The 56,168-nt window shown below is 54.1% G+C and carries 65 protein-coding genes (2 of these 65 only partly in view); 1 reads left to right on the top strand and 64 read right to left on the bottom strand.

The window, feature by feature from the left end; genetic code table 11:
* The 54 genes from rpsB to smc all read right to left on the bottom strand — a co-directional run.
* Window positions 1–148, bottom strand: partial view of a 30S ribosomal protein S2 gene (rpsB, locus tag KB235_RS10715; RefSeq protein WP_021067146.1) — the 5' portion only. The gene continues 593 nt to the left of window position 1, outside the view; the window shows 148 of its 741 coding nt (coding positions 1–148); it begins with the start codon at window positions 146–148; its stop codon lies off the left edge, out of view.
* A gap of 152 nt (window positions 149–300) precedes the next feature.
* A complete protein-coding gene (locus KB235_RS10720) occupies window positions 301–666 on the bottom strand; it encodes a hypothetical protein (protein ID WP_034815123.1) in 366 nt (121 codons plus the stop codon).
* Between the two features lie 11 nt (window positions 667–677).
* The gene (locus tag KB235_RS10725; protein WP_034808856.1) at window positions 678–1,448 is read right to left on the bottom strand and encodes a FliA/WhiG family RNA polymerase sigma factor; all 771 of its coding nucleotides are present in this window, start codon (window positions 1,446–1,448) and stop codon (window positions 678–680) included.
* 12 nt (window positions 1,449–1,460) lie between these two features.
* On the bottom strand, window positions 1,461–1,946 hold the full coding sequence (locus tag KB235_RS10730) for a chemotaxis protein CheD (RefSeq protein WP_034815121.1): 486 nt from the start codon (window positions 1,944–1,946) through the stop codon (window positions 1,461–1,463).
* Complete coding sequence (locus tag KB235_RS10735; RefSeq protein WP_034815119.1) at window positions 1,939–2,538, bottom strand: chemotaxis protein CheC; 600 nt, start codon at window positions 2,536–2,538, stop codon at window positions 1,939–1,941. Before KB235_RS10735 ends, KB235_RS10730 begins: the two co-directional genes overlap by 8 nt.
* Window positions 2,528–2,959 (bottom strand): chemotaxis protein CheW, encoded by a 432-nt coding sequence (locus KB235_RS10740; RefSeq protein WP_034808862.1) that lies wholly within the window; start codon window positions 2,957–2,959, stop codon window positions 2,528–2,530. Before KB235_RS10740 ends, KB235_RS10735 begins: the two co-directional genes overlap by 11 nt.
* Window positions 2,960–2,971: 12 nt before the next feature.
* Entirely contained in the window at window positions 2,972–4,951 is a 1,980-nt protein-coding gene (locus KB235_RS10745; RefSeq protein ID WP_034815117.1) for a chemotaxis protein CheA, read from the bottom strand.
* Between the two features lie 19 nt (window positions 4,952–4,970).
* The gene (locus KB235_RS10750; protein WP_034815114.1) at window positions 4,971–5,810 is read right to left on the bottom strand and encodes a MinD/ParA family protein; all 840 of its coding nucleotides are present in this window, start codon (window positions 5,808–5,810) and stop codon (window positions 4,971–4,973) included.
* Window positions 5,789–6,847: a flagellar biosynthesis protein FlhF gene (locus KB235_RS10755; protein ID WP_034815112.1), complete on the bottom strand. Its 1,059-nt coding sequence runs from the start codon at window positions 6,845–6,847 to the stop codon at window positions 5,789–5,791. The genes KB235_RS10750 and KB235_RS10755 overlap by 22 nt, the downstream gene beginning before the upstream one ends.
* A 1-nt stretch (window position 6,848) precedes the next feature.
* Window positions 6,849–8,867 (bottom strand): flagellar biosynthesis protein FlhA, encoded by a 2,019-nt coding sequence (flhA, locus tag KB235_RS10760; RefSeq protein WP_276514399.1) that lies wholly within the window; start codon window positions 8,865–8,867, stop codon window positions 6,849–6,851.
* Window positions 8,868–8,880: 13 nt separating this feature from the next.
* Window positions 8,881–9,972, bottom strand: a complete 1,092-nt coding sequence (flhB, locus tag KB235_RS10765) for a flagellar biosynthesis protein FlhB (RefSeq protein ID WP_034815106.1) — start codon at window positions 9,970–9,972, stop codon at window positions 8,881–8,883.
* On the bottom strand, window positions 9,969–10,739 hold the full coding sequence (gene fliR, locus KB235_RS10770) for a flagellar biosynthetic protein FliR (protein ID WP_211779633.1): 771 nt from the start codon (window positions 10,737–10,739) through the stop codon (window positions 9,969–9,971). Before fliR ends, flhB begins: the two co-directional genes overlap by 4 nt.
* Entirely contained in the window at window positions 10,736–11,008 is a 273-nt protein-coding gene (gene fliQ, locus KB235_RS10775; protein WP_034808874.1) for a flagellar biosynthesis protein FliQ, read from the bottom strand. Before fliQ ends, fliR begins: the two co-directional genes overlap by 4 nt.
* An 11-nt stretch (window positions 11,009–11,019) precedes the next feature.
* The gene (gene fliP / locus KB235_RS10780; RefSeq protein ID WP_034808876.1) at window positions 11,020–11,685 is read right to left on the bottom strand and encodes a flagellar type III secretion system pore protein FliP; all 666 of its coding nucleotides are present in this window, start codon (window positions 11,683–11,685) and stop codon (window positions 11,020–11,022) included.
* A complete protein-coding gene (locus KB235_RS10785; RefSeq protein WP_211779634.1) occupies window positions 11,682–12,179 on the bottom strand; it encodes a flagellar biosynthetic protein FliO in 498 nt (165 codons plus the stop codon). Before KB235_RS10785 ends, fliP begins: the two co-directional genes overlap by 4 nt.
* Complete coding sequence (locus KB235_RS10790; protein WP_024370114.1) at window positions 12,176–12,541, bottom strand: response regulator; 366 nt, start codon at window positions 12,539–12,541, stop codon at window positions 12,176–12,178. Before KB235_RS10790 ends, KB235_RS10785 begins: the two co-directional genes overlap by 4 nt.
* A gap of 12 nt (window positions 12,542–12,553) precedes the next feature.
* Window positions 12,554–13,657: a flagellar motor switch phosphatase FliY gene (gene fliY, locus KB235_RS10795; protein ID WP_211779635.1), complete on the bottom strand. Its 1,104-nt coding sequence runs from the start codon at window positions 13,655–13,657 to the stop codon at window positions 12,554–12,556.
* On the bottom strand, window positions 13,654–14,643 hold the full coding sequence (gene fliM, locus KB235_RS10800; protein ID WP_034808883.1) for a flagellar motor switch protein FliM: 990 nt from the start codon (window positions 14,641–14,643) through the stop codon (window positions 13,654–13,656). Before fliM ends, fliY begins: the two co-directional genes overlap by 4 nt.
* A 9-nt stretch (window positions 14,644–14,652) precedes the next feature.
* Entirely contained in the window at window positions 14,653–15,102 is a 450-nt protein-coding gene (locus tag KB235_RS10805; RefSeq protein ID WP_034808886.1) for a flagellar basal body-associated FliL family protein, read from the bottom strand.
* Window positions 15,095–15,313 carry a flagellar FlbD family protein gene (locus KB235_RS10810; RefSeq protein ID WP_034808888.1) on the bottom strand — a complete coding sequence of 73 codons (219 nt, stop codon included), beginning with the start codon at window positions 15,311–15,313 and terminating at the stop codon, window positions 15,095–15,097. Before KB235_RS10810 ends, KB235_RS10805 begins: the two co-directional genes overlap by 8 nt.
* Window positions 15,313–16,104: a flagellar basal body rod protein FlgG gene (gene flgG, locus KB235_RS10815; protein WP_211779636.1), complete on the bottom strand. Its 792-nt coding sequence runs from the start codon at window positions 16,102–16,104 to the stop codon at window positions 15,313–15,315. Before flgG ends, KB235_RS10810 begins: the two co-directional genes overlap by 1 nt.
* 11 nt (window positions 16,105–16,115) lie before the next feature.
* Window positions 16,116–16,550, bottom strand: coding sequence for a flagellar hook capping FlgD N-terminal domain-containing protein (locus KB235_RS10820; RefSeq protein ID WP_034815098.1), 435 nt, complete (start codon window positions 16,548–16,550; stop codon window positions 16,116–16,118).
* The gene (locus tag KB235_RS10825; RefSeq protein WP_211779637.1) at window positions 16,522–17,592 is read right to left on the bottom strand and encodes a flagellar hook-length control protein FliK; all 1,071 of its coding nucleotides are present in this window, start codon (window positions 17,590–17,592) and stop codon (window positions 16,522–16,524) included. The genes KB235_RS10820 and KB235_RS10825 overlap by 29 nt, the downstream gene beginning before the upstream one ends.
* Before the next feature lie 16 nt (window positions 17,593–17,608).
* Window positions 17,609–18,157, bottom strand: coding sequence for a MotE family protein (locus tag KB235_RS10830; protein WP_034808892.1), 549 nt, complete (start codon window positions 18,155–18,157; stop codon window positions 17,609–17,611).
* Between the two features lie 4 nt (window positions 18,158–18,161).
* Window positions 18,162–18,596, bottom strand: coding sequence for a flagellar FliJ family protein (locus KB235_RS10835; RefSeq protein WP_034808893.1), 435 nt, complete (start codon window positions 18,594–18,596; stop codon window positions 18,162–18,164).
* Entirely contained in the window at window positions 18,593–19,912 is a 1,320-nt protein-coding gene (fliI, locus tag KB235_RS10840) for a flagellar protein export ATPase FliI (RefSeq protein WP_034808895.1), read from the bottom strand. Before fliI ends, KB235_RS10835 begins: the two co-directional genes overlap by 4 nt.
* Complete coding sequence (locus KB235_RS10845; RefSeq protein ID WP_211779638.1) at window positions 19,899–20,621, bottom strand: FliH/SctL family protein; 723 nt, start codon at window positions 20,619–20,621, stop codon at window positions 19,899–19,901. Before KB235_RS10845 ends, fliI begins: the two co-directional genes overlap by 14 nt.
* Window positions 20,605–21,612 carry a flagellar motor switch protein FliG gene (fliG, locus tag KB235_RS10850; RefSeq protein WP_034808899.1) on the bottom strand — a complete coding sequence of 336 codons (1,008 nt, stop codon included), beginning with the start codon at window positions 21,610–21,612 and terminating at the stop codon, window positions 20,605–20,607. The genes KB235_RS10845 and fliG overlap by 17 nt, the downstream gene beginning before the upstream one ends.
* Window positions 21,613–21,617: 5 nt before the next feature.
* On the bottom strand, window positions 21,618–23,186 hold the full coding sequence (gene fliF / locus KB235_RS10855; protein ID WP_034815092.1) for a flagellar basal-body MS-ring/collar protein FliF: 1,569 nt from the start codon (window positions 23,184–23,186) through the stop codon (window positions 21,618–21,620).
* A gap of 21 nt (window positions 23,187–23,207) precedes the next feature.
* On the bottom strand, window positions 23,208–23,492 hold the full coding sequence (gene fliE / locus KB235_RS10860; protein WP_034808903.1) for a flagellar hook-basal body complex protein FliE: 285 nt from the start codon (window positions 23,490–23,492) through the stop codon (window positions 23,208–23,210).
* Between the two features lie 13 nt (window positions 23,493–23,505).
* Window positions 23,506–23,937 carry a flagellar basal body rod protein FlgC gene (flgC, locus tag KB235_RS10865; RefSeq protein ID WP_211779639.1) on the bottom strand — a complete coding sequence of 144 codons (432 nt, stop codon included), beginning with the start codon at window positions 23,935–23,937 and terminating at the stop codon, window positions 23,506–23,508.
* A 2-nt stretch (window positions 23,938–23,939) separates the two neighbouring features.
* A complete protein-coding gene (gene flgB, locus KB235_RS10870) occupies window positions 23,940–24,308 on the bottom strand; it encodes a flagellar basal body rod protein FlgB (protein ID WP_034808906.1) in 369 nt (122 codons plus the stop codon).
* Window positions 24,309–24,580: 272 nt separating this feature from the next.
* On the bottom strand, window positions 24,581–25,360 hold the full coding sequence (gene codY, locus KB235_RS10875; RefSeq protein ID WP_024370097.1) for a GTP-sensing pleiotropic transcriptional regulator CodY: 780 nt from the start codon (window positions 25,358–25,360) through the stop codon (window positions 24,581–24,583).
* A gap of 37 nt (window positions 25,361–25,397) precedes the next feature.
* The gene (hslU, locus tag KB235_RS10880; protein ID WP_034808910.1) at window positions 25,398–26,771 is read right to left on the bottom strand and encodes an ATP-dependent protease ATPase subunit HslU; all 1,374 of its coding nucleotides are present in this window, start codon (window positions 26,769–26,771) and stop codon (window positions 25,398–25,400) included.
* Window positions 26,768–27,316 carry an ATP-dependent protease subunit HslV gene (gene hslV / locus KB235_RS10885; protein WP_034808912.1) on the bottom strand — a complete coding sequence of 183 codons (549 nt, stop codon included), beginning with the start codon at window positions 27,314–27,316 and terminating at the stop codon, window positions 26,768–26,770. The genes hslU and hslV overlap by 4 nt, the downstream gene beginning before the upstream one ends.
* An 11-nt stretch (window positions 27,317–27,327) precedes the next feature.
* Window positions 27,328–28,209 carry a tyrosine recombinase XerC gene (locus tag KB235_RS10890; protein ID WP_211779640.1) on the bottom strand — a complete coding sequence of 294 codons (882 nt, stop codon included), beginning with the start codon at window positions 28,207–28,209 and terminating at the stop codon, window positions 27,328–27,330.
* A 187-nt stretch (window positions 28,210–28,396) separates the two neighbouring features.
* Entirely contained in the window at window positions 28,397–29,704 is a 1,308-nt protein-coding gene (gene trmFO, locus KB235_RS10895) for an FADH(2)-oxidizing methylenetetrahydrofolate--tRNA-(uracil(54)-C(5))-methyltransferase TrmFO (RefSeq protein WP_034815086.1), read from the bottom strand.
* Window positions 29,705–29,706: 2 nt separating this feature from the next.
* On the bottom strand, window positions 29,707–31,803 hold the full coding sequence (gene topA, locus KB235_RS10900) for a type I DNA topoisomerase (RefSeq protein ID WP_034815084.1): 2,097 nt from the start codon (window positions 31,801–31,803) through the stop codon (window positions 29,707–29,709).
* Window positions 31,804–31,868: 65 nt separating this feature from the next.
* A complete protein-coding gene (locus tag KB235_RS10905) occupies window positions 31,869–32,657 on the bottom strand; it encodes a DNA-processing protein DprA (protein WP_211779641.1) in 789 nt (262 codons plus the stop codon).
* 56 nt (window positions 32,658–32,713) lie between these two features.
* Window positions 32,714–33,631 carry a succinate--CoA ligase subunit alpha gene (gene sucD, locus KB235_RS10910; RefSeq protein WP_034808921.1) on the bottom strand — a complete coding sequence of 306 codons (918 nt, stop codon included), beginning with the start codon at window positions 33,629–33,631 and terminating at the stop codon, window positions 32,714–32,716.
* A 12-nt stretch (window positions 33,632–33,643) separates the two neighbouring features.
* Window positions 33,644–34,804 carry an ADP-forming succinate--CoA ligase subunit beta gene (gene sucC, locus KB235_RS10915; protein ID WP_034808924.1) on the bottom strand — a complete coding sequence of 387 codons (1,161 nt, stop codon included), beginning with the start codon at window positions 34,802–34,804 and terminating at the stop codon, window positions 33,644–33,646.
* A gap of 111 nt (window positions 34,805–34,915) precedes the next feature.
* Window positions 34,916–35,185, bottom strand: a complete 270-nt coding sequence (locus tag KB235_RS10920; RefSeq protein ID WP_034815080.1) for an EscU/YscU/HrcU family type III secretion system export apparatus switch protein — start codon at window positions 35,183–35,185, stop codon at window positions 34,916–34,918.
* Window positions 35,182–36,021 (bottom strand): hypothetical protein, encoded by an 840-nt coding sequence (locus KB235_RS10925; RefSeq protein WP_211779642.1) that lies wholly within the window; start codon window positions 36,019–36,021, stop codon window positions 35,182–35,184. The genes KB235_RS10920 and KB235_RS10925 overlap by 4 nt, the downstream gene beginning before the upstream one ends.
* Window positions 36,022–36,032: 11 nt before the next feature.
* Complete coding sequence (locus tag KB235_RS10930) at window positions 36,033–36,785, bottom strand: ribonuclease HII (protein ID WP_034808930.1); 753 nt, start codon at window positions 36,783–36,785, stop codon at window positions 36,033–36,035.
* Between the two features lie 41 nt (window positions 36,786–36,826).
* Window positions 36,827–37,687 (bottom strand): ribosome biogenesis GTPase YlqF, encoded by an 861-nt coding sequence (gene ylqF, locus KB235_RS10935; protein ID WP_034808931.1) that lies wholly within the window; start codon window positions 37,685–37,687, stop codon window positions 36,827–36,829.
* 12 nt (window positions 37,688–37,699) lie between these two features.
* Window positions 37,700–38,245 (bottom strand): signal peptidase I, encoded by a 546-nt coding sequence (gene lepB, locus KB235_RS10940; RefSeq protein ID WP_211779643.1) that lies wholly within the window; start codon window positions 38,243–38,245, stop codon window positions 37,700–37,702.
* Window positions 38,246–38,324: 79 nt separating this feature from the next.
* Window positions 38,325–38,678, bottom strand: coding sequence for a 50S ribosomal protein L19 (gene rplS / locus KB235_RS10945; protein WP_024370083.1), 354 nt, complete (start codon window positions 38,676–38,678; stop codon window positions 38,325–38,327).
* 114 nt (window positions 38,679–38,792) lie between these two features.
* Entirely contained in the window at window positions 38,793–39,509 is a 717-nt protein-coding gene (gene trmD, locus KB235_RS10950) for a tRNA (guanosine(37)-N1)-methyltransferase TrmD (RefSeq protein ID WP_211779644.1), read from the bottom strand.
* Window positions 39,499–40,014: a ribosome maturation factor RimM gene (gene rimM / locus KB235_RS10955; RefSeq protein WP_034808938.1), complete on the bottom strand. Its 516-nt coding sequence runs from the start codon at window positions 40,012–40,014 to the stop codon at window positions 39,499–39,501. The genes trmD and rimM overlap by 11 nt, the downstream gene beginning before the upstream one ends.
* A 52-nt stretch (window positions 40,015–40,066) precedes the next feature.
* Window positions 40,067–40,342 carry a 30S ribosomal protein S16 gene (rpsP, locus tag KB235_RS10960; RefSeq protein WP_034808940.1) on the bottom strand — a complete coding sequence of 92 codons (276 nt, stop codon included), beginning with the start codon at window positions 40,340–40,342 and terminating at the stop codon, window positions 40,067–40,069.
* 82 nt (window positions 40,343–40,424) lie between these two features.
* Window positions 40,425–41,765 (bottom strand): signal recognition particle protein, encoded by a 1,341-nt coding sequence (ffh, locus tag KB235_RS10965; RefSeq protein ID WP_211779645.1) that lies wholly within the window; start codon window positions 41,763–41,765, stop codon window positions 40,425–40,427.
* Between the two features lie 11 nt (window positions 41,766–41,776).
* The gene (locus KB235_RS10970) at window positions 41,777–42,100 is read right to left on the bottom strand and encodes a putative DNA-binding protein (RefSeq protein ID WP_034808944.1); all 324 of its coding nucleotides are present in this window, start codon (window positions 42,098–42,100) and stop codon (window positions 41,777–41,779) included.
* Window positions 42,101–42,196: 96 nt separating this feature from the next.
* Window positions 42,197–43,198 (bottom strand): signal recognition particle-docking protein FtsY, encoded by a 1,002-nt coding sequence (gene ftsY / locus KB235_RS10975; RefSeq protein ID WP_211779646.1) that lies wholly within the window; start codon window positions 43,196–43,198, stop codon window positions 42,197–42,199.
* Window positions 43,195–46,752 carry a chromosome segregation protein SMC gene (gene smc, locus KB235_RS10980; protein ID WP_211779647.1) on the bottom strand — a complete coding sequence of 1,186 codons (3,558 nt, stop codon included), beginning with the start codon at window positions 46,750–46,752 and terminating at the stop codon, window positions 43,195–43,197. Before smc ends, ftsY begins: the two co-directional genes overlap by 4 nt.
* 115 nt (window positions 46,753–46,867) lie before the next feature.
* Here smc and KB235_RS10985 point away from each other — a divergent pair, with 115 nt between their 5' ends.
* Complete coding sequence (locus tag KB235_RS10985) at window positions 46,868–47,062, top strand: DUF1128 family protein (RefSeq protein ID WP_034808954.1); 195 nt, start codon at window positions 46,868–46,870, stop codon at window positions 47,060–47,062.
* Between the two features lie 31 nt (window positions 47,063–47,093).
* On the opposite strand, the gene rnc is transcribed toward KB235_RS10985, so the two are convergent.
* The 10 genes from rnc to KB235_RS11035 all read right to left on the bottom strand — a co-directional run.
* A complete protein-coding gene (gene rnc, locus KB235_RS10990) occupies window positions 47,094–47,873 on the bottom strand; it encodes a ribonuclease III (RefSeq protein WP_051622719.1) in 780 nt (259 codons plus the stop codon).
* A 55-nt stretch (window positions 47,874–47,928) separates the two neighbouring features.
* On the bottom strand, window positions 47,929–48,168 hold the full coding sequence (acpP, locus tag KB235_RS10995; protein ID WP_034808956.1) for an acyl carrier protein: 240 nt from the start codon (window positions 48,166–48,168) through the stop codon (window positions 47,929–47,931).
* Window positions 48,169–48,226: 58 nt separating this feature from the next.
* Window positions 48,227–48,967: a 3-oxoacyl-[acyl-carrier-protein] reductase gene (gene fabG / locus KB235_RS11000; RefSeq protein ID WP_211779648.1), complete on the bottom strand. Its 741-nt coding sequence runs from the start codon at window positions 48,965–48,967 to the stop codon at window positions 48,227–48,229.
* The gene (gene fabD / locus KB235_RS11005) at window positions 48,960–49,880 is read right to left on the bottom strand and encodes an ACP S-malonyltransferase (protein WP_034815067.1); all 921 of its coding nucleotides are present in this window, start codon (window positions 49,878–49,880) and stop codon (window positions 48,960–48,962) included. The genes fabG and fabD overlap by 8 nt, the downstream gene beginning before the upstream one ends.
* A gap of 18 nt (window positions 49,881–49,898) precedes the next feature.
* Entirely contained in the window at window positions 49,899–50,894 is a 996-nt protein-coding gene (gene plsX / locus KB235_RS11010; protein ID WP_211779649.1) for a phosphate acyltransferase PlsX, read from the bottom strand.
* Complete coding sequence (fapR, locus tag KB235_RS11015) at window positions 50,891–51,460, bottom strand: transcription factor FapR (RefSeq protein ID WP_034815065.1); 570 nt, start codon at window positions 51,458–51,460, stop codon at window positions 50,891–50,893. The genes plsX and fapR overlap by 4 nt, the downstream gene beginning before the upstream one ends.
* Before the next feature lie 85 nt (window positions 51,461–51,545).
* The gene (gene recG, locus KB235_RS11020) at window positions 51,546–53,576 is read right to left on the bottom strand and encodes an ATP-dependent DNA helicase RecG (protein WP_211779650.1); all 2,031 of its coding nucleotides are present in this window, start codon (window positions 53,574–53,576) and stop codon (window positions 51,546–51,548) included.
* On the bottom strand, window positions 53,563–54,450 hold the full coding sequence (gene sdaAA, locus KB235_RS11025; protein ID WP_034808968.1) for an L-serine ammonia-lyase, iron-sulfur-dependent, subunit alpha: 888 nt from the start codon (window positions 54,448–54,450) through the stop codon (window positions 53,563–53,565). The genes recG and sdaAA overlap by 14 nt, the downstream gene beginning before the upstream one ends.
* A gap of 12 nt (window positions 54,451–54,462) precedes the next feature.
* Complete coding sequence (gene sdaAB, locus KB235_RS11030) at window positions 54,463–55,125, bottom strand: L-serine ammonia-lyase, iron-sulfur-dependent subunit beta (protein WP_034808970.1); 663 nt, start codon at window positions 55,123–55,125, stop codon at window positions 54,463–54,465.
* Between the two features lie 62 nt (window positions 55,126–55,187).
* Window positions 55,188–56,168: the 3' portion of a DAK2 domain-containing protein gene (locus KB235_RS11035; protein WP_211779651.1), read on the bottom strand. The gene runs 714 nt beyond the window's last position; the window shows 981 of its 1,695 coding nt (coding positions 715–1,695); its start codon lies beyond the right edge, outside the window; it ends in the stop codon at window positions 55,188–55,190.

The following is a 56,168-nucleotide window of genomic DNA, read 5'->3' on the forward strand; positions in this document are numbered from 1 at the left end:
CTTTTTTGACCGTTTTTTGAAGGTCGATGATGTAGATTCCGTTACGCTCCGTGAAGATGTATTTCGCCATTTTTGGGTTCCAACGGCGTGTTTGGTGACCGAAGTGTACACCAGCTTCAAGCAATTGCTTCATTGAGATTACTGCCATGATAAATTTCCTCCTTGTGGTTTAAAAAAGTCCTCCGCCTCGTTCATCGTTGTATTCCGACCTTTCGGCACCGAGGAATACCATCCCGAGACGTGTGTGATGTGTTTAACACCGAGAATTACTATAGCATATGTCATCGAATCCGGCAACTCTCACTTGCCCCGAAATTTTGCATATAACGCCATCTCGCCTTCCCCTTTTCCGAGGAGGCGGGCCGCGTCACGCACAGAGTGACGGAGTAGCGTCTCTTCGACGAGCTGATGGCCCGCTCGTTCCCCCGAGTCTCGTTGAACGGGAGTTGCTACGGGTTCGTGCTTTTCCGGTTCAATCACCACGTCACGGACGTCTTGTTTGACGACATCGTTCATCGATTCCATGAACGATAACAACAACAGCTCGGTCTCACGTTTTTCTGCTTCAAGCTGCTCGACTCGGCTCTTTAGCGTCTGCAACTGTTTAAAGGCGAGTAAGAGCGCATAGGTGAACCCGATGCCAGCAACCAATAAAATAATTGTCATCTTCATCCTCCTTATGACGTCTTCTCTTCTAAATAGGATCGTCCGAGCGCCGATTTGAGCGTCTTTAACGCTTTGGAGTGGATTTGCGAGATGCGTGACGTCGACAAGTCGAGCACCTCCCCAATCTCTGTCAACGTCAACTCGTCGAAATAGAACAATGAGACGACGAGCCGTTCCTTCTCCGTCAATCGCTCAATCTCGTCCGTCAAGACGTCGAGAAGCTCACGTTGCAAGAGCGTATCTTCCGGCTTTTCTGAATCAGGGTCAAAGTACGTGACGGAAATCACTTTCCCTTCTTCTTGAAGCGTCACCGCCTCATCGATCGATAGCATGTTCGCGAAATACCCTTCCGCCATCGCTTTTTCAATCTCTGAAATCGGGATGCCACAAGCGGTCGCGAGCTCTTCTTTCGTCGGTGCCCGGTGCAGTTTCTGTTCGAGCTGCTCTGCCACTTGGTCAATCTTTTTGACCCGTTCACGCACGGACCGCGGGAGCCAATCGATTTTACGAAGTCCATCGATAATCGCCCCGCGAATCCGAAACGCCGCATACGTGTCAAACTTGTTGTTGTGATCTGGATCATATTTCATGAGGGCATCGTACAATCCCATGTAACCCAAACTTTTCAATTCGTCGCGTTCGACGCTTTTTGGGAGCGTCACGATCATTCGTTGTACGTGATAATGGATTAAAAATTCATAATGAGATAACAGTTCATTCGCCGTCTCCATATCACGGTCACTGTTCCAACGATCCCACAACTGAGTAAGCTGAGTCGTCATGTCGATCCCCCCTTAAAGTTCTTTCGTGCCTACACTGACCGTCCGAATCGACAATACGGATGTGGCCACATCAAATTCGATTGTGCGCCCGTTATGGCCGCCGCAATCTTCCGCGATTAGCGGAATGCGATGGGCCTTCAGCGCTTTGCGGATTGCCTCGGCGTTACGCTCGCCGATCCGCATCGCCTCGTTTTCGTATTTGAACTGAAACATTTGGGCGCCACCGGCCATTTTTGCCTGTATTCGACCGGCCCCGGCCCGTTTCAACGAGTCAACGAGTGCATCGATTGCAGTATCGGCATATTTTCCTACCTCGAGCGTCTGGTGTTTTCGGGCGATATTTGAGTCCGGCAGCATGACGTGTGCCATCGCCGCCACTCTCGTTTGCGCATCGTACAGAATCACGCCGACACAAGAACCGAGACCGGCCGTGCGGAGTCGATTCGGTGCCGTCGTCTGTTTCCATTCGGCGATGCCGATTTTGAGCACCTCAGCCATGGCCGAGTAACCGCCGCTCGATTTGTTTGAGCGAGCCGTGTGTCGGTAGGAACAACACGTGGCCAGCACTCACTTTCTCGTCAATCAAGAACGTCGTGTCGATATAAAGCGCCGCGTCCTCTTCCGGCTGAACCGACGAGACGACGAACTCGACGATGGAGCCGGCCATGTCGATTGCTGTCGCCGGGACTTGAATCAGAATCGGTGTCGTCAACCAGTCGCTCAAGGCACGGGCGTACGCCCCGCTCATAATATTTCCAATCTCTTCCCATGCCGATTGGCCAAGGTCCGTCGCTTCGGCGAACGTGAACGGCCTTCCGATTAACGAGGTGACCATCGCCTCGGCGTCATCCACTGGAAACAGGATCAGAATCATGCCGCGAATCTCACCACCGAGTTCGAGCAAGACCGAGGCGACGTGCCGCTCGGGACCGCCGACCCGTTCCGGTAAATACGAGATCGGTTCCATCTCGGCCGACGAGACCGTGATGTTGACGGGTTTGGCCAACAGCGTCGACAACGCCGTCGCGGCGTGACCTGACCCGATATTCCCGAGTTCTTTCAATAAATCTTGTTCAAATTCACTCAGCATGTTGATCCTCGAACAAGGCGTTGGCATCTAGGAGCGAGAAAAGCTTGTCTTCCCCTTTGGCAATCGCCGTCAAATGCGCCGCGAGCATGTCTTGACTCGACTCAGGGATCGGTTCGATACGCACGTCGTCGCTCTCGACGACTTCATTCGCCCGGTCGACGATGAACCCGGCATCGCCTTGATTCAACGAGGCAATCAAGATACGCGTCTCGTCCGTCGCCTCAAGTTCCTCATAGCCGAGGCGGAGGCGAAGGTCGATGACCGGTGTGACGACCCCGCGCAAGTTGATGACCCCTTTGACGTGAGCCGGTGCGTTCGGGACGCGCGTGACCGGTTGCATACGCTCGATTGAACGGACCGACTGAACGTCAATTCCGTACGTGTTGTCGGCGAGTGAAAAGACTACCCATTTTTGTTCCATCTTGCTTCCTCCTTAGAAGAGATCGTTGCTGTCGACAATCAAGGCGACACGCCCGTCTCCAAGAATTGTGGCGCCCGAGATGGCTGGAATCCCCTCTAAGTAAGAGCCGAGCGGTTTCATGACAATCTCTTGCTGGCCAATCAAATCGTTCACGACGACACCGACGAGCTTGTTCCCTTTTCGTACGACGACGACCGGGAATTGCGACTTCGTCTCCGCCTCGATGCCGAACATTTCTTTCAAATAGACGAGCGGGACGAGTTGTCCTCGGAAATCGAAGACGCGCTCACGATGCGCCGTCAAAATATCCGCTTCATCGAGCAACGTCGTCTCGAGAATCGAGGATAACGGGATCGCATACGTCTCCTCGCCCGCCATGACGAGCATCGCCGAGATGATCGACAACGTGAGCGGGAGGCTGACTTGGAATTTTGTCCCTTGTCCGACTGCCGTCTCGAGGGAGACGACGCCGCCGAGCGACTCGATTTTGTTTTTGACGACGTCTAAGCCGACGCCACGGCCAGACAAGTCGGTGACGACGTCTGCAGTCGAGAAACCAGGTGCGAAGATGAGCATCGCCAGTTCGTTGTCCGTCATGCTCGCAGCCTCTTCTACCGTCAACACGCCACGCTCGAGCGCTTTGGACCGGACTTTATCGACGTTGATGCCAGCCCCGTCATCTTCAATCTCGATGAAGACACGGTTGCCACCGTGATACGCCCGTAGCGACAGGCGTCCTTGTTCCGGTTTGCCGGACTGGACCCGGACGTCGGGACGTTCAATCCCGTGGTCGATCGCGTTGCGAATCAAGTGGACGAGTGGGTCGCCGATTTCATCGATGACCGTCCGATCGAGTTCCGTCTCCGCTCCTGAAATATCGAGCTGGACTTTCTTCTGAATATCTTTTGCGACAGAACGCACCATCCGTGGGAACCGGTTGAACACTTGCTCAATCGGCATCATCCGTAACGTCAAGACGAGCGATTGCAACTCATTCGTTCCGCGTTTGATCTTTTCAACCGTCTCGTTCAATTCAGGCTGTCCGACTTCGTCGGCGAGACGTTCGAGACGTCCACGGTCGATGATGAATTCTTCAAACAAGTTCATGAGGCGATCGATTCGCTCTAAGTTGACACGGATCGTCTTCGCTTGCGCGACCGGTTGTTCTTTCACTTCATCCGTCTCTTGTGGCGTCGGTACGGCGTTCACAACGGGTGCGATCGGTGCCTCGACGCTCGCTGCGACTTCCGGCTCACCGATCGCTTCGGTCGTAAACACGTGGACTTCGACCCGGTCGACTTCGGACACTTGCGATACGGCATGCTCGATCACTTCGGCCGATTCCTGTGACAAGAATAAGACGTCAAATGACAAGTCGAACTGTTCTTGTTCAATCGCTTCTGTGTCCGGCACCGTCCGGACGACTTCGCCGAGCTCTTGGAGCCGATCGAACACCATGTAGGCACGCGCCGCCTTCAAGACGACCGCATCGGACAGCTTGACGTGAAGCCGGAACGCTTCAAACCCGGTCTGCTTCGCCTGTTCGATGACGGAGTCGGTATACAAATCGACCGTGAACGGCGAATCGACTGCTTCGACCGCTTCTGGCTCACCGTGACCGATGAAGCTTTGGAACGCCTTCACTGTCGCGCTCACATCGACGTTCGTCCCGTTGCCGCCACCTTCAATGTGGGCAATCATCTCTTCGATTTGTTCCATCGCCGTGAACATCGTATCGAGCAGAAGTTGATTGCTTGCTTTCTTTCCGCCTCGAACGAGGTCGAGCGCACTTTCCATCTCATGGGTCAAGTTCGCGACGCTCTCGTATCCCATCGTCGCCGCCATTCCTTTCAGCGTGTGCGCCGAACGGAATATTTCTTGGACCGCGTCCATGCTGCCTGACTGTTCGAGCTTCAACAACTGTGTGTTCACAGACTGGATATGTTCTTGTGCTTCATCTAAAAACAATCCTAAGTATTCGTTCACGTCCATCTATATTGCCTCCCTGTCGTTAAACTCGGTTCCATTGGCGGCGCAAATTCCCCATCAGACGATCCATGAAGTGACGCTGGCGTGGCGGCGTCCCGGTGAGCGTCGTCAAAATCCGCTCGAGCCTCCAACTGATGTCACTCTTGCGGTCGAACGTGTAAAACGGGACTTGCGCGATGACCGCTTTCCTGACGGACGGGTCATCCGGTAAATAGCCGAGGAATCGAATCGTTTTCTTTAAAAACTGTCGACATGCGACTTCCATCCGTTCAAAACATTGAAGCGCCTCTTCTCCTGACTGGGCGCGGTTGACGATGACGCCGAGCGGCAAGTCAGGATACTGTTGGTGGACGAGTTTGGTGTACGCATATCCGTCCATGAGCGAAGTCGGTTCCGGTGTCAAAATTAAAAACATCTCATCACACCCGGCGATGAATTGGAGTGACGTGTCCGTCGCCCCGGCACCCATGTCGAATAACACGTAGTCATAATCGGTCAACACTTCGAGTTCTCGCATTAAAAATTGCATGTCGCTGTCTGAGAATTGGACTAACGCATCGAGTCCGCTTCCCCCATGTAATATATCGACACCGTGGACATGTTTCTGAACAGCGGAGAGCAGTGGAATCCGGGTCTTCACACAATCGACCATCGTTTGCGAACGGGCGGCATCAAGTAAGATGTGTACGTTCGCCATCCCGAGGTCGAGGTCGACGATCAACACGCGTTGCCCGAGTTCGACGAGCCCGACGGCGGTGTTGACACAGACGTTCGTCTTGCCGACCCCACCTTTTCCGCTCGCGAACGCGATCGTCGTCGGATGACGGTCCGTTTTTGCCCTCAGACGCCTTGCTTGGTCCATCGTGGCCACCCTTCTTTCTCCAAAAGCTTCTCGGTCAATCGTCCAGCATTCCCTTCGACGAGGTCGTCCGGTACTTCTTGCCCATCGGTCAACCAGGCGACCGGAAGACCGCTATCCCGCACGAGTTTGAACATCGCATGGATGTCGCTCGTCTCATCGGCTTTTGTGAAGATGAGCGACCGAAGCGGCAACGGCGCGAATTGCCCATAAATCGTCTCCATGTCCTTTAACTTCGAGGTCAGGCTGAGGACGAGGGACAAGTTCGTCTCTGAAAAATCATGATGGTGATGGAACTGCTCGATATACGCCTCGTCACGGAAGTTGCGGCCAGCCGTATCGATTAAGACGATGTCTTTTCGAGCGAATAGTTGCTTCGCCCGCTTGAAGTCATCAAAGTCATACGCGACTTCGACCGGAATGTTTAAAATCTCGGCGTACGTCTTCAGTTGCTCGATTGCGGCAATCCGATACGTGTCCGTCGTGATCAATCCGACCGTCTTCCCTTCCTCGAGCTTATAATGGGCCGCGAGTTTCGCAAGCGTCGTCGTCTTCCCGACACCCGTCGGTCCGACGAGCATGACGTATCGCGACGTCTCCGGTGCGGCTTTAAATACACGTTGAATCTCGTCGCGGACGAAACGTTCGACCGCCTCGACCGACCTCGTCGTATAGAACAGTTCGTTGATCCGTTCTTCCCAGCCCAATCCGACGAACGAATCGGTCGAAAGCAACGACTCGATCCGCTCTAGTCCGGCCGGCAGGCGCCGTGGCGTCACCGTAGGGTGGATGACCGGCTGTTGCGCTGTTTGCGGGACGGATGGCGCCGGCGTCTGCTCCTCGACGCGCTGTCTCGGTTTCAGGCGTACCGGCTCTTTCTCGAGCGCGGCGATGACTTCGACTTGTTTCGAGGCGAACAGTCCAAACCATCCGGTCTTCACTTGTCGGGAGTTCAAGATGACGGCATCGTCACCAAGCTCTTGCTTCACTTTTGCCATCGCTTCAGCCATCGTCTTGCCCGTATACTTTTTGATTTGCATCTTAAATCACCCCAATACTTTTCACTTCGACAGAACTGAGTAACTCGTTATAGGCGAGTACCGGGACGTCTGGATAATAGCGTTCGAGCAGCTGTCGAACGAACAAGCGAATCGTCGGCGAGCAGAGAATGACAGCCGACGCGCCGTAACGTTCGAACATCGATAACTGTTCGGCCGTACGTTCGATGATGTCACGCGCCTGATCCGGGTCGAGCGCCAAGTAGTTGCCAAACTCCGTCTTTTGGACGGCGTCTTGAATCAATTGTTCGGTCTGACCGCCGAGCGTGACGACATAAAGCGGGCCGTCCGGCGGGCTGACTTGGTCTGTCAATTGACGGGCCAATCCTTGCCGGCAATACTCGCCGAGGATATCCGCGTCTTTCGTCACTTTGCCGTAGTCGGCCATCGTCTCGAACAGAAGTGGCAAGTTGCGGATGGAGACGTGTTCTTTCAGCAAGTGGCGCAACACTTTTTGGATATCTCCAATCGAGAGGACCGAAGGCGTGACGTCTTCGACGAGCACGGGATGCGTCTCTTTCAAATGTTCGACGAGCTGTTTCGTCTCTTCGCGGCCGAGCAAATCGGCGGCGTGTTTCTTGAGCGTCTCCGTCAAATGCGTCGCCACGACCGAAGGCGGGTCGACGACCGTGTAACCGCTCATCTCGGCACGGGCACGCGTCTCTTCGTCGATCCATAACGCCGGGAGACCAAACGCCGGTTCCGTCGTCTCAATGCCGTATACTTCCGGGTCTTCGATCCCCGGGCTCATCGCCAAGTAATGATCGAGCAACAATTCGCCTTCGGCGACGACGTTGCCTTTTACTTTGATGCGATACGCGTTCGGTGATAATTGCAGATGGTCGCGTATCCGTACCGTCGACAGGATGAAACCGAGTTCGAGCGCGAGCTGGCGTCGAATCATGACGACTCGGTCGAGCAGGTCGCCACCTTGTGATTCATCGGCGAGCGGGATCAGCCCGTATCCGAATTCGAACTCGATCGCATCGATTTGTAACAGCGAGACGACGGTCTCGGTCTGGGCCATCGGTTCTTCTTCGGGTAACGGCTCTTCGACGACCCGCTTCATGTTCCGTCTCATCGCATACGCACCATAGAAGGCGACACCGGCAATGAGGATGGTGACCGGGAGCAGACTCGGAGAGATCAACCCGAGCATGATGACGATTGACCCGGCGATATAGAGCAGCGTCGGGTTTTGACCGAGCTGGTCGACGACGTCCTCGCCGAGGTTCCCGTCCGAGACGGCACGAGTGACGATAATGCCGGTCGCCGTCGAGATGAGGAGTGCCGGAATCTGTCCGACGAGCCCGTCACCGATTGTCATGAGCGAGAACGTTTGGAACGCTTGTCCGACCGGAAGGCCCATTTGGACCGTTCCGATGATGATTCCGAAAATCAAGTTGATGACGACGATGATAATGCCGGCGATGGCGTCCCCTTTGACGAACTTCGAGGCCCCGTCCATCGAACCGTAAAAATCGGCTTCACTTTGAATCTTCTTCCGACGGACTTGCGCTTGCTTGTCGTCAATCAACCCCGAGTTCAAGTCGGCATCGATCGCCATCTGCTTCCCTGGCATCGCGTCAAGCGTGAAGCGGGCCGATACTTCCGAAACGCGCTCGGCCCCTTTCGTGATGACGACAAATTGGATGATGACGAGAATCAGGAAGACGACGAACCCGACGAGTACGTTCCCGCCGACAACGAAGTTCCCGAACGTTTCGATGACTTCCCCACCGTATCCGGTCGATAAAATCGAACGGGTCGTCGACACGTTCAAGCCGAGTCGAAACAGCGTCACGATTAGCAAGAGCGAAGGGAAGACCGAGAAGTCGAGGGCTTCCCGGGCGTTCATGGCCACGAGCAGGATGAGTAAGGCGATCAATATATTTACAATAATCAAGAAATCTAACATGAACCCCGGTAACGGGATGACGAGCATGACGACGATCATGAGAACGCCAATCAATACCGCAAAATCTTTAGCTCTTACAGCCAACGCATACTCCTCCTCAAGACGGTTGTTTCAGTTGATACACGAACGCGAGCACTTCGGCGATCGCTTGGTAGAACGATTCGTCGACAGCCTCTCCGATGTCCACCTGGGCATAGAGGGCTCGCGCGAGCGGTTTGTTCTCGACGATGGGAATCTCGTGTTCTTTTGCCACGTCACGGATGTGGAACGCGACACGGTCGACTCCTTTGGCGACGACGAGCGGGGCAAAATCTTTCGAGTCGTCATAGCGAATGACGACGGCGAAGTGAGTCGGGTTCGTGATGACGACGTCCGCGTTCGGAATCTCTTGCATCATGCGACGCATCGCCATCTCCCGCTGTTGTTGCTTGATTTTCGATTTGATGAGCGGGTCACCTTCACTATTTTTATATTCATCTTTGATGTCTTGCTTCGACATGCGAATCGACTTCTCAAAATCAAACCGTTGATAGAAAAAGTCGAACAATGCGAGCGCGAGCAACGCGACGCTCACCCAAAGGCCGAGTTCAATCGTGATACTCGTCAAGGCGACGACCGATTCACGGACGTGCTCGACGGCCATACGCGACAATTTCTCTTGGTTTTGCCAAAGGACGGCGACAGCGGTCGTCAGGATAATCAATAATTTGAATAAGGACTTTAAAAATTCGACGACGGCTTTCATGCTGACAATCCGTTTGACCCCTTTGATGGGATCGATTCGTTCAAGCTTCGGTTGAATCGCTTCTGTCGAGAAGAGCGGACCGATTTGGAAATAGTTGACCAAGACGCCAAAGACGACGGCGACGATGAAGAACGGGGCTAAAATGATTCCGACCCGTAACAATAAATCGACGAGCATACCGGCCATTCCGTCTGACAAGTCGGTCAATAAATACGTCGGCCCGAGCAAATCTTTCGTCAACGTGAACAACTGCTTCCCGATATACGGGCCAAGAAACGACAACATGAGGAACATGGCGAACAAGGCGAACGCCCCGGTCAAGTCGGCGGATTTGGCGACTTGTCCTTTCTTTCGTGAGTCTTGTCGTTTTCGTGGGGTCGCCTTTTCTGTTTTTTCACCTGCAAAAAACTGAAGATCGACCGATAAAGAGTATAGAGGCTTCATGCAACGTCTCCTAAAAGCTTCATAAAATCACGCAACACGTCTTGTAGCAACGGGATGAACTGGCTGATCCCATTCAGCGTCAAGCCCATCATGACGACCATCACCGAGAAACCGGCGATGAGTTTGAATGAAAAACCGATGGCGAAGATGTTAAACTGCGGCGCCGATTTCGCAAGGAATCCGAGTGCCAAGTCGACAAGGAGTAGCGATGCCATCATCGGCAAGGCAAGTTGCAACGCGACGAGCATCGTCATCGTCACGACCTTGACGGCCATCATGAGCGACGCCTCGGTGAAGTTGATCATCGGCTGACCAGGCGGATAAATTTGAAAGCTATAATAAATCCCATCGATAAGCAGTAAATGCATATTCGTCGATAACATGATGAACAACGTGAAAATATAATAAAATCGACCGATAAGCGGCGACTGACCACCAAACATCGGGTCGTACGCCGACGCCATCGCCAAACCGAGTTGTAAGTCGATGACACCCCCAGCGATTTGCGGGGCAAAGAACAAGATGTTGATTAAAATGCCGAGCAAGAGCCCAATCAATACTTCATACAACACTTGTACGATGAACGCCTCGCTCATCACAATCGGTTCTGTCACGGTGAACATCGCATAATACGCGAGCAGCGCACTGAACGCGACGCGATGCATGACCGGAAGTTGCCGGGACGAGAAGAGCGGTACACTGACGAAGAAACCGGATAGCCGGGCGAACGTCAAACCGTAAAGGCTGATGAAATCGACGGCGTTCATTTCGAAGCGACCTCGACCATCAGTTCAAAGATCATCCGGGTAAACCCTTCGATTTGTTGCAACATCCATGGACCGAAGATGACGAGTCCGATAAAGACCGAAACGATCTTTGGGACGAATGAGAGCGTCTGCTCTTGAATTTGAGTCGTCGCCTGTAAAATCGAGATGACGAGACCGACGACGAGCGAGATGAGTAAAAGCGGCATCGCAATTTTTAACAATGTCCACACACTCTCTGTCGCCAAATAAATGACCATTTCCTGCGTCATAATCGTTCCTCCTACATACTTCTAAGCAATGACTCCACAATCAAATGCCACCCATCCACTAATACGAACAACAACAGTTTGAACGGTAAGGCGATCATGACCGGCGGTAACATCATCATCCCCATCGACATCAAAACGCTCGCCACGACCATATCGATAATCAAAAACGGCAAGAAAATCATGAATCCGATTTGAAACGCCGTCTTCAGTTCACTGATGGCGTAAGCAGGCACCATCGCGAGGAGCGGAACATCCTCAATCGACTCTGGTTGCTCGTAGTTGCCGTATTTGATGAAGAGCTGCAAATCTTCTTGCCGTGTATATTTTGCCATGAACCGCTTCATCGTATTGCTCGCCTCTTCGAACGCCTCGTCTTGACTGATTTGATCTTCCATGTACGGTGTGAGCGCTTTCTCGTTCAAGTCGGATAAAACCGGCGACATGACGAATAACGTAATGAACAGTGCCAATCCGATAATGAGTTGGTTCGGTGGTGTCTGTTGCGTCCCGAGTGCCGGTCGGATGAACGACAAGACGACGACGACACGCGTAAAGCACGTCATGAGTATAAGGAATGACGGGGCGAGCGTCAGGAGCGTCAAGACGACTAACAGTTTAATGGACGTCGACGTACTGTCTGGCGTCTCTAAATTGATTAATTGCTCAATCGTCGTCATTGATTCTTCCTCGCTTGCTCAATTTGGGCCAATTGTTGTTTAAACGTATCTAAAAATGCGGAGCCGTTCGAACCGGTTACCGGCAAATGTTCTGTCACTTCCTCATCGAGCGTATCTGCCTCGACACGATCGATCAATTGAATCGATTCCCCGACACCGAGCACATACACTTGATCGCCGAGTTTGACGAGTTGGACCGATCGATCTTTCCCGAGCGGAACACCGCCTAAATGTTTCATATGTTGGGCCGTCTTCACCCCTTGCGTCCGAGCGCTCAACCAGCGCATCAAGACGAGAAAACCACCGATGACGACGACGAGGCTGAGAATAACCTGAATCAGTGTGCCAATCGTTGAAACGGTAGTCGACTCCGTTTTCGGGGCCTTTGTCTGTTCTTGCTGTTGCTCGAACTGCTTCTCGACGGTGGCGGCCTCAACCGTGGCCGGTCCATACAGACCGACCACGAGAAGGAAAATCAACCACCATTTGTTCATTGTGCGACCGTTTTAGAGACCGCTTCAATGACACGTTCTGCGTTGAACGGCTTCACGATGAAGTCTTTCGCCCCAGCTTGAATCGCGTCAATGACCATCGCTTGTTGCCCCATCGCCGAACACATGATCACTTTCGCGTTCGAGTCGAATCCACGAATCTCTTTCAATGCTGCGAGTCCGTCCATTTCTGGCATCGTGATGTCGAGCGTGACGAGATCCGGTGTGAGTTCACGATACTTCGCGACCGCATCCACCCCGTTCTCGGCCTCCCCGACCACTTCAAACCCGTTCTTCGTTAAAATATCTTTAATCATCATGCGCATGAACGCCGCATCGTCTACTACTAAAATCTTTGCACTCATTTGTCTTCCTCCTTAAACGATTCCAATCCGCTCATGCGGTTGAATGATTTCTGTCACGCGCACCCCGAAGTTCTCTTCGATGACGACGACCTCGCCACGGGCGATGCGCTGTTGGTTCACATAAATATCGACCGGTTCGCCTGCCAACTTATCGAGCTCGATAATCGAGCCTTGCGACAGTTCGAGCACTTCCCGGACCGAGCGTTTCGTCCGGCCAAGCTCGACCGTCACGTTGAGCGGCACATCATACAAGAGACCAAGGTTGGCCGGTGCCGCCTCGTTTGAGGTCGGTGCATGAAGTGGCATGAACTCGGCTTGACTGACAGCGACTTCTGGTGCTGACTTTGGTTCCGGACGTGGCGCTACAGCCTGTGCTTGGGGCTGTGGCGGCGCTTGCTTGACCGGTTCCGGTTTCGGTGCTGGTGCTGGCGACGGCGCCGTCGCAGCCATCAGTTCGTTGACGAGCTGCTTCCCGAACTTGATTGGCGCGATTTGAACGATTTTCGAATCGATTAACGTCCCGACTTTCAAGTTGAACTCGATTAACACCATCGTCTCCCACAGTTCGAGTCGATCGATAATCGTCTGCGTCTTCGTCGCATCGAACACTTCGATGAGCGGCGGTGAGATGTCGATTTTCTTCGAGAAGACGGTCGATAGTGACGTTGCCGCAGCTCCCATCATCTGATTCATCGCCTCTTGGACGGCCGATAATCGAATCTCGTCAAGTCCGTCCGGGTCGACACCGACGCCGGTGCCACCGAGCATCAAATCCGAGATGATCGCGGCATCCTCTCGCGTCAAGACGAGGACGTTCTCACCTTCTAACCCTTCGGTGTAGCCGACACGAAGTGCGACATGCGGCGTCGGATAACGCTCGCGCAACGCGTCGACTGTCACTTCGCTGACGATCGGTGTCGTAATCTCGACTTTTTGTTGGAGTAAAGTCGACAACGCCGTCGCCGAGTTCCCAAACGAGATATTACCGATTTCACCGAGCGCGTCGCTTTCCATCGAGTCTAGATGCACTTCTTGTTTTGTTTCAGTTGACGAGGTACTCTCGCTCGTCCCTCGCAGTAACGCGTCGATTTCATCTTGTGACAACATCTCACTCATTGCTCTTCCTCCTTCACCCGGTGTAACACTTGAACCGCCATCCGCTTCCCGCTCACACCGGCTTGCCCTTTGAACACTTTATTTTCCCCTACCATGACCGATAGCGGCTCTTTCACTAATTGGTCGAGCGTCAAACAGTCGCCAATCTCTAAATGCAACAAGTCACCGAACGTGATCGTCGTCTCACCGAGTAGCGAAACGACCTCGACGGACGAGTTCATCAGCTGGGCCTTGAGTGGCTCTTTACTGTTACCTGTCGCGTTACGCCGGTTCGCCTCTTGCATCCAATAATGACTCGACAGTTTGGACAGAATCGGTTCGATCGTCACGAACGGCAAGCAGACGTTGATCGTGCCGCTCACTTCCCCAATCGTCACGCCAATCGAAATTAAGACGACCGTCTCGTTCGGCGAGACGAGTTGGAGAAACTGCGGGTTCACTTCGACCGCGGCCATCTGTGACTTCACCTCGGCAATCGACTCCCAGGCGTCCCCGTAAGAAGCGAACGCTCGCTTGTACAGTTGCGTCAAGATGCGCATCTCGATTTCCGTGAAACTGTCGACTTTCTCAATCTCGACACCTGGTCCTCCGAGCAGACGGTCGAGCATCGCATAGGAGATGTTCGGGTTGACCTCGATGATGAAGCGTCCGTTAAGCGGCGGTGCTTCAATCAAATTGATCATCGTCATGCTCGGGATGGAATGGATGAATTCGTCGTACGGCAACTGTTCGACCGAGTTCACGGTGAACTGAACGTACGTCCGTAGCTGCGCCGAGAAAAACGTCGTCAGCATGCGCGCAAAGTGCTCGTGGATTCTCGTCAGGCTTCGAATTTGGTCTTTCGAGAAGCGGACGGCCCGTTTAAAGTCATACTGCCGGACTTTCCGCTCTTCTTCTTGTGCCAAAAACGAGTCTGCTTCGACATCGCCGCTACTTAACGCGGATAACAAGGCATCAATTTCTTGTTGAGATAATACTTCTCCCATGATGCCACCTCACTGTATGATTTTCTTCGTCATATAGACGCGTTGAACTTCGCCTTCCTCGAGGAGGCTGTTCAATTGTTCGCGCAACGACTGTTCAAACTTTTGCATGTCTTCTTTCGTCGTGAGTTGCGCTTTCGTCATCCCCGCCAAATCCCCGAGGATGACGTTATGAACTTGGAACTTCCGGAGTTCTAAGTTTTCTCTCGTTTCAACCGCGTCCGTGACGATGGTGAACTGGACGTTGATGAACCGCTCGTCTTGGATGTTCGTCGTCATGTCATCGGTCGTGAAGCTGCGTTCGGCGAGTTCTTCGGCCGTCACCGGCTTCGTCTTCGCCGTCACGTTGTCACCGAACAAATATTTATAAGTCATAAACCCGGCCCCACCCATGACGAGCAACACGACGAGCATAATCAGCACCATCTTCATGGCGCCGCCTTTTGGTTTCTCTTCACTCATCTTCTTCACCTCTTGTCACTGTCGTTCCAATCAATCCGACCGTGCGATAAAATGCTGATGCGCGATCGACGACTTCTTGCTTTGACTCTTTGACGATATACGTCTTGCCGTTAAATAAATGGATGATCGTGTCCGGCTCCGCCTTGACCGTCTCGATGAACAAGGCGTTCAACACGAACGCTTCACCCCGTAGCGCTGTGACGTGAATCATTAGCGTTTCAAGTTGACGAGTTCTTGTAAAATCTCGTCCGATGTCGTGATGATGCGGGTGTTCGCTTGGAAACCGCGCTGTGCGACGATCATTTCTGTGAATTCTTCTGACAAGTCGACGTTCGACATTTCAAGCGCACCGGAGACGAGTTCACCGCGGCCTTGCTGTCCTGGGATTCCTGGGTTCGGGACGCCTGAGTTTTGTGACTGGATGAAGTTGTTCGCACCGACTTTTGAAAGTCCCGCATTGTTGGCGAACGTGACGATTTGAATTTGACCGACCTGCGTCGAGACACCGGCGTCGTTAACGTAACTCACTTGACCGTCTTTCCCAATCGATAATGATTTCGCCCCTGCCGGAATCGTAATCTTTTGACCCGTCGTGCTGAGCAAATATGAACCATCGCCGTTGACGATATCGCCGGCATTATCCGTATAGAAGTTACCAGCACGCGTATATTGCGTTTGACCGTTCACGTTCAAGGCGAAGAACCCTTCTCCAGAAATCCCGACGTCGAGGGCACGACCCGTATTTTGCATCGCGCCTTGGTTGTAGACGTTATCGACCGTCGCCATCGTGCCACCGAGACCGACTTCTTTCGGGTTTGTCCCCCCGCTGACGGCGTTCGCGCCCGTTGCACTACCGACTTGCTGGCTGACGAGGTCTTTGAACGTGACGCGGCCCTTTTTATAGCCGAACGTGTTGACGTTGGCGATGTTGTTCCCGACGACGTCAAGCTTGGATTGGAAGTTCTTCAGTCCACTGATTCCTGAGTACATTGCTCTTAACATGATAATTCCTCCTATGCTTGTTTGATGGACGTGATGTCGTACACGCTGACGGACGTACCGTCTTCTAGGTCGGCCATGTAGCCGGCCTCATCCGTTCTTGAGATCGAGACGACACGGGCTGACCCTCGAATCGTCTCGGTCGCTGTCTCGGTTTTGTAGTCGATGGTCTTTCCGATCATATTGCTGAACTCGGAAATCGAGGACATATGCCGATCGAAGAGGACCGAGTCGAGTTGTTTCGAGATCGTCTGCATCTGTTCGAGCGAAGAGAACTGCGCCATCTGGGCGATGAACTCACGGTCTTCCATCGGCGACATCGGGTCTTGGTTTGCGAGTTGCGCGAGAAGCAGTTTCAAGAACATGTTCTTGTCGTACTGGTTCGTCGCTTTCGGTGCGGATTGATCGGGCAACGAATAGTCACTCGTCTTCGGTTGGATGGTCGTCATCGTCAGATTCTCCTTTCGGCTGTTGCTGCCCTTCCCGTTCAGCGTCAGGTTGTTCGCCGCTTGAAGTCGGCGTTTTGGCATCAAGCGCCTGTTGTGTCAAGTTCACCTCGATGCGGACGTTCGGCGTGAGCGGTTGCAGCGTCTGATGCAATTGTTGAAGTTGTGATTGAAGCAGTTGTTTCGCATCTTGGTTGCTCGCGAACAACTTGACGACGAGCTCTCCGTTTTGACGTTCCAACTTCACGACAAGCTCACCGAGTTGTTCTGGATAGAGCCGGACCGTGAACACTTTCGATCCGTCCGCTCCACTTTGGAATGGGGCTCGTTGCAGTGCCGCCTCGATTCGCGCTTTCAAATTTTCAGGCAACGAACTCTTCGAAGCGTACATCACGGTGTCGACATCGATTTGAGGTCTCGTCCACGTCCCACCTTTTGGCAACAGTTCGAGCGATTCTTTCACGATTGTCGTCAACGGGGTTTCAGGTTGTTTTCCTTCGGGTAAAGTGTTTTGAGCCTGGCCAAACGTCCCGTTAAATTGCGTCACGATTTGCTGCACGATGCGGACGTTCGTCTCGAACCCGCCTCGCGTCGACATGGATGGTACATCCCGTTTCAAATCACGTTCAATCATTGCTGGAATGATCGAAGCATGCGCCGTCTGCTTCGTTCCGTCTAACACGTGTGCCACGACGTTGGTCGCGGGCACCATCGCCTCTGGTGACATCGATTCTAAAGATGCCGCTTCTGTCAACAAGCTCGTATAGGCGTCCATGAACTGGCGATAGGCGTCTCGTGGCAAGCCTTTTAACCACTCGAGACTGTCCGGCTGTTGCAGCCATCGCTCGAGCTCTGACGAGAGTTCTTCGGTCGGCAATGATTGAGCCGATTCACCGTCTGACTTGACCGGTTGCTGCGGCGTATCTGTGAACGACCCGAGCATGGAAGTGAGCAATTGTAAAAAATGACCTGTCGGAGAAGCACCCGCTTCCCCGTTTTTTTGTGCCGTTCCTTGCACGGCTTGTCCGAGTAACGCGATATTCATTGATTCGACCTCCTCCCTATTGCAACAGCTGGGTGACAACGGCGGCCCGTTGTGCATCCATTCGGCCAAGTATGTCGGCTTGTTGTTTTGGTGATAGTTCTTTTAACAGTTTGGCCACCTGTGGGCTCTCTAACTCGTTCATGATGGCCGCAGCCTGTTTGGCCGACATCTCTTCGTAGACGCGTGACACGTCGGACGTCGTCGCCTCGACTTCTGCAGCGGCACTCAGTTCGGCGATGAGACGGTCACGTTCTTTGATGAGACGTGACACTTCCTCTTGTCTTGCCTTCACTTCATTCGTCAATTCGACGTTTTCATTACGCAGTTTCTCGATTTCAGCGTTGGCCACTTTCAACCGGTTCGTAGCATCCGAATCAATCCCTGTCACGTTCACGCTCTTTTCCGTCACCGGTTCTTGCTTCGTTTCGATGAACGGTACCGATAAGAGTGGGCGATCCATCGCATAGTTCATGACGACGATACCTCCGACGAGTAGGAAGATCGCCGGGATGAGGACAAGGGCGACCAACAACTGGACTCCACGTCTACTGTTCTCTTTTTCCATCCGCTTACTTCCCTTTCCCGTGGTGAATGACGGCGAGCTCGTCAATGAAGGATTGCTCCGTCGCTTTTGTGGCGGCAACTTCTTGTTGGCTCGCCTTCTCATGGAGCGTCACGTATTTTTTCTCTTCGACGACTTTCCCGAGCAGACGCTCTTGCGCCAAATGATAGCGATTGCGCGATTGGGTCACGACGAGCTGTTGCGTCTCGATTTGTCGCTTCAGCAGGTCGCGCGTCTTCTCGCGATACTGTGACATGAGCAAGTCGACCGTACCAGACTGTTCATCCTGACTCTTCATAAGCGACTCATACGTGACGAGCAGACGGTATAACGCTTCCATATCTGCCTCAAATCGTGCCTTCAACGACCTCATCTCGGTCGCCGTCTCTTCTTTTTCATGTTCAGCGATCGGCATGATTCGTTCTAGTAATAATCTGTTCATCTGTCACCTCTTGCGATTCCGGCCAACCGCTCGATTGTTTGCTCGAACGACGCCTCTTCTTCAATCGATTGCTTCAAAAACGTCAGCAGCCCCGGATAGTGATCGATGGCCGTGTCAATCGCTGGATTCGTCCCTTTTTTGTATGCACCGATATTGATTAAGTCTTCTGCGTCTAGGTACGTGGCGAGCCAGCTGCGGAACGTGATCGCATCTTCGCGATGTAGCGGTGAGGCGATTTGGTTCATGACCCGACTAATCGACTTCAACACGTGAATGGCCGGGAACTGGCCACGGTTCGCGAGGGCACGGTCCATGACGAAGTGACCATCGAGTATCCCGCGAACGGCATCGGCAATCGGTTCGTTCATGTCGTCCCCATCGACGAGTACGGTGTAAAACGCCGTGATGGAGCCGGTGACAGCCGTCCCGCTCCGCTCGAGTAGTTGCGGCAACATGGCGAAAACGGACGGGGTGTACCCTTTAGATGTCGGGGGTTCGCCTGTGGCGAGCCCGATTTCACGTTGCGCCATCGCGAAACGCGTCACCGAATCCATCATCAACACGACTTCTTTCCCTTGGTCGCGGAAATACTCGGCAATCGCCGTTGCCGTATAGGCACCTTTCAATCGGACGAGTGGCGGTTGATCGCTCGTCGCCACGATGACGACCGAACGCGCCATCCCTTCTGGCCCGAGCTCTTTCTCGATAAACTCTTTCACTTCCCGCCCCCGCTCACCAATCAACGCGATGACGTTAACGTGTGCGGACGAGCGTTTGGCGATCATGCCGAGCAATGTCGACTTCCCGACACCCGATCCGGCAAACAAGCCGACCCGTTGTCCTTTGCCGACGGTCAATAGCCCGTCGATGACGCGGACCCCGGTCGATAAGGAGTCGAGGATTCGCGGCCGTTCGAGCGGGTTCGGCGGCTTGCGCAATACGTCGTATCGTTTTGCCGGGCGCTTACCTTCCCCGGATAACGGACGGCCGAGCCCATCGAGCACTTGACCAATCAACTCGAACCCGACCGGCACTTGGAGCATGCGGCCGGTCCCTTTGACGATACAACCGGGTGCGATTTGAGTCGTCTCGCCGTAAGGCATGAGGAGCACGCGCGCATCGTTGAATCCGACGACTTCCGCTTCAACGGCTGGACCGTTCGGCAACTCGATGAGGCACCGCTCACCGATGAACGCGCTCGGCCCGCTCGCTTCGATCATCAATCCGACGACGCGACAGACGCGCCCGACTTTCCGGACGTATTCGTCTTCCGGTGACCGGGAGACGGTCTCCGTGACGAGATCAATAAGCCCCATCGGCCAATACCTCCTCGATCGTCGCCCGAATCCGTTCCAAACTGTAGGACACGTCGCGCTCACTGCCGTGGTGCGGCGTCTCGATTCGGACGCTCACCTCATCTAGCGACGCGTCGGCCCGATATTTCATCAACGGTGCATTGTCCGTCTGCCACATCGTCTCGAACCGTTGAATCGAGGCGAGGCGGGTCGGATGGACATAGATGGTCAAACTGTCGGCGTCGGGCTCACGCAAGACTTGGTCACGAATCAAATCGGCGAACAGCTGCTCATCTTTTCGGATGAGGTCGGTCGTCAACTTGGCGGCGACCTCGACCGCGAGCTCGACGAGTTGGCGTTCGGCCGAGCGCCACTTATCGTCGTATAACTGTTCGAGTTCGACGAGCACCGTGTTCAATCGGGTCGTCAACTCATCGAACGTCGCCTTCCCTTCGCCATGCCCTTGGTCAAACCCCGCGGCATAGCCTTCGTTGTAAGCCGCTTCAAGCGCCTCGGCTTTTAAGCGCTCAATCGTCTCTTCTGCGGCGTGCCACCGTTCGCTGGCTTCGGCTTCTTCTTGCCTGAGTTTTTCATAACGGGCCGCGATTCCTGACTCGTGATCGATCTCGGGTACTACCTCAACCGCCTCAAACAACGGCTTCGAGTCGATCCGTTGCGGCTCGAACGCTGTCGCCCGTCCTCGTTTAATCACATTAGACAACGATGTCATCTCCTCCACCGCGACTGATCACGATTTCTCCGACGTCTTCTAGGCGACGGATAATCCCGACGATACGACTTTGCGCTTCTTCGACGTCACGCAACCGCACAGGTCCCATGAATTCCATGTCTTCTTTGAACGTATCCACCATTCGCTGTGACATGTTTTTGAAGATGATTTGTTTGACTTCTTCGGACGAGACTTTGAGCGCGAGCAAAAGATCGTCGTTCGCCACTTCCCGGATAATCCGTTGTATCGCCCGCGAGTCGAGCGTGACGATATCTTCGAACACGAACATCCGCTTTTTGATCTCTTCGGCGAGCTCCGGGTCTTCGATTTCAAGCGCATCGAGAATCGTCCGCTCCGTCGTCCGGTCGACGCCGTTGAGCACTTCGACGACCGCTTCGATTCCACCAGACTGCGCGTAGTCCTGCATGTCGGTCTGCGACAAGTTCTTCTCGAGAATCTGCTCGACTTCATGGATGACGTCCGGGTTGAGCCGGTCCATCGTCGCAATCCGTTTGGCGACTTCCGATTGAATCTCAGGCGGCAGTTCGGATAAGATTTGTCCTGATTTGACCGGCTCGAGGTGAGCCAAAATCAACGCGATCGTTTGCGGGTGCTCGTTTTGGATAAAGTTGAGCAACTGCTTCGGATCGGCTTTTCGCGCGAACTCGAACGGTCTGACTTGGAGCGTCGAGGTGAGACGGTGGATGAGGGCCATCGCCTTCTCTTCCCCGACCGCTTTTTCAAGCACCGTCTTCGCGAAGCCGATGCCACCTTGCGTAATGTAGCTCTGTGCCATCGCGAGCTCATGGAACTCGCCCATGATCGTCTCTTTCTGTTCAGGCGATACTTTTTTCAGTGCCGAGATTTGTAGCGTTAACTGCTCCATCTCTTCTTCGGACAGATGCTTGTACACGTTCGCCGCGACTTCTGGTCCGAGCGAGATCATGAGCATCGCCGCTTTTTCTCGGTTCGATTGTTTTGCATAGTTCACGGTACTCACTCCTCAGACATCCAAGTACGAAGAAGCTTGGCGAACTCTTCTGGGTTGCTCTCTGCCAATTTCTCCAACTGTTTCTTCTTGACGGCGCCTTCGCCTCGTTCTTCAAGGTCGAGGTCCGGCACTTCGTCTTCATATGGGACTTCCCACTCGTTCGTCTCAGCGAGCGGCTCTTGCTTGCGCTTGCGTAGTGCGAAGAAGACGAGGGCGAGTAGGACGACCGCGCCGGCTGCGGCGGCATACATCCACCATGGCGTCGCTTGCTCGGTCGTCGCGACCGCTTCCGCTTCTGCGAACGGGCGAGACACGACGACGACTTTTTGTTCCAATTCCGCTTCCGTGAGGGCTTCGCCCGTCTTCGCGAGCGATGTGCGGATAATCGAATACATCATCGTCTCGAGGTCACCTTCGAGTTGCGGGTCAATCGTCGTCGCCCCGTTCGGTGGTTCGACGATGAGCTGGACACCGAGGTCTCGAATCGTGTACGGCGCGTTTTGGATCTGTTTTGTGATGCGATTCACTTCATAGTTGATGATTTCATGATTTTTCTCGCTCTCTTCGTTACCGGTACCCGTCGCGGCTGGGAAGTTGACCGTGTCGTTCTCGGCCGTCCCGGCTGCTGTTTGCGCTCCGGTCCCGCCTGTGTACGCCTCGGCGATTCGTTCGGCCGATGTGACGATCCCTTCCATGCTGTCTTCATTGACCGGGGTGACGAGGTTTTGCTCTTCTGCCGTCTGCGTCGTGTCGATGTCGGCTGTGACCGATACGAGCACGCTACGCTCACCGAGAAGCACCGAGAGCATCTGTTGAATCTGTTGACGTACGTCTTTCTCGACTTGGCGCTTCAAAGCGAGCGGGTCGGTCGAGCCACCGCCGGCCATCGTCGACTGGTCCAGGTCGTAATACGTGAAGTATTGGTCCATAATCGAGATGTTTTCCGGCTTCAAGTTCGGTACGCTCTTACTAATCAAGTGATACAGTCCTTTCACCGTCGCCGGTTCGAGTGACGTCCCAGCACCGAGGTTCAAGACGATTGACGCCGTCGGTTCGCCTTGGTCCTCTGCTAGAAAGACAGACTTCTCGGGTAGCGAGATGATGACTTTTGCCTGATTGATGCCTTCGATTTGCGTGATCAATCGTTCGAGCTCGGTTTGCATCGCGCTTCGTTCGATCACGGCCATCTCACGGTCGGTCGTCCCGAACCCGGCGTTGTCGCTGAAAAAGCTATAATCGATGGCACCCGACTTCGGGATTCCAGCCGCGGCCAAATTGACTTTCAACTGGTCGACCCGTTCGCTCGGGACATAAACACTCACCCCGTTCGAGGTCGCTTTAATTTCTGATTTCACTCCGTCAGCCGTCAGCTTCTCTGTCACTTCTCCGGCTTCTTGGGCCGACAAGTTCGTGTACAGAGGCGCCATGTTCGGTCGTGCGAGCAACATGGTCAAGACCACCGCGACGAGTAATACGCCGGCGATGACGATGCCCCAAAAGATTTTACGGTTCTTCGGCAACGCTTGGAGCGAACCCGTCAGTGAACTGAATCGTTCTTTTAACTTCTCATTCATCGCAACTCGTCATCCTCTACATTAAACTTGCATTCGCATCATTTCTTGATAGGCTTCGACAGCCTTGTTCCGCACCTCAATCGCGAGTTGCATCGCTATCGACGACTCTTCACTTTGAATCATCACTTGATGAAGGTCGGCTTTTCCGACGGCAAGGTCGGCGCGAGCCGCACTCGTCGCCTGTTGCACGTCGTTCAACGAGCGCATCGCCTCATTCAAATACGATCCAAATTGAGATGGCGTATCTTTCACCGGGTTCACCCCGGTCGGTTGAGTTCCAATCATCGAAATCGGATTGATTTGCATCCGTCTTCACTCCTTATCCTTTACCAATTTCCATCGCTTTGACGAGCATCGCCTTCGTCGCATTCATCGCCGCCACGTTGGCCTCGTATGAGCGGGTCGCCCCCATCAGGTCGACCATCTCTTTTAACAAGTCCACGTTCGGCAACTGCACGTAGCCGCGTTCGTCCGCGTCGGGATGCGACGGGTCATAAGACAATTTATAAGGCGCCTCGTCCTCGACGATTCGCGCCACTTGCAAGCCGCCCGAGACGGCGTTCGATAACTGTTTTCGAAACGGCGCTTCCTGAAGCACCGTCATCTTACGCGTATACGGCTGCCATTCTCCATCGACAAGTTTGCCGCGTGTCGTCTGCGCGTTCGCGATATTCGCTGAGACGGTGTCCATCCGTAACCGTTGTGACGTCAGCGCCGTCGCTGAGATATGAAAACTATCAAACATCCCCATCGTTAACGTCCTCCTCGTATCACCGTCTTCAAACCACCGAGCCGACGGTTGAGTTGTTCCATCATCGCCTCATATTGCAATTGGTTCCGCGCTAGTTCACTCATCTCGAAATCGAGGTCGACGTTATTCCCGTCACTGCGCATCGCACCTCCTGCACGGTCGACGATTTGGCTCGTCGCCCGCTCGCTCGGTCGCCCGCCGGCAAGTTTCAACCGCATCTCGTTCGATAGCGTCTGTTCGAAGACGGCTTGTTTCGCTTTAAAATTCGGGGTATCGATATTCGACAAATTATGACTGATCACTTTCTGGTGTAAGACCGAATGGTTGATCGCTTGCTTCATCAACTGATAGTCGGTGCCAATCCATTTCATGCGGCTCACTCGCTTTCACATAAAGATGCATGTATATACCTTATTTGGAAATTCTACTATTACATTGAAACAAATCTGTAACAGTTCTGAAAGATATTTTTAGGAAAACAGGTAAATGGTCTAGCTTCTTTTTGTCGAATTTACGACATATTCTGAAAATAATTACTTTTGCACTAAAAAACCCGTTCTTTCATTCGAAAGAACGGGTTTTTGGACCTAAAGCGGTCTTTATCTAGCGATTGTAAGGCTGTTCGTGATGAACTTGCTCTGTTTCAATTAGATTTCAGCTTCTGTAACTCAAACAAGAAATTATCATTCAGTATCTTGATATAGGTTCCTTTCATCCCGAGCGAGCGAGATTCGATGACGCCGGCGCTCTCGAGCTTCCGTAGCGCGTTGACGATAACCGAACGAGTGATTCCCACTCTATCGGCAATTTTGGAAGCAACTAACAATCCTTCGTTTCCACCGAGCTCTTCGAAGATGTGCTCAATCGCTTCGAGTTCAGAATACGAGAGGGAGTTGATCGCCATTTGCACGACTGCCTTCTTCCGGGCAGACGCCTCGGCTTCCGCCGCTTTTTCACGCAAGATCTCCATCCCAACGACTGTCGCGCTATATTCTGCGAGGACGAGGTCGTCTTGCGTGAATTCGTTATTCAAGCGTCCGAGCACGAGCGTGCCGAGACGTTCGCCGCCGCCGATAATCGGAACGATCGTCGTCTTCGATTCGAGGAAGAGTTCGCGGTTCTCAACCGGGAACGCCGTATATTCGCTATCGATATCGATATTTTCCGTCGTCTCTTTCACGTTGAACAAGTTCGACGCATACGGCTCCGGGAACTGGCGGTCGACAAGGAACGCCTTCATCCGCTCATTTTCAATCTGTTGTTTGATCGCAAAGCCGAGCAAGCGGCCGCGACGGCTGACGATGAATGTGTTCGCCTCAAGCACTTCACGCATCTTGTCCGCCATCTCTTTAAAGTCGACGTGCGCGCTCGCCTCTTGTTGAAGCATCGTGTTCAATTGGCGTGTTTTATCTAGTAAGTTCATAGTTCTGATTTTCCTCCCTGTATGTGCATACAGAATCTTATAGTATATATTGGCTTAAGTCTCGATCTTCCGCAATCGAACCGACTTTTTCTTTGACGTAAGCAGGTGTGATTTGAACGTTCGTCTGTGGCATGTCGGCCGCCTCGAACGACAAGTCCTCGAGCACACGTTCCATGATCGTATAAAGGCGACGTGCGCCGATGTCATCCGTCTCGCGGTTGACGTGCGTCGCAATCTTCGCAATCTCTTCAATCGCCTCATGGGTGAACTCGACCCCGATCTCTTCAGACTCGAGGAGCGCCGTATATTGCTTGATGAGCGCTTGCGACGGTTCGGTCAAAATCTTGACGAAGTCTTCTTCCGTCAAGCTGCTCAGCTCGACGCGAATCGGGAAGCGCCCTTGCAGCTCCGGAATCAAATCGGACGGCTTCGCCATATGGAACGCTCCGGCCGCGATGAAAAGGACGTGATCCGTTTTGACGGGACCGTATTTTGTCACGACCGTCGACCCTTCGACGATTGGCAGGATGTCGCGCTGAACGCCTTCACGCGAGACGCCGGCATGGTCTTGCGACTTCGTGGCAATCTTGTCGATTTCATCGACGAAGATGATCCCCATCTGTTCGCTACGCTGCACGGCCTCGTCATGGACCTCGTTCATGTCGAGCAAGTTCTCCGCCTCTTCGGCGATGAGGAGCGGGCGGGCCTCACGGACCGTGATTTTCCGCTTCTTCCGTTTCTTCGGCACGATTTGTCCGAGCATGTCTTGAAGGTTCGACAGCCCTTCCATCCCTTGCCCTTGGAACAAGTCGACCGTCTGCTTCTCTTCCAAATCGACTTCAATCAACCGTTCCTCCAACTCGCCGAGCTCGAGCAGGCGCCGAAGCTGGGCCCGATCGCTCGCTTGTGTCGAGTCGGTCGCCGGTTCTGCCTGTTGCGCCTGACCGCCAAACAGTGCCTCGAACGGGTTCGAGGCTGTCGGGGCGGCTTTCGCCTTCCCTTGAAGCGCATCGAGGATCCGCTCCTTGGCGACGGCTTCGGCTTGGTCTTTGACGCCTTCCTTCTTGTCTTCTTTGACGAGACGGACTGACGCCTCAACGAGGTCCCGGACCATCGATTCGACGTCGCGGCCGACGTAGCCGACTTCTGTGAACTTCGTCGCCTCGACCTTGACGAACGGGGCACCGACGAGTTTGGCGAGACGGCGGGCAATCTCGGTCTTCCCGACACCGGTCGGGCCGATCATCAAGATATTTTTCGGCGTCACTTCATCCCGAAGGTCCGCGCTCAGCTTTTGACGGCGATAGCGGTTACGAAGTGCGATCGCGACTGCCCGTTTCGCATCTTTTTGGCCGATGACGAAGCGGTCTAGTTCCGACACGATTTGGCGTGGTGTCAATTCACGTTTCATTTCGAATCGCCTCCAATTGTTTCGACAATGACTTGGTCGTTCGTATAGACACATAGCTCTCCAGCAATCTCGAGTGCGGCTCGCGCGATCTCTTCGGCCGATTTTTCTGGCGAGTAGCGGACGAGGGCCCGCCCCGCAGCCAGGGCGTAATTGCCGCCCGACCCGATAGCGAGGATGCCGTCATCCGGTTCAATCACTTCGCCGTTACCTGAGACGAGAAGCAAGTGATCGGCGTCCATGACGATGAGGAGCGCTTCGAGCTGACGGAGCATTTTATCGCCGCGCCACTCTTTCGCGAGTTCGACGGCCGCCCGCGGCAAATTCCCGTTATACATCTCGAGCTTTGACTCGAACTTCTCGAACAGGGTGAACGCGTCGGCGACGCTACCGGCGAAACCGGCTACGACTTTTCCGCCATAGAGCCGGCGTACTTTTTTCGCTTTGTTCTTCATGATGACCGCGTTTCCGAGCGTGACTTGTCCGTCCCCGCTCATTGCGCCTTTGCCTTCGTGTCGGACTGCAAAAATCGTTGTTGCATGGAACATAGTATGACCCCCTACTTTCTCGGATGTGTTGCTTGATAGACCGCCCTCAGCCGTTCGGTCGACACATGCGTATAGCGCCCCGTCGTCGACAGCGATTCGTGGCCGAGTAATTCTTGGACGGCACGAAGATCAGCCCCGCGTTCTAATAGATCGGTCGCAAAGCTGTGGCGGAGCGAGTGCGGTGTCAACGGTTTCTGGAGACCACCGCGTTTCCGTAGCCGCTTCATAACATACCGGATTTGGTCTGTTGTCACTCGATTCCCGTTTTGACCGAGAAATAAAGCCGTTTCCTCGGCACTAGTATGCGCCTGTCTGACGAGCAGATAGCGGTCGAGCGCTTCCATCGCATATTTGCCGAGCGGGATGTAGCGTTCCTTCTTCCCTTTCCCGACGACATGGACGAAGGCGAGCGCCTTGTCATACGACGCGAGGTCCATTCCGCACAGTTCCGCCACGCGCATCCCGGTGCCATACAGCATCTCGACGATGGCGACGTCACGTGCGCGCATAAACGGGTCCTCCTCGGCTGCCGCGGCATGAAGCAGCTGTTCTACCTCACTCGGAACGGCAAACGTCGGCAACGACTTGCGTCGCTTCGGTGACGTCAGGCCATGAAACAGCGGTTCCCCCCCGTTTTCACGGGCGATGAACTTCCCGAACTGCTTCAGGCAAGATACTTTTTGCGAGACGGTCGTCGTCTTGGCGTCCGCCTCGTAAAGAGCATATAAATAACGCCGCGCCGACTCCACATCATACGGATCGAGATGCGTCGTTTGGCAATATGCGGCGTACTGGTCAAGCGTCTGCCCATAAGAGCGTTTTGTATGAGGCGACAGTCGTCGTTCGACTTGGCAATAGCGTAAAAATGATTGTTGATCCACGCCGAATCCCATTCGCTCGCCCCCTTGTTTTTGGCATAAAAACGCCTGTTCCCGTCAAATCGAAATTAGCATAGCATACAGAAAGTAAGGTGACAATAGATAGCCCTTCAATAATCTGAAAATTTTCAAAGTGTTGTACAAATTACACAATTGAAATTTAAATTCAGAAAAAAGGAAGCCAAATAATGGCTCCCTTCCCTTAAATCTCTTTATACTGTTGGATCGTCTCAAGGGCACGATTGGCGTATTTCTCGTAGCGTTCTTGTTTCTTCATTTTCTTCGGCGCGTCTTCAAGCGACGGCACAAGTCCAAAGTTTGCGTTCATCGGTTGGAAGTGCTTTCCGTCCGTCGTCGTGATGTAGTGCGCCATCGAACCGAGCATCGTCTCACGTGGGAGCACGACCAACTCTTCCCCTTGAATCAGTTTCGCCGCATTGATTCCGGCAAGGAGTCCTGAAGCGGCAGACTCGACGTAACCTTCGACGCCCGTCATTTGTCCGGCGAAGAAGAGTGTGTCACGCGTACGCGCCTGATATGTCGGCTTGAGCAAGTTCGGCGAGTTGATGAACGTGTTACGGTGCATCACACCGTAACGGACGATCTCAGCGTTCTCAAGTCCCGGGATGAGTTGGATGATGCGCTTTTGCTCGCCCCATTTCAAATGGGTCTGGAACCCGACCAAGTTGAAAAGCGTCCCGGCCGAGTTGTCTTGACGAAGTTGTACGACCGCATGCGGACGCTTATTCGTCTTCGGATCTTCAAGGCCGACCGGTTTCATCGGTCCGAACAGAAGCGTCTTTTTCCCGCGCTGGGCGAGCACCTCGAACGGCATGCACCCTTCGAAATAAATCTCTTTCTCGAACTCTTTAAGCGGGACGACTTCGGCTTTGACGAGTTCGTCATAGAAGACGTCGAACTCTTCTTCTGTCATCGGACAGTTCAGGTACGCCGCCTCGCCTTTATCGTAACGCGATTTCAAATATACTTTGTCGCGGTCGATCGTCTCCCCGTCAAGAATCGGCGCGGCCGCATCGTAGAAGTACAAGTAGTCTTCGCCTGTGAATGCTTTGAGCGAAGCCGACAAGTCAGGTGACGTGAGCGGCCCCGTCGCCACGATGACGATGCCGTCTGGAATCGCTTGAATCTCTTCGTTGTGAACGGTCACGTTCGGATGGTTCTTTAGCGTGTCAGTGACGAAGCCGGCAAAGTCATGCCGATCGACGGCGAGCGCGCCACCGGCAGGGACGCTCGCCGTATCCGCCGCTTTCAAGATAAGCGAATCGAGCGTGCGCATTTCTTCTTTCAGGACGCCGACTGCATTTTGCAGGCCGTTCGCCCGAAGCGAGTTCGAGCAGACGAGCTCTGCGAATTGGTCGGTATGGTGGGCCGGTGTTTGACGAACCGGTCTCATTTCATATAAGTCGACTTGAATCCCGCGCTTCGCGAGTTGCCAAGCCGCCTCGGAACCGGCAAGCCCGGCCCCGATGACAGTTACACGTTGTGACAATCTTAATCCTCCTCTTGCTGATGTACCTCGGTATGGGTACAGTTCGTACATTGATATTTGACGCCGTCTTTAATTTTCTTCTCGACCATCATGTGGTCACATTCCGGGCAAGGTTTCGCGACCGGTTTGTCCCAAGAGACGAACTCACAATCCGGATAGTTCGAGCAGCCGTAGAATAGACGGCCTTTCTTGCTGCGCCGTTCGACGACTTGGCCGTCTTTACAGCTCGGACAAGGGACACCGATTTCGACTTGGACCGGCTTCGTGTTCGTACAGTTCGGGAAACCAGAACAAGCCATGAATTTGCCGTAGCGCCCCATCTTGATGACCATCGGCGAACCGCAAATCTCGCAGTCGATGCCGGCCGGCTCATCTTTCACTTCAATCTTCTCGATTTCTGACTCGGCCCGTTTCAACCGTTTCTCGAAACTGCGATAAATCGGAGCGACGACATCGGTCCATGCCACTTCCTCGTTCTCGATGGAGTCGAGCAGTGTTTCCATGTCGGCCGTGAACTGGACGGTAATGAAGTCGTTGAAGTATTCGTCAATCATTTCGATGACGAGCTCACCGAGTTCGGTCGGGACGAACTTCTTCTCTTCTAACACGACATAGCCACGTTTTTGAATCGTGTCGAGCGTCGGCGCATACGTCGATGGACGACCGATCCCGAGCTCTTCCATCGCACGAACGAGTCGGGCCTCTGTATAACGCGGCGGTGGCTGCGTGAAGTGCTGCTTCGGCTCAATCGTCTCGAACGCGACCGTGTCGTCCACTTCAAGCGGCGGCAACAAGCCTTCCTTCTCAGGGTTCGCTTCTTCGATATCATCGTCTTTTGACTCGATATACACTTTCATGAAACCAGGGAACTTGACGGTCGAGCCGTTGGCGCGGAACGTCATCCCGTTCGACTCGACATCGATTTTCACCGTATCAAGGACAGCCGGTGCCATTTGGCTGGCGATGAGCCGTTCCCAAATGAGTTTGTACAACCGGAGTTGGTCACGTGACAAGTACGGTTTCATCATGGCCGGGTCACGCAGAGCCGACGTCGGACGAATCGCTTCGTGTGCGTCCTGGGCGTTCGTCGCTTTCTTCTCCTTTTGTTTTTGAAGCGCGACATATTCTTCGCCGAACGTCGATTCGATATATTCTTTCGCTTCGGCTTTCGCCAAATCGGAAATTCGCGTCGAATCGGTACGCATGTACGTGATCAAACCGACCGTGCCTTCTTTTTTGCCAAGGTCGATCCCTTCATACAACTGCTGGGCGAGCATCATCGTCTTTTTCGCACGGAAGTTCAGCTTACGGGCCGCATCTTGCTGAAGCGAGCTCGTCGTGAACGGGAGGGACGGGTTTCGTTTGCGTTCCTTTTTCGTGACGTCGACGACGTTGAACGAGTCCCCAATCGTGTTGAGCACTTCGTTCGCGTCAGCCTCTGTCTTCAGTTCGACTTTCTTGCCGTCTTTTCCGAAGAAAGAAGTCTCGAACGTCTCCCCGTCATGGTTGAGGTTCAGTTTGATCGTCCAGTACTCTTCTGGGTCGAAAGCGTTGATTTCCCGCTCGCGATCGATAATCATCTTCACGGCGACCGACTGGACACGTCCAGCCGACAATCCTTTTTTCACTTTCTTCCATAATAACGGACTCATCCCGTATCCGACGAGGCGGTCCAAGATCCGTCGCGCCTGTTGGGCATCGACGAGGTCGTGATTGATTTTACGCGGGTGTTTGAACGATTCTTTAATCGCATCTTTCGTGATCTCGTTGAAGACGACACGACATTCCGTCGTCTCATCGACACCGAGGGCACGGGCTAAATGCCATGCGATCGCTTCCCCTTCGCGATCCGGGTCAGCCGCGAGAAAGATTTTCGTCGCTTTTTTAGCGGCCGTCTTCAATTCTTTCAAGACCGGCCCTTTACCACGAATCGTAATATACTTCGGTTCAAAGTCGTGTTCGACGTCGACACCGAGCTGACTCTTCGGTAAATCAATGACGTGACCCATCGAGGCTTTGACCGTATAATTCGATCCTAAATACCGTTTAATTGTTTTTGCTTTCGCAGGTGATTCGACGATCACCAAATATTTTGCCATACATCTGCTCCCCTTTTAGAGGTCATTTAAATCCCTACCATAATATTCATGTTCTCGATGATTTGTCAACGTACAATCATGAGATCGTTTAGAAATTGATCGGGATTCGTCAATGGAATCGCACCTTCTTCAATCAATCGATTCGGTCCGGCGGCGAGTCGATCGAGCGGGCTGCCCGGGACGGCAAACACCGTCTTTCCTTGCTCGAGCGCATGGCTGACTGTATTCATCGTCCCACTTTTTTCCCTACCTTGGACGACGACGAGCCGATCGCCAAGCCCACTGACGAGACGATTCCGTTCCAAAAATTGAAATTTTTTAACTGGCGTGTCCGGCACGTATTCGCTCAACAATAATCCGGTTCGTTCAATCTTGTCAAACAACGGACCATGCACGGTCGGATAAAGGTGAGAAAATCCCGATCCGAGAACGGCGACGGTCGGTCGATTGCGGACGAGCGAGGCTTCATGTACGAGCCCATCGATGCCTTTCGCCCCGCCCGAAATCGATACAGTTTCTTCTATTAAAGGATGCAAAAACTCGACGAGCGGACGACTGATGCGATTCAATTCACGGCTACCGACCAATGCGGTCGTTCTTTCATGTAGTACCTCTAAATCCCCTCGATAAAACAAACAATACGGGGGATTCGGGATGACGAGCAAACGTGTCGGGAACAACGGGTCTTCCCACGTCATGAAGTTGGTGTACGTCTCGGTATTTCGCTTCGCCCGTTCCACTTTCCTCAAGACGGCAGAAGAAGCGTAATACGTATCGAGCGTACCGGATAAATAATGATGAACGAACTCGACAGGCAACCGTTCGGCTGCAAAACGTGCTATTGTTTGATTCATCACAATCTCCTTTATAAGAAAGAGGGATGAAAATTCATCCCTCAGACCGATTTGGCTTACGTCGTCGGTTGACCCGTGACACAAGCGTCGTATATCCCTTTTTCTTTCAAAACGCGAATGAGCGTCTCGCCGATGACAGCCGGCGTCTCGGCCACTTCAATCCCGTTGGCGTTGAGTGTCTTAATCTTCTCGGCTGCCGTTCCTTTACCGCCAGAGATGATGGCGCCAGCGTGACCCATCCGTTTGCCTTCTGGGGCCGTCTGGCCGCCGATGAAGCCGATGACCGGCTTCGTCATGTTCGCCTTCACCCATTCGGCCGCTTCTTCTTCCGCAGTCCCGCCGATCTCACCGATCATGATGACCGCTTTCGTGTCTTCGTCTTCGTTGAACGCTTTGAGCGTGTCGATGAAGTTCGTGCCGTTGACCGGGTCGCCCCCGATGCCGACTGCCGTCGATTGTCCGATACCGGCTGTCGTCAATTGATGCACCGCCTCATACGTGAGTGTTCCTGAACGCGACACGATCCCGACGTGACCTTTCGTATGGATATACCCTGGCATGATTCCAAGCTTCGCTTCCCCTGGCGTGATAATCCCTGGACAGTTCGGTCCGATTAAACGAGCCGGTTTGTCCTCGAGATAACGTTTCACTTGGATCATGTCGATGACTGGAATCCCTTCCGTGATGCAGATGATGAGTTCGATTCCGCTATCGGCCGCTTCCATGATTGAGTCAGCAGCGAACGCAGGTGGCACGTAGATGATTGACGCGTTCGCGCCCGTCGCTTCGACTGCCTCAGACACCGTGTTGAAGACCGGCACACCATCAAGGACCGTCGTACCGCCCTTACCAGGCGTGACGCCTCCGACTAGCTTCGTGTTATAAGCCAACATCTGTTCGCCGTGGAACAGACCTTGTTTCCCTGTGATCCCTTGAATGATCACTTTTGTATCTTGATTCGCCCAAATACTCATGTCGTTTCCCCCTTATCGAACGAGTGCCGCGATTTTTTCTGCACCGTCAGCCATCGAGCTCGCCGACGTGATCGCAAGACCAGATTCATCGAGAATGCGTCGTCCCGCATCCACGTTTGTTCCCTCTAAACGAACGACGAGTGGTAAATCGAGTCCGATTTCTTTCGTCGCCGCGACGATTCCTTCAGCGATGATGTCACACTTCATGATGCCACCGAAGATGTTGACGAAGATCCCTTTGACTTGGTCGTCTGACAAAATCAACTTGAACGCTTCCGTTACTTTCTCTTTCGTCGCACCGCCGCCTACATCGAGGAAGTTGGCGGGCTCGGCGCCGTAATGCTTGATGATATCCATCGTCGCCATCGCGAGACCAGCCCCGTTGACGAGACATCCGATATTCCCATCGAGCGCGATATAGCTGAGGTCGTGTTTCGACGCTTCGACTTCACGTGGATCTTCTTCCGTCGTGTCGCGCAAATCGAGAATGTCTGAATGACGGTAGAGCGCGTTGCTATCGAAGTTGAGTTTCGCATCGAGCGCGATGACGTTGCCGTCTTTCGTCGTCACGAGCGGGTTGATTTCCGCAATCGTGCAATCTGTCTCGACGTATACTTTGTACAACTTCATGACCATGTCACTGAACTTGTTGACGAGCTTCGTTGGTACTTCCATCTTGAAAGCGAGACGACGGGCTTGGAACGGACGGAGTCCGACGACCGGGTCGACGATTTCTTTATGAATCTTCTCTGGTGTATGTTCAGCGACTTCTTCGATGTCCATACCACCTTCAGATGAACCCATGATGACGATTCGGCCGATCGAACGGTCAAGCACAAGTCCTAAGTAAAATTCTTGATCGATTGCCGATCCTTCTTCGATGTAAAGACGTTGAACGACTTTTCCTTCCGGTCCAGTCTGATGCGTGACGAGCGTTTTGCCGAGAATCTCAGACGCATACTGTTTGACTTCCTCATCCGTCTTCGCAAGTTTGACACCGCCGGCTTTCCCGCGGCCACCTGCATGGATTTGTGCTTTGACAACTTTCAATTCACCGTCTAGCTTGGCGGCGGCTGAAACTGCCTCCTCTACCGTAAACGCCGGATAACCGGTCGGTACGGCGACTCCAAATGCGCGGAGCAGTTCTTTTGCCTGATACTCATGGATATTCATTTGATTTCCCCCTTAGTCCCCTTTAATATCGGCACGTCTATTGTAACGAAAAACTGAAAGCGCTGTCTATCGTTCTTGCTTTAACTTTTCATCTTTTTTTCACAAATAGCGCTAGACATCTATGATTTTATCCTGTTCCATTTGATAAAGAAACACAAACAGCTCGGCGATGACCTGATACAGGTCGTCCGGGATGTGCTCTTCGATTTGTAGCGCGTCGAGAAGCGACAACAGCGCCGGGTCCTCGTGAATCGGGATCCCGTTCGCTTGGGCGAGGGCGAGCATTCGCTCGGCGACGAGTCCGCCCCCTTTGGCGACGACGCGAGGCGACTCCATCGTTTGCTCATACGACAAGGCGATGGCTTGCTTACGTTCGCTCATATTCGAAGATCCACCTTTCCGAGCGGGGCGAACGGCTCTGGCACCGCTTCTATTTTTTGTTCGAACGCGAATCGGGACAGTTCATACCCCGCGTTATGTAACGCCAAAGAGAGTGTTGGCTCATAGGCGCGGACGAACGGACCTAAGTCGTGGCCTTCGTTATACACTTTAATCGTGATTTGCCGCTTATGGACGAGCAAATCGATCCCCGTCTCGCCGAACCGGGGCGTCTCGAGGAAGAGGACGATGCGAGCATGATCGGCGTCGAGCATCTCACGTTTCGGACCCTCGAGACGGAACTTGACGTTCTCGAACGGTCCTAAATGCGGTATGTGAAATCCATGAGCGGCGAACGGAGAGGTCTGCAACGCGTTGAACGTCTCTTGGGCGCGCACGAACGGCTCGAACTTCGCATCTTTCGTTCTGAACAGTTCGCCAATCAACTGCTTCACCTCGCTGCCGGCGCCGCTGTCGAGCAACTTTTGACCTTGCACCTTGATCTGTTCTGGCGTCTCGAGCGGTTGACGGGCGAACTTGGCGAGCTCTGAAGTGAGTAAGGCGAGCGGCGAGCGTGCTACTTGCGCTTCGGTCGTCTGCGGGACGACTTTCAACACGAGTTTCGGCTCGAGCTCTGTGACGACCATCTTATACGTGACGTTCTCTTTCACGTCGGCGTTCACCCCGACGCGAAACAGGCCTTGCGGCAGTTGCATGACGGCCTCACCGCCGGGCAATAACTGGAGCACCCTGCCGACGACCGTATTGCCGACGAGCAGTTGGCGTGACGTCTGTTCCGTCACTTTGAACGGCATGACGCCTTGGTGATCGATGCGCATCGTTTCCCCTCCTACATCTGTTTGATTGGCGCGAACGACTTCCGGTGAATCGGCGTGACGCCACGTTCGGCAAGACCAGACAGATGGTCTTTCGTCCCGTAGCCGGCGTTGCGCTCAAAGCCGTAGCCCGGATAGAGGACGGCGTAATCTTCCATCATCTTGTCCCGGACGACTTTGGCGACGACACTCGCCGCCGCAATCGAGACGCTCCGCGTGTCACCCTTGATGAGCGACGTCTGCGGCAGCTCGAGTTCGAGGCGCATCGCATCGATCAAGAGCGCATCGACGTCATCGAGTCGCTCGACCGCTTCCTGCATCGCTAGCTTCGTCGCCTCATAGATGTTCACCTCGTCGATGACGTCGGCGGCCACGATGCCGACCCCGACCGTCGCCTCGGCCATGATCTGCTCGAAGGCGCGCTCACGGGCTCGTTTCGACATCTTCTTCGAGTCGTTCAATCCAGGATGATAAAACGAATCGGGCAATACGACCGCTGCCGCGACGACCGGACCTGCGAGCGGGCCACGGCCCACTTCGTCGACACCGGCGATGCGTTCGAATCCCGAGGCGATCAGTTCCCGCTCGAACGCCATCCGGCTCGTGTAATCGTCCCGCTCGGCCTGTTCGTGTAAGAACTGCCTATCTTTTTTGGCGATGAGCGCTAGGACGCCTTTACGCGTCTCAGTGTCGAACGACGCGCGCACCGCTTCCCACTCCTCATATCGAACGGTCTCGAGCCGTCGTTTAATTTCTTCAATCGTCATCGTATCCCTCCTATCCAAAAAAGCCCTGTTTGCACAGGGCTTCACGCCAGCTCATGGTCGGCCGGTGTCTCGAGTGAGATTCGGCCAATCTTTTCGTGACGCAACTCGTTTAACAACAACTCGCTCGCTTTCTCGAAATCGACGTAGCCGCCGCTAATGAGACCGCGTTTCTTGCCGATCAACTCAAGCAGTTCGACCGCATCCTCCGGCAACTCCTCGAGCTTGAAGCGGTCCTTCAACTGTTCCGGATACCGCGTCCGTAGCTCGCGCGCCGTGTAGAGGGCGATATCGTCCAAGTTCAAGATTTCGTCCTTGATTGCCCCTGTCGCCGCCAAACGATAGCCGACGAGCTGGTCCTCGAACTTCGGCCACAAAATCCCCGGTGTATCGAGCAGCTCCATCTCGCCGCCTTTCATCTTGATCCATTGCTGGCGCTTCGTCACACCCGGGCGGTCACCCGTGATGGCGATGTTGCGCCCGGCGAGGCGGTTGATGAGCGTCGACTTCCCGACGTTCGGGATCCCGATGATGAGGGCACGGATTGGACCAGGGTTACGGCCTTTCTCACGCATCCGGTCGTGCTTGTCTTTCATGAGCTTCTCGGCGCCCGTCATGAGCTGCTTCAAGCCTTTGCTGTGCTTCGAGTCGACGGCGACGACTTCGACGTCGTCCCGCTTGAACGCTTTGAGCCAAGCGTCTGTGACGGCAGGGTCGGCCATGTCGGCTTTATTGAGGACGATGAGACGCGGCTTGCCCGCCGTGATCTCATCGACGATCGGATTTCGGCTCGACTGCGGGACGCGTGCATCGACGAGCTCGATGACGACGTCAATCAGTTTAATCTTTTCTGTTACTTGTCTTCTTGCTTTGGCCATGTGGCCAGGAAACCATTGAATTGCCAAAAAAACACCACCTTATTCTTCTACCGTCCCGAAGTCGTCTAGCGGCCAGAACACGAAGTTCGTTTTGCCGACGACGTCCTCTTTCGAGACGAGACCGATCTCTCGGCTATCTTTCGAGTTTTGTCGATTGTCACCCATGACGAAGTATTGACCGTCCGGGACGACCGACTCGCCCGTCACTTGTTCGAGCGTAAAGTTCTCGGTGAGCGGGAACCCGTTCATTTGGGCGCGGAAGTCATCCAAATACGGCTCTTCCATCGCCTCTCCGTTCAAATAGAGCGTATCGTCACGATATTCGAGCGTGTCGCCTGGGATGGCGATGACGCGTTTGATGTAATCTTTCGATTCGGTCGCATGGAAGACGATAATGTCCCCACGATCGAACTCTCCGACATAGTTCGAGATTTTACTGACGATCATGCGATCGGCATTTTGGAGCGTCGGCATCATCGATTCTCCTTCGACGATGACAGGTACAAAGATGAACGTCCGGATCACGAACGCGATGACGAGCGCTACAACGATCGCCTTAATCCAACTGAACACTTCTTTCAACATGCCTCACTCCTCTATCCGTTTGAACTTATTGTACTAGAAAAAAAGAAGCTTGTCGCAAGCGACAAGCTTAATCCCCATCTTAACGACGGATTTCTTTAATACGTGCTGCTTTACCGCGAAGGTTGCGGAGGTAGTAAAGTTTCGCACGGCGGACTTTACCGTAACGAACGACTTCGATTTGCGCGACACGTGGTGAGTGAAGCGGGAATGCACGCTCAACACCTACGCCGTAAGAAATCTTACGGACTGTGAATGTTTCGCTGATGCCGCCACCTTTACGTTTGATGACTACGCCTTCGAACATCTGGATACGCTCACGCGTTCCCTCTACGACTTTAACGTGGACACGTACTGTGTCACCAGGACGGAAAGCAGGTACGTCCGATTTGAATTGTTCTTCTGTGATTTCACGGAACAGTTTTTGTGTGTTCATGAATGTATTCTCCTTTTTCTTCAATGTTCATGTCTTCATATGCCCAGGCATCCAACAGCGGAACATCGGTAATCGGCGGGTTTAACCCACATGCTCAAACATAGCATAAATTGTTCAATCGCGCAACGACTCGAGGAAGATTTTATCGCGTTCTGTCAGCTCGGCCGCTTCGAGTAAGTCCGGTCGCCGCTCATACGTCTTTAAAAGCGACTGCTCACGTCGCCACGCCTCGATTCTCGCATGGTTGCCGGACAAGAGGACGTCCGGCACCTTCAAGCCTCGGAAGTCGGCAGGACGGGTATAGTGCGGGTATTCGAGGAGGCCGGTCGAGAACGAATCGTCCTCGTGGCTCGCCTGCGCCCCTAAGACGTCCGGCAACAGCCGGACGGTCGCGTCGATCATGACCATGGCGGCGAGCTCGCCCCCGGTCAAGACGAAATCTCCGATCGACACTTCATCGGTCGCGAGCTCGTCATGGATCCGTTGGTCGAACCCTTCATAATGGCCGCACAGGAAGACGAGGTGGTCTTCCCCGGCCCATTCCTCGGCGATTTGTTGGGTGAACGGCCGGCCCGTCGGCGTCGTGACGATGACGCGCGGACGATTTGCGTCGAGCGAGGCGAACGCATCGAAAATCGGTTGCGGCGTCAGCAACATGCCGGCACCGCCCCCGTACGGATAGTCATCGACTTTATGATGTTTGTTCGTCGAGAAGTCTCGAAAGTTCGTGATGCCGATGTCGACTTGCCCGAGCCCTTTCGCTCGCCCGACGATGGAATGGTCGAGCGGGGCGAACATCTCGGGGAAGAGCGTCAACACGTCAATCTTCATCTTCAATCATTCCCGGAATCGGGGTGATGACGACCCGCTTCGCTTCGACGTCAATCTCGCTGACGACCGACTCGATGTACGGAATCAACGCATCAGACTTTCCAGGCCGTTTGATGACCCAGACGTCGTTCGCGCCCGTCTCGAAGATATCATCGACGACGCCGATGACCTCACCGTCGACGACGACGTCGCAACCGATAATCTCATGGTAATAAAACTCGTGTTCCGGGAGCTCGTGCACGTGCTCGGCATGGACGTACAGCTTCATCCCTTTATACTTCTCGACGTGGTTGATGTTCTCGAACCCTTTGAACGTGACGAGATGGAACTGCTTATGGGGACGATACGTCGTGATGGTCATCTCTTGCTTCTTCCCATCGACGTCGAGGAAGAGCGTGTTTCCTTTTTTGAACCGTTCTTCCGGGAAGTCCGTCGCAGCCAAAATCTTCACTTCGCCTTTCAACCCATGGGTGTTGGCGATCTTTCCTACGTACAACCAATCCATTGTATCCCTCCTCATAAAAATAGGCCGACCTCATAAAAGGTCGGCCGCAGGCTTACTTCGCGTTTTTCGCGTTGTGGAATTTCTCCATGATCCCTGCTTTAGAGAACAAGTTACGAACTGTGTCAGATGGCTTCGCGCCGTCTGCCAACCATTTGAGCGCGAGTTCTTCGTCGATGCGAACTTCTGCCTCTGGTTTTGCAACCGGGTTGTAGTATCCTACTTGCTCGATGAAACGACCGTCACGTGGTGAACGTGAATCAGCGACAACGATCCGGTAGAAAGGTGATTTTTTTGCGCCCATGCGCTTAAGACGAATTTTAACTGCCATGGTAATATACCTCCATCATGTGTTTAAGAATTGACAACTTTAATAGTATACTGCTTTTTCGTCCGACTGACAAAAGGTTTCTTTAGAAGAACGGAAGACCGAGGCCTTTTTTCTTCCCTTTCATTTGTCCCGACATTTGCTTCATCAGCTTCTTCATGTCGTCGAACTGTTTGATGAGGCGGTTCACTTCCTGGATGGAGCGACCGCTTCCTTTTGCGATCCGTTTCCGACGACTCGCATTGAGCACTTCAGGATGAGCGCGCTCGTGCTTTGTCATCGAGCGGATAATCGCTTCGACGTGATCGAGTTGTTTCTCGTCGATTTGGACGTTCTTCAACCCTTTCATCTTACCTGCACCAGGTAACATCGAAAGTAACTCATCAATCGGGCCCATGTTTTTCACTTGACCCAATTGCTCGATAAAATCATCGAACGTGAATGATGCATCGCGCATTTTGCTCTCGAGCTCTTTGGCGGCATCTTGGTCCATCTGCGACTCGGCTTTTTCAATGAGCGTGAGCACGTCACCCATCCCAAGAATCCGTGACGCCATGCGTTCCGGATGGAATGGTTCGAGGGCATCCAACTTTTCACCGAGACCGACGAACTTAATCGGCGCTCCCGTGACTGCCTTGATTGAAAGGGCTGCCCCACCACGCGTATCACCGTCGAGCTTCGTGAGCACGACGCCGGTAATTCCGAGCAAATCATTGAAGCTGTCGGCCACATTGACCGCATCTTGTCCCGTCATCGCATCGACGACGAGGAAGATTTCATTTGGTTTGGCGATCGTTTTCACGTTTTCGAGCTCACCCATGAGCGTCTCGTCAATGTGAAGGCGACCGGCCGTATCTATCAACACGAAGTCGTGATGATTCGTTTTCGCGTACTCGAGCGCTTGCGTGACAATCTCTTCCGGTGTCACTTGATCCCCAAGCGAGAAGACCGGTAAATCGAGTTGCTTGCCGAGCATCTCAAGTTGCTTGATGGCCGCGGGACGATAAATATCGGCCGCGACGAGGAGCGGACTCCGGTTGTGCTTTTTGCGAATCAAGTTCGCGAGCTTGCCGGTCGTCGTCGTTTTCCCCGCGCCTTGTAGTCCGACCATCATGACGACCGTCGGCGGTTTTTGGCTAAAGGTGATTGGGACGACGTCGCTACCCATCAGAGTCGTTAACTCATCGTGAACGATTTTGACGACTTGTTGTCCTGGTGTCAACGATTTCATGACGTCTTGGCCGATGGCCCGTTCTTTCACGTCGTTGACGAACTGTTTGACGACTTTGAAGTTGACATCGGCTTCTAGGAGCGCGAGGCGAACTTCACGCATCATCTCTTTGACGTCTGCCTCCGAGATTTTCCCTTTGCCGCGCATCTTCGCAAGTGACGCCTGCAATCGTTCTGATAATCCTTCAAATGCCATGCTCCAGCCCCCTACTCTAAATTCTCAAGCGCTGAAATCGTCGCTGTCACGTCGGGGGTTGTCCCGACTTGACGTTTGAGCGTCTGAAGCAACTGTTGGCGCTGTTCGTGTTTCTCGAACAGACCGAGCTTTGCTTCGTACTGCTCGAGCATCGTTTCCGTGCGCTTTATGTTATCGTAGACCGCTTGACGGCTGACTTCGAACTCTTCTGCAATTTCTCCGAGCGAAAAGTCATCTAGGTAATAAAGAGACATATAGTTGCGCTGTTTCGGTGTGAGAAGCGCCTGATAAAAATCGAATAAATAGTTCATCCGATTCGTCTTTTCTAGCGACATCCGTTCCACCTCCACATGTTAAGTGAAATCCCTTTACAACTAACAATAGTACAGCCGTCCTAACTTCTTGTCAAGTTTTTTTCTTAACAGTGAAAGTCAGGCGAGGTCATCGTTTGTCTGTTCATTTTCCTCGAACACGTCACCGAACAGACCGAGGACGAACTGCTCTGGGTCGAACGGTTGCAAATCATCGATTTTCTCACCGAGCCCGACGTATTTGACCGGGATATCGAGCTCGTTTCGAATCGCGAGCACGATTCCACCTTTGGCCGTCCCGTCGAGTTTCGTCAACACGATGCCGCTCACGTTCGTCGCTTCTCGGAACGACTTCGCTTGCAACATCGCGTTTTGGCCCGTCGTCGCATCGAGTGCAAGGAGCACCTCGTGTGGTCCGTTCGGCACTTCCCGTTCGATGACACGCTTCACTTTTTCAAGTTCTTTCATCAAGTTGACCTTGTTTTGGAGACGTCCGGCCGTGTCACAAATGAGGACATCGACCCCGCGCGACTTCGCCGCTTGGACGGCATCGAACACGACCGCGGCCGGGTCAGACCCTTCCGCTTGTCGAATGACCGGCACGCCGGCCCGTTCGCCCCAAACTTGGAGCTGGTCGATGGCCCCGGCGCGGAACGTATCGCCTGCCGCAAGCATGACCGAGCGGCCCTCTGATTTCAATTGGTGGGCGAGTTTGCCAATCGTCGTCGTCTTGCCGACCCCGTTCACACCGACGAACAGGATGACCGTGAGACCGTCCTGCATGTTGAGTTCACGCTCCGACTCGTCCTCTTGAAGACGTTTCGCCACGACCTCGACGAGCGCATCGCGGACGGCGGCCGGGTCTTTTAAGTTGCGGCGTTTCACTTCTTCTTTCAAGTCTTCAACGAGATCCATCGTCGTCGTCACGCCGACGTCCGCCTGGATGAGCAAGTCTTCGAGCTCATCGAAGAAGTCCTCATCGACTTCACGAAAGCGATAGACGAGGTCGTTGACGGCGCTCGCGAATCCGTCACGCGTCTTCGTCAAACCGTCTGTAAACTTTTGCGACACCTCTTGGGTCGAGGTCGTCAATTTATCTTTTAACTTCTTAAAAAAACTCAAGTCAATTCCTCCATCTCTTGTTCCGTCTCGACGACGCGCTTCGCCTCGGCCAGTTCGACCGAGAGCACTTCGGAGACCCCGTTTTGTTGCATCGTCACGCCGTAAAGCGTGTCGGCCGCCTCCATCGTCCCTTTGCGGTGGGTGATGATGACGAATTGTGTATCGATTGAGAGCGTGCGGACGTATTCACCGAAACGATGGACGTTCGCTTCGTCGAGTGCCGCCTCGACTTCATCAAGGACGCAAAACGGCACCGGACGCGTCTTCAAGATGGCGAATAACAACGCGATCGCGGTCAAGGCACGTTCACCGCCAGAAAGCAGGCTGAGCGTCTGCAACTTCTTGCCCGGCGGTTTGGCGACGATATCGATCCCGGTATTGAGCAAGTCATGTTCATCCACTAGTTTCAAATCGGCCTCGCCGCCGCCAAACAGTTCGATGAACGTCTGTTTGAAGTGGGCGCGGACGGACGTGTATGTCTCCTTGAAGAGACGGGTCACTTCCTGGTCCATCTCGGAGATGATCGCATACAAGTCCTCTTTCGCGCTGACGAGGTCGTCGCGCTGTTCCGATAAGAACGTGAAGCGCTCGTTGACGACGTCGAACTCTTCGATCGCATTGATGTTGACCGGACCGATCTCCTCGATTTGACGGACGAGCAACTTGAACTCCTCACGCGCCTCTTCTAAGGCGATTTCGAGTGCCGGGAGGAGCTCGTAGACGAGTCCACGCTCCTCGAGGGCATCGAGTTTCCACTGTCGTTTCAACTCGAGTTCGTTATGTGTCGACTCGATTTTCCGGACGTCACTTTCCATGCGCCGGAGCACGTCCGTCGCCTGTTGCTCACGTTGACGAATAATCCGGTGCGATTCTTCGAGTGCTTTAAGTGAAGCCGTCTCGGTCTCGATGTGACGTTTGAGCGCCTCCATCTCGCCCTGCGCCGCCTCGTGGGTGAGACGGAGTTCAGCAGACGAGACGATTTTTCCGGTCGCGAGACGGTCGAGCTCGGCCTCGATTTGACCGATCCGTTCGGTGAGCTTCACACGTTCTTGATTGAACCGCTCGACTTCCGCCTCGACCCGTTCGAATTCGAGCGCATGACGCTGGCGGTCGAGCTCGAGTTGACGCATCTGTTCGCGCAAGTCCCCCGTCGTCTCGACACTTTTCGCTTGTTCGACACGGAGTGACTCGAGCTGTTTGCGGAGGACCGTCTCTTTCGCTGCTGTCGCCGCGATCTCCTCGGTCAGACGAGCGAGCTCGGACGTCGACGCATCAATCGTTCGTGCGTATCGATTCATCTCATGGTCGAACAGTTCGAGTTGTGCTTTCGCGTCTTGGCTGACGCGTTCGAGGTCACGATAACTCGCCTCGCGTTCGCGAAGGGTGATCTCTTGCTCACGTTTTTCTGTCCGTACCGTCTCGAGTTCTGCCTCGAGACGTTTAATCTCGTCCGTATACTCCGTCACCCGTAACTGCTGCTCATGGAGCATGGCGAGTCCTTGCGTCAATCCTTGCTTCAAGTCATCGAGCTCGCGTGACTGCGTGAACAACGCCACACCTTGTTTCCGGCTCCCCCCCGTCATCGAACCACCGACGTTGACGATGTCCCCGTCGAGGGTGACGATGCGGTAGCGATACCCCGTCGTCTGGGCAATCCGGTTCGCCACTTCGAGCGACTTCGCGACGACGACCGCGCCGAGAAGCGACCGCTTCAATCGATCATACGACTCGTCTGTCGTGACGAGGTCGGCGGCGACCCCAACGAACCCGTCCATCGCTTCGAGGCGATGCACGACCTCACTCGGAACGTACCGCTCCTTCACCGTCGTCATCGGGACGAACGTCGCCCGACCGGCGTTCGCCCGGCGCAACTTGTCAATCTCGCGCCGGCCGACTGCCTCGTCGGCGACGACGATGTGTTGTTGCGTCTGTCCGAGCGCCGTCTCGATGGCGGCTTCGTAAGACGGCTGGACTTGAATCAGTTCGGCCACGGCACCGAGGACGCCCGGGCCCCGGTCTTTCAGCACGAACTTGACGGCATGGAAGTAGCCTTCATACGATTGCTTCATCCGCTCGAGCATATCGATTCGGTCTTCGGTCTTCTGGCGACGGCGGTCGAGGTCATGGTACGACTGTTCGGCACGCGTCAACTTGTCTCGGAGCGCACGCTCACGAGTCGTCAACTCGTCTTCGCGTTCGAGCAACTGTTGCCATGCCGCCCGCGCAACCTCGAGCGTCGAGCGCTCCGCGTCGAGCGCGGTCGTCTGTTCGCTTCGCACGTCAAGCCGGTCCTTGTTCTCACGCAGGAGGCGTTCGGTCGCTTCTCTCGCTTGCTCGATATCTCGTTCTTCGCGCTTCTGCTGATTCGTCAACGTGGCTCGTGTCGTCGCAAGTTCGAACGCTTCGCCCTGAAGCTGCTCAATTTCCGACTCGAAATCGCGTGACGCCGCCACGAGTTTTTGATCGAGCGCGTCACGCGAAGTGTCGGCCACCTCGAGCGTCGACCGTTTCTTCGCCATATCGTCCCGTGCGATGGACAAGCGGGCCTCGAGCTGTTCCAGCTCAGCAGCCAACTCTTCACGTTGACGTTCAAGGCGTTCTTTCGTCTCGGCACCATGCTCTTCACGAGCCTTTGCCAAGTTGATCTCGCCAACCAAACGTTCGAGCTCGGTCGCCTGTGACCGCTCGGTTTGATGCGACGACTCGAGATGATCCCGTTTGTCCGAAAGATTCGTCTCGAGTTCGGCTCGCTCCGCTTGTAGCGTAGCCAGCGACTCGTTCAAACGCTGTTGTTCTTTCGTCGCCGCATCGAGCTCCGTCTGACAGGTCGTCAACTTTTGACCGAGCTCGGTGATTTCGGCTCCGAGGATGCCGGTCTCGAGTTCGTCATGCCGTATTTTTGCGACTTGATATTCCCGTGCGAGTGCCGCTTGTTCACGTAGCGGTTCGACACGATCGGCGAGCTCATATAAGATGTCGTCGACACGAGACAAGTTGAGCTCCGTGTCTTGCAATTTGCGCTCGGCTTGCTTCTTCCGTTGACGATACTTCAGTACACCAGCCGCCTCTTCGATGACGGCACGACGGTCTTCCGGTTTACCAGAGATGACCTGTTCGACCCGGCCTTGTCCGATGATGGCGAACGCGTCACGGGAAAGACCTGTATCCATGAACAAATCAAGGACGTCTTTTAGACGACATGGCTTTTTATTCATGAAGTAATCGCTATCCCCGCTCCTTGAAACGCGTCGCGTCACACTCACTTCTTCATAAGGGAGTCGCAGATGAGCGTCAGAATTATCGAGCACGAGGGTCACTTCGGCGACGTTCCGATGATTCTCTCCCTCACTCCCGGCAAAGATGACATCTTCCATCTTCGCGCCGCGTAGCGATTTGGCCGATTGCTCCCCGAGCACCCAGCGTACCGCGTCCGATATATTTGATTTCCCGCTCCCGTTCGGCCCAACGACCGCCGTGACACCAGGACGGAAATCTAGTTCAATCCGCTTGGCAAATGATTTAAAGCCCGCGAGTTCAATTCGTTTTAAGTGCATCGTGACCATCCTATCCTCAGTAAGCATTCATTCGTTTATTTTACCACAGTTGACAGTTCGTCAAAATGCTAGAATCATGCTATTCTAAAAAGAACTGTAGAAAGGGGTACGACACATGACGAACGAACAAATGATCGAGGCGATTCTCGACAAGATGAACATCATCAACCGCGGCGCAATCAAAGCCGAAGAATATAACCGGGCCGACAGCTCGGCCGTGAAAGAGATTTATGACTACGTGATGAACCGCTCATCGCTCTCCATCTCTGAAGTCGACGGCATCGTCGAGGAGCTCGGACAATTGAACTGAAAAAGAGTGAGCCGCGGCGGCTCACTCTTTTTCATAGGTCGGCGTAGCGCCGATTGAATTCAATTAACGCCTCTTTCGCGGCAATCTGTTCTGCTTCCTTTTTCGAGCGACCGACCCCTTCTCCGACGATATCGTCAGACAAACGGGCGTGCGCGACGAACTCCCGGCTATGGGCCGGACCGCGCTCTTCGATAATCGTATAGGAGACCGGACCGAGACCTTCCCGCTGGACGCTCTCTTGCAGCTGGCTCTTATAATCCGTCTGTTCTTCAAACACACCGGCCAAGACTTTCGGAAAAACCGCTTCGGCGAGGAACTGTTCGACTGGTTCGATCCCTTGGTCGAGATAGAGTGCGCCGATGTAAGATTCGAACACATCAGCGAGCAACGCCGGACGTTTACGTCCACCCGTCAACTCTTCTCCTTTCCCAAGCAGGATGAACTCAGAGAAAGCGTAAGCTTCGGCAAAGTTGACGAGCGATGGCTCACACACGATGGCAGCCCGTAACTTCGTTAATTCCCCCTCGGAGCGCTCCGGGTACGTCTCATACAAAAATCGTGAGACGGTCAGTTCGAGGACTGCGTCTCCTAAAAACTCCAATCGTTCATTGTCTTTCTTCAGTCCACGTTGTTCATTCACATATGAGGAATGCGTGAACGCCTGCATCAATAGCTCTTTATTCGCGAACTGAACCGAGAGCTTTCGTTCGAGCGCATTGAACTGCTCGAGGATGCGCGCGCGTTCGATTTCGTTTCGTCGGCGCCGCTGTGCCGACCCTTGACGGTCAAACCGTCGTTTGTCTTTTGTCATAGTTCCCTCCAAATAGAAGCATGCCCACCGCTCGGAATGAGCGGTGGAAGCTGGATTACACTTTTGTTTCGATATACGCGACGACGTCGCCGACCGTTGCGAGTTTCTCTGCATCTTCGTCCTCGATCGTGATGTCGAACTTGTCTTCGAGGTCCATGACCATTTCCATCACTTCGAGCGAGTCCGCGCCGAGGTCGTCCTTAAACGATTTGTCAGCCGTTACTTCTGCCACGTCTACGCCGAGCTTCTCGGCCACTGCTGCTTGTACGTCTACTAAGATTTGTTCTTTTGTCATGATAAAATCCCTCCAGATTAAAGTATATAAAATGTGTTGTGATTGGTAAAGTTCTGTTTTACGCCATTGTCATGCCGCCGTCGACGGCAATCGTTTGACCGGTGACGTAGGCGGCTTTGTCTGATGCGAGGAACGAGACGAGGTTCGCCACTTCTTCGACTTGACCGAAGCGATTGAACGGGATTTGCCCGAGCGTCGCGTCGCGTTGCGCTTCCGTGAGCGCATCGGTCATATCGGTCTCGATGAATCCAGGACAAACGGCGTTGACCGTCACGTGGCGACCGGCAAGTTCACGGGCGACCGACTTCGTCAATCCGATAAGTCCAGCCTTCGCCGCCGCATAGTTCGCCTGGCCGGCATTTCCGGTAATGCCAACGACCGAGGCGATGTTGATGATGCGCCCAGCAGATGACTTGAGAAGTGGGCGCGTCACGGCTTGTGACGTCAAGAACGCCCCTTTCAAGTTCGTCGAGAGCACATCATCAAAATCGGCCTCTTTCATGCGCATGAGCAATCCGTCACGCGTGATGCCGGCGTTGTTGACGAGACAGTCGAGACGACCGAACGTCTCAATCGTCGTCTTGAAGAGCGCCTTCACATCATCGGCGTTCGAGACGTCGGCCTGAACGGCGATCGCCTCGCCACCATTTTCTTCAATCGCGGCTACGACCGCGTTTGCTTTCTCGACACTACCCGAGTAATTCACGACGACCCGAAAGCCGTCCTCCCCTAAACGCTTCGCGATGGCGGCCCCAATTCCTCGGGACGCACCGGTCACGATGGCTACATGGTCATGCACGTACTTCTCCTCCTAACGATGCCACTTCCTCTAACGTCGTCACTTGCTTGAGCGTCACGTTCTTGTCGATTCGCTTAATCAAGCCTGAAAGCGGCGAGCTCGGCCCGAATTCGATGAACGTATCGACGCCTGAGTCAATCGCTTTACGGACACAATCCTCAAAACGGACCGATGCGTACAGTTGCTCGGCAAGTAACGCCTTTAGCTGATCCGGGTCCGTATGGACGTCAGCATCGACGTTCGAGACGATGCCGATTGACGCCGGCTTGAACGGCGACGACGCTAAGACGTCTTTGAAGCGTGACGCAGCAGGCATCATGTAGGCGCTATGGAACGCCCCTGAGACGTCGAGCGGCAAGACACGTTTCGCGCCCGCTGCCTTCAGTTCCGTCTCTGCTTGCTTAATCGCGTCGACGTGCCCTGAGATGACGAATTGACCCGGACAGTTATAGTTGGCGATTTGTACAAGGTTGCCGCTAGCACTGATTTTTTCGGTGACGTGGAACGCTTCGGCGACATCGGTCATCCCGATCACCGCTGCCATCGTCCCGTCTTTCACCTCGGACATGAGTTTCCCGCGTTCACGTACGAGAACGCTCGCCTCTTCCAAATCGATGACGCCCGCGATGACGAGGGCCGCATATTCGCCGACGCTGTGACCGATGACGACATCCGGCGCCGCCCCGGTCTCCCCATACGCGAGTGCGAGCGATGCCGCATGCGCCACGATGGCCGGTTGGGCCACCTCGGTCTGTTGAAGCTCTTCTTTCGACCCGGCTGCCATCACATCGAGTAAGTCAAACCCGAGGCGACGACCAATCGTTTGTAACGTTTCAGGACGGTCTAAGAACGTTTGGCCCATGCCGACGGCTTGTGAGCCTTGTCCCGGAAATATCCATGCTGTCTTCCCCATGTACTCACCTTCTTTACTTTAATCTGCGGTCTTCGCAGTGGCTTGTTTGATTTTAGCGACGACGTCGTGCTCCACCATGATTTTTGCTTGTTTGAGCGCGCTCATGATGGCGAGGGCGTCGCTCGATCCGTGGGCCTTGATGACAGGTGCGTTGATGCCGAACAATCCGGCCCCACCTTGCTCACGGTAATCTAGCGTCTGTTTCAATTTTTTCAACTTCGGTTTTAAGACGAGAGCAGCAAGCTTCGAGACGACGTCGCTCGTGAATTGCTCTTTCATCATCTTCATGAGCATCGACGAAGAGCCTTCGACACCTTTCAATAAAATGTTTCCGGCAAATCCTTCCGTCACGATGACGTCGACGTCGCCTGACATCGCCTCTCGGGCTTCGACGTTACCGACGAAGTGGACCGGTGCTTGTTCAAGGAGGGGGAACGCTTCTTTCGTCAGCGCATTTCCTTTCCCTGCCTCGGTCCCGATGTTGAGGAGCGCGACACGTGGGCGACTGACGCCTCGAACATGTTCCGCAAAGAGCGAGCCCATGATAGCGTAGTCAACCAAATGTTCAGGCTTCGCGTCCGGGTTCGCCCCGACATCTAAAATGACGACGCCGCTTCCCGTATATGTAGGGAACGTTGGCGATAGGGCCGGGCGTTCGATTCCTGGAATCCGTCCGATGACGAATAACGAGACCGCCATGAGCGCCCCAGTATTACCCGCTGACACGAGTGCGTCGGCTTTCCCGTCTTTGACGAGTTGTGCCGCCACGACGAGCGAGCTGTCTTTTTTACGGCGAACCGCCCGGACCGGCTCGTCTTCTCCGGTGATGACTTCACTTGCAGGCACGATTGTGACCCGCGAATCGGTCAATCCGTAGGAAGCGAGCTTCACCGCGTCCCCGACTAAAAAGAGTTCCATTTGTTCGTTCGGGAAGCGGTCGACGAATTGCTTGACGCCATCCACGATCGCTTTCGGGGCATGATCCCCGCCCATTGCATCGATTGCTAACTTCATGCTTGTTCCTCCTCACCGCGACGATAAATCGTGAAGTCTCCACTGAAGACACATTCATCGCCGACATAACTTTCCACTGTGACGTCCGTCCGTCCGTCCCGACGCAGTTTGATCACACGAGCCTTGGCAACGACTCGCTCACCGAGATGCACTTGGCGACTAAAGCGGATTTCCGCTTTAGTGGTCAACGCCAATTCATCGTTGATGAGCGCCACCGCTAACGAGTTGGCCTGGGCGAACAAGACGTGCCCCCGGGCGATTTCGTTGCGGCTAAAGACGTGTTCTCGCTCTATGTCGAGGACCGAGATGGCCGATTCGTCAAGTTTCAAGTCAATCATATCACCGATGACCTCGCTCATCGCGAGCGACTTCACTTCATCGAGGTGTTCTGAAGCAACATGCTTGATCCGTTCCCGTACTTCCGGAATCTTTAGCTCCATCCGATCGAGTCGAATCGTTTGAATGCTGACAGCGAACTGTTTGGATAGTTCGTCGTCCTTGATGAACGGGTTTTGTTCAATCGTTTCTTGCAGCAAGCGTTGCCGCTCTTTCTTAGGTACCCGCATTCAGTTCCCTCCTAAACTCTATGCTAAAGAACTTAATACCTGGTACTAATAGCAGTATATATTCTTTAGGTTTTATTTTCAAGTGTTATTCTAACCTTTCCCCGACGAGCAAATCGAGCCGCTTCAAATAGTCGCGAAGCGGGGCATATGCCGGTTCGTGCCAAAACGTGTCGCTACCGAGCAGACGGACCGCGTCTTGCATCGCGACCTCCATTACTTTCAGGTCGAGGACGGGATCGGCGACACGGAAGCTCGGCAGGCCGCTCTGGGCCGTCCCGAAGAAGTCACCCGCCCCTCGCAGCTCGAGATCTTTCTCGGCCAAGACGAAACCGTCGTTCGTCTCGGTCATCGTCTTCAGGCGCAACTTCCCGACGTCCGATTTCGGGTCGCCGATTAAAATACAGTACGATTGGTCGGCACCCCGTCCGACACGTCCTCTCAATTGGTGCAACTGCGCCAAGCCGAACCGTTCGGCGTCGTGGATGATGATGAGCGAGGCGTTCGGTACGTTCACGCCTACCTCGACGACCGTCGTCGAGACGAGCACTTTTAACTCAGCGGCCGCGAACGCCTTCATGACCTCATCTTTTTCGCTACTCGCCAACTTCCCGTGCATGAGACCAATCGCCGTACTCGGGAAACGCTGTTGCAACAGTTCAAAGAGCGCCGTCGCACTCTCGACTTCGAGCGTATCCGATTCCTCGATGAGCGGCGCGATGACGTACGCTTGGCGCCCGAGGGCGAGTTCCCGTTCGACCATCGTATGGACGCGTTCGATTTGGTCGGGTTTGGCCCAATACGTCTCGATCGGTTTTCGGCCGGCCGGCATTTCATCGATTGTCGAGACGTCCATCTCCCCGAACGCACTGATGGCGAGTGTGCGTGGAATCGGGGTCGCCGTCATATAGAGCACATCAGCGAGTTCGGCCTTGTCGCGAAGCATTTTGCGCTGTTCGACGCCGAACCGATGCTGTTCATCCGTGATGGCCAAGTGTAATCGATTGAACTCGACTGGTCCTTGAATCAACGCGTGTGTCCCGACGATGATGTCGACGTCGCCCGCTTTGATGGCGGTGAGCAACTCTGTCCGCGCTTTGCCTTTGACCGAACTCGTGAGTAGCGCGACGCGGATGCCGTACGGCTCGAAAAGGGCTTGAAGTGACGCGACGTGTTGTTCGGCCAATATCTCAGTCGGGACCATGAGCGCCCCTTGGAATCCCGCTCGCACGGTCGCATACAAGGCAATCGCGGCAACGACGGTCTTCCCGCTCCCGACATCCCCTTGTAACAAGCGGTTCATTCGTTCTGGCCGTTCCAGGTCGCCGATGATTTCCCGGACGACGCGCGTCTGCGCACCGGTGAGCGGAAACGCCAACTGTTTGACGAACGCGTTCAACTGTTGCTTGTCGAGTGTGAGCGCGCGTCCTTTCCCGGACCGTTCCATTTTACGAAACGCCTGCAACTTCAATTGATAGAGCAGGCACTCCTCATAGACGTAACTGCGGCGCGCTTGCTTGTACGCGTCGACCGATTCCGGGAAATGCATCCCTCTAAGCATCGAGGCCCGGTCTTTGAGACGATAGCGTTCACGGATTGACGTCGGCAAACGGTCCTCGAACGTCGTCACTTCGTTGAACGCGAGCTTGACGATCCGGCTGAAGTTCTTTTGGGTCAGGCCGGCTCGGAGCGAGTAAATCGGTTGGAGCCCATCCGACAATTCCCCGAACTCGAGATCGGTCGCACTGATCGTCATCCGGTTCATATCCCATTTTCCTTTGACCGTCACGGTCGATCCGAGCGTCAATTTGTCTTTATAGAACGCGCGGTTGAACATCGTCACGTGCACGACGTACCGCTCCTCGAGTAAGAGCCGGAACTGAAGCCGGTTCTTCCCTTTACTATAATAGCGGACGAGCGGTTCGGCTTGCACCGTGCCGCTCCATTTGACGAGATCCCCATGCACGGCCGTCGTCACCGTCCCACTATTATAGTTCTCATAACGAAACGGGACATGCTCAAGCACGTCCTCGATTCGTTCGAGACCCATCGCCTCTAATTTTTTGGCCATTTCCGGCCCGATACCTTTTAGTGTCGTGAGCGGCTCACTTCTCGACATTTTCTTTCGCTCCGAAGATGTTTTTCTCGAGTCGACGAGCCGTCGGTGTGTTCGCCAATCCGCCACGTGCCGTCTCTTTGAGCGCCGTCGGCATCATTTGACCAATCTCATGCATCGCCGAGATGACTTCGTCGCACGGGATGCGCGACGTGATGCCCGCGAGCGCCATATCGGCCGCAACGACCGCATTGGCGCCGCCCATGGCGTTTCGTTTCACGCACGGCACTTCGACGAGCCCGGCGACCGGGTCACAGACGAGCCCGAGCATGTTTTTCAAGGCGATTGCGAACGCTGTCGCCGACTGTTCTGGCGTCCCGCCGGCAGCTTCGACGATTGCCGCAGCCGCCATTCCCGTCGCGGAACCGACCTCGGCTTGACAACCACCGGCCGCACCAGAGATTGAGGCGTTGTTCGCCACGACGAACCCGAACGCACCGGACGTGAACAAGTAACGGACCATCGCTTCACGGTCCATCTCAAGCCGGTCTTTCACCGCAAAGAGTGTACCCGGTACGACACCAGCGCTCCCTGCCGTCGGCGTCGCACAAATCCGTCCCATCGCAGCGTTCACTTCGTTCGTCCCAATCGCTTTGGCGACCGCATCTAAAATCAAATCGCCGGCGAGCGATTTCCCGGACCGGACGTAGTCTTGCATGAGCACGGCATCGTTGCCTGTGAGGCCGGTGACGGACGTCACGCCTTGGAGCGCACGCTCGACCGCTTCTTCCATCACCTCGAGGTTCCGTTCCATCATCCCGAACACGTCCTCGCGGGACGCCCGACGTACGTGCATCTCTTGCTCAATCATCACTTCCGAGATCGGGACGCCTCGTTCCGTCGCCGTCCGGACCAATTCTTCTACTGATTTAAACATAATCGATTCTCCTTATTCCCCAAAGATGGCTACCCGTTCGATTTGTGGCAACCGTTCAATCTCCGCCAACACGTCTTTTGATAAATGTTCATCAATCTCAATCGCCATAAGCGCTTGTTTGCCTTTTTCATGGCGGCTCACTTCCATATGGCCGATGTTCAGTTCGTGCTTGGCGAGGATGCCCGTCACCGCCGCAATCGCCCCGAAGCGATCATGATGCAAGACGACGAGCGCCGGGCCACCGCCAGATAGTTTCAGCGGGAAGCCGTTCAACTCGGTGATTTCAATCGTACCACCACCAATCGAGATTCCGACGATTTCAAACGTCCCGTCCTCATCCTCGAGATGGACGCGGGCCGTGTTCGGATGGTCCGTCAATGCATCGCTCGTCTCGAACCGGACCTCGATTCCGCGTTCGCGAGCGATGTCAAGCGCTTGTGGGATGCGCAAATCGAACGTATCGAATCCCATGATGCCGCCGACGATGGCGACATCGGTCCCGTGTCCGCGATACGTGTCGGCAAAACTACCGTAAAACGTGATGCGGGCGACGCGCGGTTGCCGACCGAACAACTTCCCAGCCATGAGACCGATACGCGCGGCACCGGCCGTATGCGAACTGGACGGTCCGACCATGACCGGACCGATGATATCAAACACACTGCGATATTTCATCGCATTTCCCCCTTTCAAAAAACCCTACCTTCATTATACAGAAGGTAGGGCCGAGATACAGCTTATTCCACACTAAAAATATAGGAGTAGAGCGGTTGCTTCCCGTCATGAACTTCGATTTCAATCTCATCGTTCTTCGATTCGATATAAGCCGACAGTTCCGCGACGTCTTCAGCCGATGAACCTTCTCCTGTTAAAATCGTGATAATCTCATCGTCTGCATCGATGAGCGCGTCGACGAGTTGTTTTGCCGCTTCGAGACTCGAAGCCGACGAGGCGACGATCTTCTTCTCGGCAATGGCCATATGGTCGTCTTTCCGAATCTCGACACCGTCAATACTCGTATCACGGACGGCGTACGTCACTTGGCCAGACTTGACCGCACTTGCCGCCGATTTCATGCCTGACTCGTTCGTCTCGACGTCCGCCTCTGGATTGAAGGCGATTGCCGCTGCGAGTCCTTGCGGGACCGTCTTCGTCGGGATGACCGAGACACCGCATGGGGCGACCGAAGCTGCTTGCTCCGCTGCCATGATGATGTTTGAGTTGTTCGGGAAGATGAAGACGTGCTCGGCGTTCGCCGCTTCGACTGCCTTGACGATATCTTCCGTCGATGGGTTCATCGTCTGCCCGCCTTCGATGACGTGTGCTGCTCCGAGTGAGCGGAACAAGTCGCTGACGCCTTCACCCATCGCAACCGTGACGATTGCGTATGGCGCTTTTGGTTTCGGAGCTGTCGCTACTGGAGTCGGTTGGACACCGTGTTGGTTCGCGCCGTGCTCTTCTTCGAGAATCGTCGAATGCTGTTGACGCATGTTCTCGATTTTGACCGCGACGAGCTCGCCGAAACGTTGTCCTTTCGTGATGACGTCTCCTGGCGTCTCGACGTGGACGTGAACTTTGAGCAATTCTTCGTCGGCGACGACGAGGAGCGAGTCTCCGAGTTCAGACAGTTCGTTCCGGAACGCATCTTCATTGAACGGTGCGTCTTTCAACTTCTCATCTTGGAAACGAACCATGATTTCCGTGCAGTAACCAAATTC

This window comes from Exiguobacterium alkaliphilum, from assembly GCF_018138125.1.
Classification (GTDB): domain Bacteria; phylum Bacillota; class Bacilli; order Exiguobacteriales; family Exiguobacteriaceae; genus Exiguobacterium; species Exiguobacterium alkaliphilum.

Coding starts and splice junctions, on each gene's coding strand:
- flgB (WP_034808906.1), bottom strand. CDS start 24,308: ATGAAATGGATTGGCACCGACTATCAGTTGATGAAGCAAGCGATCAAC.
- KB235_RS10810 (WP_034808888.1), bottom strand. CDS start 15,313: ATGATTCACGTCACAGCGCTACGGGGTGAAGCGTTCGTGTTGAACGCC.
- fliI (WP_034808895.1), bottom strand. CDS start 19,912: ATGGGGCTTATTGATCTCGTCACGGAGACCGTCTCCCGGTCACCGGAA.
- lepB (WP_211779643.1), bottom strand. CDS start 38,245: ATGTTGAAAGAAGTGTTCAGTTGGATTAAGGCGATCGTTGTAGCGCTC.
- KB235_RS10735 (WP_034815119.1), bottom strand. CDS start 2,538: ATGCTGAGTGAATTTGAACAAGATTTATTGAAAGAACTCGGGAATATC.
- fliP (WP_034808876.1), bottom strand. CDS start 11,685: ATGACGACGATTGAGCAATTAATCAATTTAGAGACGCCAGACAGTACG.
- KB235_RS10790 (WP_024370114.1), bottom strand. CDS start 12,541: ATGAGTGCAAAGATTTTAGTAGTAGACGATGCGGCGTTCATGCGCATG.
- KB235_RS10890 (WP_211779640.1), bottom strand. CDS start 28,209: ATGGGATTCGGCGTGGATCAACAATCATTTTTACGCTATTGCCAAGTC.
- fapR (WP_034815065.1), bottom strand. CDS start 51,460: ATGCGGGTACCTAAGAAAGAGCGGCAACGCTTGCTGCAAGAAACGATT.
- fliR (WP_211779633.1), bottom strand. CDS start 10,739: ATGAACGCCGTCGATTTCATCAGCCTTTACGGTTTGACGTTCGCCCGG.
- KB235_RS10920 (WP_034815080.1), bottom strand. CDS start 35,185: ATGAGCGAACGTAAGCAAGCCATCGCCTTGTCGTATGAGCAAACGATG.
- KB235_RS10905 (WP_211779641.1), bottom strand. CDS start 32,657: ATGAATCAAACAATAGCACGTTTTGCAGCCGAACGGTTGCCTGTCGAG.
- KB235_RS10805 (WP_034808886.1), bottom strand. CDS start 15,102: ATGAGTGAAGAGAAACCAAAAGGCGGCGCCATGAAGATGGTGCTGATT.
- KB235_RS10845 (WP_211779638.1), bottom strand. CDS start 20,621: ATGACATCGTTGTCTAATGTGATTAAACGAGGACGGGCGACAGCGTTC.
- codY (WP_024370097.1), bottom strand. CDS start 25,360: ATGAACTTACTAGATAAAACACGCCAATTGAACACGATGCTTCAACAA.
- KB235_RS10730 (WP_034815121.1), bottom strand. CDS start 1,946: ATGGCTGAGGTGCTCAAAATCGGCATCGCCGAATGGAAACAGACGACG.
- KB235_RS10825 (WP_211779637.1), bottom strand. CDS start 17,592: ATGAATATCGCGTTACTCGGACAAGCCGTGCAAGGAACGGCACAAAAA.
- KB235_RS10820 (WP_034815098.1), bottom strand. CDS start 16,550: ATGACGACCATCCAACCGAAGACGAGTGACTATTCGTTGCCCGATCAA.
- sdaAB (WP_034808970.1), bottom strand. CDS start 55,125: ATGAAATATCGCAGTGTGTTTGATATCATCGGTCCGGTCATGGTCGGA.
- sdaAA (WP_034808968.1), bottom strand. CDS start 54,450: ATGTTTAAATCAGTAGAAGAATTGGTCCGGACGGCGACGGAACGAGGC.
- KB235_RS10830 (WP_034808892.1), bottom strand. CDS start 18,157: ATGGAAAAAGAGAACAGTAGACGTGGAGTCCAGTTGTTGGTCGCCCTT.
- KB235_RS10785 (WP_211779634.1), bottom strand. CDS start 12,179: ATGAACAAATGGTGGTTGATTTTCCTTCTCGTGGTCGGTCTGTATGGA.
- KB235_RS10750 (WP_034815114.1), bottom strand. CDS start 5,810: ATGGACCAAGCAAGGCGTCTGAGGGCAAAAACGGACCGTCATCCGACG.
- KB235_RS10985 (WP_034808954.1), top strand. CDS start 46,868: ATGACGAACGAACAAATGATCGAGGCGATTCTCGACAAGATGAACATC.
- KB235_RS10835 (WP_034808893.1), bottom strand. CDS start 18,596: ATGAACAGATTATTACTAGAACGAATCATGCCGATCGCTGAACATGAA.
- plsX (WP_211779649.1), bottom strand. CDS start 50,894: ATGAAGTTAGCAATCGATGCAATGGGCGGGGATCATGCCCCGAAAGCG.
- flgG (WP_211779636.1), bottom strand. CDS start 16,104: ATGTTAAGAGCAATGTACTCAGGAATCAGTGGACTGAAGAACTTCCAA.
- fliM (WP_034808883.1), bottom strand. CDS start 14,643: ATGGGAGAAGTATTATCTCAACAAGAAATTGATGCCTTGTTATCCGCG.
- fliF (WP_034815092.1), bottom strand. CDS start 23,186: ATGAATGAGAAGTTAAAAGAACGATTCAGTTCACTGACGGGTTCGCTC.
- hslU (WP_034808910.1), bottom strand. CDS start 26,771: ATGAAACGTGAATTGACACCACGCCAAATCGTGTCGGAACTAGACCGC.
- KB235_RS10925 (WP_211779642.1), bottom strand. CDS start 36,021: ATGCGCATCGATCACCAAGGCGTCATGCCGTTCAAAGTGACGGAACAG.
- flhB (WP_034815106.1), bottom strand. CDS start 9,972: ATGAAGCCTCTATACTCTTTATCGGTCGATCTTCAGTTTTTTGCAGGT.
- trmD (WP_211779644.1), bottom strand. CDS start 39,509: ATGAAGATTGACGTGTTGACGCTCTTCCCCGAGATGTTCGCCCCGCTC.
- flgC (WP_211779639.1), bottom strand. CDS start 23,937: ATGGGGATGTTTGATAGTTTTCATATCTCAGCGACGGCGCTGACGTCA.
- rimM (WP_034808938.1), bottom strand. CDS start 40,014: ATGGATTGGTTGTACGTAGGAAAGATCGCCAACACCCATGGGTTGAAA.
- KB235_RS10970 (WP_034808944.1), bottom strand. CDS start 42,100: ATGTCGCTAGAAAAGACGAATCGGATGAACTATTTATTCGATTTTTAT.
- rpsP (WP_034808940.1), bottom strand. CDS start 40,342: ATGGCAGTTAAAATTCGTCTTAAGCGCATGGGCGCAAAAAAATCACCT.
- recG (WP_211779650.1), bottom strand. CDS start 53,576: ATGTCGAGAAGTGAGCCGCTCACGACACTAAAAGGTATCGGGCCGGAA.
- KB235_RS10755 (WP_034815112.1), bottom strand. CDS start 6,847: ATGCAAATCAAAAAGTATACGGGCAAGACGATGGCTGAAGCGATGGCA.
- topA (WP_034815084.1), bottom strand. CDS start 31,803: ATGGCAAAATATTTGGTGATCGTCGAATCACCTGCGAAAGCAAAAACA.
- fabD (WP_034815067.1), bottom strand. CDS start 49,880: ATGGGGAAGACAGCATGGATATTTCCGGGACAAGGCTCACAAGCCGTC.
- fliQ (WP_034808874.1), bottom strand. CDS start 11,008: ATGACGCAGGAAATGGTCATTTATTTGGCGACAGAGAGTGTGTGGACA.
- KB235_RS10930 (WP_034808930.1), bottom strand. CDS start 36,785: ATGACGATTGAAGAAATTAAACGACGGCTCGAGACCGTTCGATATGAG.
- fliE (WP_034808903.1), bottom strand. CDS start 23,492: ATGCAAATCAATCCGATTTCGATGATTGGAACTCAACCGACCGGGGTG.
- sucD (WP_034808921.1), bottom strand. CDS start 33,631: ATGAGTATTTGGGCGAATCAAGATACAAAAGTGATCATTCAAGGGATC.
- ffh (WP_211779645.1), bottom strand. CDS start 41,765: ATGGCATTTGAAGGATTATCAGAACGATTGCAGGCGTCACTTGCGAAG.
- fliY (WP_211779635.1), bottom strand. CDS start 13,657: ATGAGTGAGATGTTGTCACAAGATGAAATCGACGCGTTACTGCGAGGG.
- rplS (WP_024370083.1), bottom strand. CDS start 38,678: ATGAACACACAAAAACTGTTCCGTGAAATCACAGAAGAACAATTCAAA.
- KB235_RS10725 (WP_034808856.1), bottom strand. CDS start 1,448: ATGACGACTCAGCTTACTCAGTTGTGGGATCGTTGGAACAGTGACCGT.
- acpP (WP_034808956.1), bottom strand. CDS start 48,168: ATGACAAAAGAACAAATCTTAGTAGACGTACAAGCAGCAGTGGCCGAG.
- rnc (WP_051622719.1), bottom strand. CDS start 47,873: ATGACAAAAGACAAACGACGGTTTGACCGTCAAGGGTCGGCACAGCGG.
- KB235_RS10720 (WP_034815123.1), bottom strand. CDS start 666: ATGACAATTATTTTATTGGTTGCTGGCATCGGGTTCACCTATGCGCTC.
- KB235_RS10745 (WP_034815117.1), bottom strand. CDS start 4,951: ATGGACGTGAACGAATACTTAGGATTGTTTTTAGATGAAGCACAAGAA.
- KB235_RS10740 (WP_034808862.1), bottom strand. CDS start 2,959: ATGGAACAAAAATGGGTAGTCTTTTCACTCGCCGACAACACGTACGGA.
- hslV (WP_034808912.1), bottom strand. CDS start 27,316: ATGTTCCATGCAACAACGATTTTTGCAGTCCGACACGAAGGCAAAGGC.
- sucC (WP_034808924.1), bottom strand. CDS start 34,804: ATGAATATCCATGAGTATCAGGCAAAAGAACTGCTCCGCGCATTTGGA.
- smc (WP_211779647.1), bottom strand. CDS start 46,752: ATGCACTTAAAACGAATTGAACTCGCGGGCTTTAAATCATTTGCCAAG.